The organism is Pseudoalteromonas haloplanktis ATCC 14393 (assembly GCF_000238355.1).
Lineage (GTDB): Bacteria > Pseudomonadota > Gammaproteobacteria > Enterobacterales > Alteromonadaceae > Pseudoalteromonas > Pseudoalteromonas haloplanktis.
Window position 1 is genome coordinate 576,714 of the sequence record NZ_AHCA01000001.1, and the last position, 57,671, is coordinate 634,384.

Annotated in this window: 50 protein-coding genes and 1 riboswitch (1 of these 51 only partly in view); of the genes, 19 read left to right on the forward strand and 31 right to left on the reverse strand. The window is 41.5% G+C overall.

Annotated features, from left to right (window positions below; all coding sequences use genetic code 11):
• Positions 1-175, reverse strand: the 5' end (the start) of a protein-coding gene (locus tag PHAL_RS0102370; RefSeq protein ID WP_016706806.1) for a nuclear transport factor 2 family protein. The gene continues 230 nt to the left of window position 1, outside the view; 175 of the gene's 405 nt are visible here — the first part of the coding sequence; it begins with the start codon at positions 173-175; the stop codon falls past the left edge of the window.
• Between the two features lie 8 nt (positions 176-183).
• Positions 184-1,494: a metal-dependent hydrolase family protein gene (locus tag PHAL_RS0102375; protein ID WP_016706807.1), complete on the reverse strand. Its 1,311-nt coding sequence runs from the start codon at positions 1,492-1,494 to the stop codon at positions 184-186.
• A 153-nt stretch (positions 1,495-1,647) separates the two neighbouring features.
• Between PHAL_RS0102375 and PHAL_RS0102380 the strand changes: the two genes are divergently transcribed.
• Both PHAL_RS0102380 and gloA2 read left to right on the forward strand, forming a co-directional pair.
• Positions 1,648-2,721: a ketoacyl-ACP synthase III gene (locus PHAL_RS0102380; RefSeq protein ID WP_016706808.1), complete on the forward strand. Its 1,074-nt coding sequence runs from the start codon at positions 1,648-1,650 to the stop codon at positions 2,719-2,721.
• Between the two features lie 53 nt (positions 2,722-2,774).
• Positions 2,775-3,161, forward strand: coding sequence for an SMU1112c/YaeR family gloxylase I-like metalloprotein (gene gloA2, locus PHAL_RS0102385; RefSeq protein WP_016706809.1), 387 nt, complete (start codon positions 2,775-2,777; stop codon positions 3,159-3,161).
• On the opposite strand, the gene PHAL_RS0102390 is transcribed toward gloA2, so the two are convergent.
• Positions 3,158-4,519 (reverse strand): leucyl aminopeptidase family protein, encoded by a 1,362-nt coding sequence (locus PHAL_RS0102390; RefSeq protein WP_016706810.1) that lies wholly within the window; start codon positions 4,517-4,519, stop codon positions 3,158-3,160. The genes gloA2 and PHAL_RS0102390 overlap by 4 nt on opposite strands.
• A 94-nt stretch (positions 4,520-4,613) precedes the next feature.
• Positions 4,614-5,066: a hypothetical protein gene (locus PHAL_RS0102395; RefSeq protein WP_016706811.1), complete on the reverse strand. Its 453-nt coding sequence runs from the start codon at positions 5,064-5,066 to the stop codon at positions 4,614-4,616.
• Positions 5,067-5,219: 153 nt separating this feature from the next.
• On the opposite strand from PHAL_RS0102395, the gene PHAL_RS0102400 reads away from it, so the two are divergent.
• The 3 genes from PHAL_RS0102400 to PHAL_RS0102410 all read left to right on the forward strand — a co-directional run bounded on the left by PHAL_RS0102400 (position 5,220) and on the right by PHAL_RS0102410 (position 9,850).
• On the forward strand, positions 5,220-5,399 hold the full coding sequence (locus tag PHAL_RS0102400) for an oxidoreductase-like domain-containing protein (RefSeq protein ID WP_016706812.1): 180 nt from the start codon (positions 5,220-5,222) through the stop codon (positions 5,397-5,399).
• Between the two features lie 316 nt (positions 5,400-5,715).
• Positions 5,716-8,304: a TonB-dependent receptor plug domain-containing protein gene (locus PHAL_RS0102405; RefSeq protein WP_016706813.1), complete on the forward strand. Its 2,589-nt coding sequence runs from the start codon at positions 5,716-5,718 to the stop codon at positions 8,302-8,304.
• Between the two features lie 91 nt (positions 8,305-8,395).
• Entirely contained in the window at positions 8,396-9,850 is a 1,455-nt protein-coding gene (locus PHAL_RS0102410) for a tetratricopeptide repeat-containing sulfotransferase family protein (protein ID WP_016706814.1), read from the forward strand.
• Here PHAL_RS0102410 and PHAL_RS0102415 read toward each other — a convergent pair.
• The gene (locus tag PHAL_RS0102415; protein ID WP_016706815.1) at positions 9,804-10,718 is read right to left on the reverse strand and encodes an alpha/beta fold hydrolase; all 915 of its coding nucleotides are present in this window, start codon (positions 10,716-10,718) and stop codon (positions 9,804-9,806) included. The two genes, PHAL_RS0102410 and PHAL_RS0102415, sit on opposite strands and share 47 nt — an antisense overlap.
• 123 nt (positions 10,719-10,841) lie before the next feature.
• Between PHAL_RS0102415 and rlmF the strand changes: the two genes are divergently transcribed.
• Both rlmF and ltaE read left to right on the forward strand, forming a co-directional pair.
• Positions 10,842-11,777, forward strand: a complete 936-nt coding sequence (gene rlmF, locus PHAL_RS0102420) for a 23S rRNA (adenine(1618)-N(6))-methyltransferase RlmF (RefSeq protein WP_016706816.1) — start codon at positions 10,842-10,844, stop codon at positions 11,775-11,777.
• 8 nt (positions 11,778-11,785) lie between these two features.
• Positions 11,786-12,799, forward strand: coding sequence for a low-specificity L-threonine aldolase (gene ltaE, locus PHAL_RS0102425; protein WP_016706817.1), 1,014 nt, complete (start codon positions 11,786-11,788; stop codon positions 12,797-12,799).
• Here the strand turns inward: ltaE and PHAL_RS0102430 are convergent.
• The 6 genes from PHAL_RS0102430 to PHAL_RS0102455 all read right to left on the reverse strand — a co-directional run bounded on the left by PHAL_RS0102430 (position 12,776) and on the right by PHAL_RS0102455 (position 17,856).
• Positions 12,776-13,366: a thymidine kinase gene (locus tag PHAL_RS0102430; RefSeq protein WP_016706818.1), complete on the reverse strand. Its 591-nt coding sequence runs from the start codon at positions 13,364-13,366 to the stop codon at positions 12,776-12,778. The genes ltaE and PHAL_RS0102430 overlap by 24 nt on opposite strands.
• Positions 13,367-13,451: 85 nt before the next feature.
• Positions 13,452-14,540, reverse strand: coding sequence for a porin (locus tag PHAL_RS0102435; RefSeq protein ID WP_016706819.1), 1,089 nt, complete (start codon positions 14,538-14,540; stop codon positions 13,452-13,454).
• A 90-nt stretch (positions 14,541-14,630) separates the two neighbouring features.
• The gene (locus PHAL_RS0102440) at positions 14,631-15,404 is read right to left on the reverse strand and encodes an SH3 domain-containing protein (RefSeq protein ID WP_016706820.1); all 774 of its coding nucleotides are present in this window, start codon (positions 15,402-15,404) and stop codon (positions 14,631-14,633) included.
• A 1-nt stretch (position 15,405) separates the two neighbouring features.
• Positions 15,406-16,782, reverse strand: coding sequence for a sensor histidine kinase (locus PHAL_RS0102445; protein ID WP_016706821.1), 1,377 nt, complete (start codon positions 16,780-16,782; stop codon positions 15,406-15,408).
• Positions 16,769-17,431 (reverse strand): response regulator transcription factor, encoded by a 663-nt coding sequence (locus PHAL_RS0102450; RefSeq protein WP_016706822.1) that lies wholly within the window; start codon positions 17,429-17,431, stop codon positions 16,769-16,771. Before PHAL_RS0102450 ends, PHAL_RS0102445 begins: the two co-directional genes overlap by 14 nt.
• Positions 17,428-17,856 carry a hypothetical protein gene (locus tag PHAL_RS0102455; RefSeq protein WP_016706823.1) on the reverse strand — a complete coding sequence of 143 codons (429 nt, stop codon included), beginning with the start codon at positions 17,854-17,856 and terminating at the stop codon, positions 17,428-17,430. Before PHAL_RS0102455 ends, PHAL_RS0102450 begins: the two co-directional genes overlap by 4 nt.
• 336 nt (positions 17,857-18,192) lie before the next feature.
• Between PHAL_RS0102455 and PHAL_RS0102460 the strand changes: the two genes are divergently transcribed.
• The gene (locus PHAL_RS0102460) at positions 18,193-19,245 is read left to right on the forward strand and encodes a hypothetical protein (protein ID WP_016706824.1); all 1,053 of its coding nucleotides are present in this window, start codon (positions 18,193-18,195) and stop codon (positions 19,243-19,245) included.
• A gap of 17 nt (positions 19,246-19,262) precedes the next feature.
• Positions 19,263-20,822, forward strand: a complete 1,560-nt coding sequence (locus PHAL_RS0102465; RefSeq protein WP_016706825.1) for an ATP-binding cassette domain-containing protein — start codon at positions 19,263-19,265, stop codon at positions 20,820-20,822.
• Here the strand turns inward: PHAL_RS0102465 and PHAL_RS0102470 are convergent.
• From PHAL_RS0102470 to PHAL_RS0102520, 11 genes are all read right to left on the reverse strand, one after another.
• The gene (locus PHAL_RS0102470; protein WP_138554116.1) at positions 20,791-21,639 is read right to left on the reverse strand and encodes an amino acid ABC transporter substrate-binding protein; all 849 of its coding nucleotides are present in this window, start codon (positions 21,637-21,639) and stop codon (positions 20,791-20,793) included. The two genes, PHAL_RS0102465 and PHAL_RS0102470, sit on opposite strands and share 32 nt — an antisense overlap.
• Positions 21,640-21,737: 98 nt before the next feature.
• The gene (locus PHAL_RS0102475; protein ID WP_016706827.1) at positions 21,738-22,211 is read right to left on the reverse strand and encodes a methylated-DNA--[protein]-cysteine S-methyltransferase; all 474 of its coding nucleotides are present in this window, start codon (positions 22,209-22,211) and stop codon (positions 21,738-21,740) included.
• Complete coding sequence (locus PHAL_RS0102480; protein WP_016706828.1) at positions 22,208-23,569, reverse strand: DNA-3-methyladenine glycosylase 2 family protein; 1,362 nt, start codon at positions 23,567-23,569, stop codon at positions 22,208-22,210. Before PHAL_RS0102480 ends, PHAL_RS0102475 begins: the two co-directional genes overlap by 4 nt.
• A 78-nt stretch (positions 23,570-23,647) precedes the next feature.
• Positions 23,648-24,262 (reverse strand): superoxide dismutase, encoded by a 615-nt coding sequence (locus PHAL_RS0102485; protein WP_016706829.1) that lies wholly within the window; start codon positions 24,260-24,262, stop codon positions 23,648-23,650.
• A 30-nt stretch (positions 24,263-24,292) separates the two neighbouring features.
• Positions 24,293-24,799 carry a hypothetical protein gene (locus PHAL_RS0102490; protein ID WP_016706830.1) on the reverse strand — a complete coding sequence of 169 codons (507 nt, stop codon included), beginning with the start codon at positions 24,797-24,799 and terminating at the stop codon, positions 24,293-24,295.
• A 91-nt stretch (positions 24,800-24,890) separates the two neighbouring features.
• Complete coding sequence (locus PHAL_RS0102495; RefSeq protein ID WP_016706831.1) at positions 24,891-25,373, reverse strand: GNAT family N-acetyltransferase; 483 nt, start codon at positions 25,371-25,373, stop codon at positions 24,891-24,893.
• Positions 25,374-25,385: 12 nt separating this feature from the next.
• Positions 25,386-30,137, reverse strand: coding sequence for a PAS domain-containing protein (locus PHAL_RS0102500; RefSeq protein ID WP_016706832.1), 4,752 nt, complete (start codon positions 30,135-30,137; stop codon positions 25,386-25,388).
• A 104-nt stretch (positions 30,138-30,241) separates the two neighbouring features.
• Positions 30,242-33,382, reverse strand: a complete 3,141-nt coding sequence (locus PHAL_RS0102505) for an efflux RND transporter permease subunit (protein ID WP_016706833.1) — start codon at positions 33,380-33,382, stop codon at positions 30,242-30,244.
• An 11-nt stretch (positions 33,383-33,393) separates the two neighbouring features.
• Complete coding sequence (locus PHAL_RS0102510) at positions 33,394-34,623, reverse strand: efflux RND transporter periplasmic adaptor subunit (RefSeq protein ID WP_016706834.1); 1,230 nt, start codon at positions 34,621-34,623, stop codon at positions 33,394-33,396.
• Positions 34,620-35,879 carry a TolC family protein gene (locus PHAL_RS0102515; protein ID WP_016706835.1) on the reverse strand — a complete coding sequence of 420 codons (1,260 nt, stop codon included), beginning with the start codon at positions 35,877-35,879 and terminating at the stop codon, positions 34,620-34,622. The genes PHAL_RS0102510 and PHAL_RS0102515 overlap by 4 nt, the downstream gene beginning before the upstream one ends.
• A 54-nt stretch (positions 35,880-35,933) precedes the next feature.
• The gene (locus tag PHAL_RS0102520; RefSeq protein WP_036980284.1) at positions 35,934-36,314 is read right to left on the reverse strand and encodes a hypothetical protein; all 381 of its coding nucleotides are present in this window, start codon (positions 36,312-36,314) and stop codon (positions 35,934-35,936) included.
• A gap of 162 nt (positions 36,315-36,476) precedes the next feature.
• On the opposite strand from PHAL_RS0102520, the gene PHAL_RS0102525 reads away from it, so the two are divergent.
• Together PHAL_RS0102525 and PHAL_RS0102530 are read left to right on the forward strand one after the other, a co-directional pair.
• Entirely contained in the window at positions 36,477-37,334 is an 858-nt protein-coding gene (locus PHAL_RS0102525) for a cation diffusion facilitator family transporter (RefSeq protein ID WP_016706837.1), read from the forward strand.
• 102 nt (positions 37,335-37,436) lie between these two features.
• On the forward strand, positions 37,437-38,516 hold the full coding sequence (locus tag PHAL_RS0102530) for a PepSY-associated TM helix domain-containing protein (RefSeq protein WP_016706838.1): 1,080 nt from the start codon (positions 37,437-37,439) through the stop codon (positions 38,514-38,516).
• Between the two features lie 30 nt (positions 38,517-38,546).
• Here the strand turns inward: PHAL_RS0102530 and PHAL_RS0102535 are convergent, their stop codons facing one another.
• Positions 38,547-39,074: a hypothetical protein gene (locus PHAL_RS0102535; protein WP_016706839.1), complete on the reverse strand. Its 528-nt coding sequence runs from the start codon at positions 39,072-39,074 to the stop codon at positions 38,547-38,549.
• Positions 39,075-39,521: 447 nt separating this feature from the next.
• Here PHAL_RS0102535 and PHAL_RS0102540 point away from each other — a divergent pair, with 447 nt between their 5' ends.
• The 3 genes from PHAL_RS0102540 to bfr (PHAL_RS0102550) all read left to right on the forward strand — a co-directional run bounded on the left by PHAL_RS0102540 (position 39,522) and on the right by bfr (PHAL_RS0102550) (position 42,962).
• A complete protein-coding gene (locus PHAL_RS0102540) occupies positions 39,522-41,660 on the forward strand; it encodes a TonB-dependent receptor (protein WP_016706840.1) in 2,139 nt (712 codons plus the stop codon).
• 353 nt (positions 41,661-42,013) lie between these two features.
• A complete protein-coding gene (bfr, locus tag PHAL_RS0102545; protein WP_016706841.1) occupies positions 42,014-42,487 on the forward strand; it encodes a bacterioferritin in 474 nt (157 codons plus the stop codon).
• Positions 42,488-42,497: 10 nt separating this feature from the next.
• Entirely contained in the window at positions 42,498-42,962 is a 465-nt protein-coding gene (gene bfr, locus PHAL_RS0102550) for a bacterioferritin (protein WP_016706842.1), read from the forward strand.
• A gap of 239 nt (positions 42,963-43,201) precedes the next feature.
• Here the strand turns inward: bfr (PHAL_RS0102550) and PHAL_RS22715 are convergent, their stop codons facing one another.
• Together PHAL_RS22715 and PHAL_RS0102560 are read right to left on the reverse strand one after the other, a co-directional pair.
• Positions 43,202-44,749 carry a phospholipase D family protein gene (locus tag PHAL_RS22715; RefSeq protein WP_016706843.1) on the reverse strand — a complete coding sequence of 516 codons (1,548 nt, stop codon included), beginning with the start codon at positions 44,747-44,749 and terminating at the stop codon, positions 43,202-43,204.
• Between the two features lie 91 nt (positions 44,750-44,840).
• Complete coding sequence (locus PHAL_RS0102560) at positions 44,841-45,035, reverse strand: (2Fe-2S)-binding protein (protein WP_016706844.1); 195 nt, start codon at positions 45,033-45,035, stop codon at positions 44,841-44,843.
• Between the two features lie 822 nt (positions 45,036-45,857).
• Here PHAL_RS0102560 and PHAL_RS0102575 point away from each other — a divergent pair.
• The 4 genes from PHAL_RS0102575 to PHAL_RS0102590 all read left to right on the forward strand — a co-directional run bounded on the left by PHAL_RS0102575 (position 45,858) and on the right by PHAL_RS0102590 (position 49,304).
• Complete coding sequence (locus PHAL_RS0102575; protein ID WP_016706847.1) at positions 45,858-46,676, forward strand: GNAT family N-acetyltransferase; 819 nt, start codon at positions 45,858-45,860, stop codon at positions 46,674-46,676.
• Positions 46,677-46,784: 108 nt separating this feature from the next.
• Positions 46,785-47,624, forward strand: coding sequence for a helix-turn-helix domain-containing protein (locus tag PHAL_RS0102580; RefSeq protein WP_016706848.1), 840 nt, complete (start codon positions 46,785-46,787; stop codon positions 47,622-47,624).
• A 73-nt stretch (positions 47,625-47,697) separates the two neighbouring features.
• Entirely contained in the window at positions 47,698-48,744 is a 1,047-nt protein-coding gene (gene rsgA, locus PHAL_RS0102585; RefSeq protein ID WP_016706849.1) for a ribosome small subunit-dependent GTPase A, read from the forward strand.
• 122 nt (positions 48,745-48,866) lie between these two features.
• Positions 48,867-49,304, forward strand: coding sequence for an N-acetyltransferase (locus tag PHAL_RS0102590; RefSeq protein WP_016706850.1), 438 nt, complete (start codon positions 48,867-48,869; stop codon positions 49,302-49,304).
• A 179-nt stretch (positions 49,305-49,483) separates the two neighbouring features.
• Here the strand turns inward: PHAL_RS0102590 and PHAL_RS0102595 are convergent, their stop codons facing one another.
• Together PHAL_RS0102595 and PHAL_RS0102600 are read right to left on the reverse strand one after the other, a co-directional pair.
• The gene (locus PHAL_RS0102595; protein WP_016706851.1) at positions 49,484-50,581 is read right to left on the reverse strand and encodes a serine hydrolase domain-containing protein; all 1,098 of its coding nucleotides are present in this window, start codon (positions 50,579-50,581) and stop codon (positions 49,484-49,486) included.
• 254 nt (positions 50,582-50,835) lie between these two features.
• Positions 50,836-51,318, reverse strand: coding sequence for a GNAT family N-acetyltransferase (locus PHAL_RS0102600; RefSeq protein WP_016706852.1), 483 nt, complete (start codon positions 51,316-51,318; stop codon positions 50,836-50,838).
• A gap of 330 nt (positions 51,319-51,648) precedes the next feature.
• A riboswitch (yybP-ykoY riboswitch) is annotated at positions 51,649-51,759 on the forward strand.
• An 83-nt stretch (positions 51,760-51,842) separates the two neighbouring features.
• On the opposite strand from PHAL_RS0102600, the gene PHAL_RS0102605 reads away from it, so the two are divergent.
• Positions 51,843-52,400: a TMEM165/GDT1 family protein gene (locus PHAL_RS0102605; protein ID WP_016706853.1), complete on the forward strand. Its 558-nt coding sequence runs from the start codon at positions 51,843-51,845 to the stop codon at positions 52,398-52,400.
• 374 nt (positions 52,401-52,774) lie between these two features.
• Here the strand turns inward: PHAL_RS0102605 and PHAL_RS0102610 are convergent, their stop codons facing one another.
• From PHAL_RS0102610 to PHAL_RS0102625, 4 genes are all read right to left on the reverse strand, one after another.
• Positions 52,775-54,931 carry a TonB-dependent siderophore receptor gene (locus PHAL_RS0102610; protein WP_016706854.1) on the reverse strand — a complete coding sequence of 719 codons (2,157 nt, stop codon included), beginning with the start codon at positions 54,929-54,931 and terminating at the stop codon, positions 52,775-52,777.
• A 67-nt stretch (positions 54,932-54,998) separates the two neighbouring features.
• Positions 54,999-55,520 carry a DUF6436 domain-containing protein gene (locus PHAL_RS0102615; protein WP_016706855.1) on the reverse strand — a complete coding sequence of 174 codons (522 nt, stop codon included), beginning with the start codon at positions 55,518-55,520 and terminating at the stop codon, positions 54,999-55,001.
• Positions 55,504-56,970 (reverse strand): methyl-accepting chemotaxis protein, encoded by a 1,467-nt coding sequence (locus tag PHAL_RS0102620; protein ID WP_016706856.1) that lies wholly within the window; start codon positions 56,968-56,970, stop codon positions 55,504-55,506. The genes PHAL_RS0102615 and PHAL_RS0102620 overlap by 17 nt, the downstream gene beginning before the upstream one ends.
• 119 nt (positions 56,971-57,089) lie before the next feature.
• Entirely contained in the window at positions 57,090-57,644 is a 555-nt protein-coding gene (locus PHAL_RS0102625; protein ID WP_016706857.1) for an isochorismatase family protein, read from the reverse strand.
• Positions 57,645-57,671: the final 27 nt, after the last annotated feature.

Sequence of the window (57,671 nt, forward strand, 5' to 3'; positions counted from 1 at the left end):
GTCGCGTTAATACTTGATATTTATTAAACACCGTGCCATTGGCTGCGATTTCAATAAAATCATCATCAAGCAATGCATCAAGAGCCTGTTCAGATTGACGAACCTCTGGATCTAATAATTGCCGCTCAGCATCAATCAAATGATTAAACAATGACGCCTTAATTTTGCTGCCCATGGGAGTTCCTACAATTGTTTATATACTTGCCCTGCTTTCATCACAAACTGTACATTTTTCAATGTACTTATGTCATCAAGCGGGGATCCATTGACACTGATAATATCTGCTTGTTTACCAACACTCAACTGCCCTAGCTTATCTTGTTGGCCAAGTAACTTGGCGGCATCAATCGTCGCCGACCTAATGGCTTGCTTTTCAGTCATGCCGTATTTTACTAACCATTGAAATTCATCGGCGTTATTACCGTGACGCGACACGCCGGAGTCTGTGCCAAAAGCGATGTTAATGTTGTTTTTTAACGCCAATTTAAACGACGCTTCGACTTGTGGCACCACAGCACGGACTTTATTGGCAATCGCCACTGGCAAATGAGGGTTACTGAGCACTTCTTGGCTCACCGTTTGCCCTGCTAGTAATGTAGGTACTAAGTAAGCATTATGTTTTTTAAACAGTTTAATGCTCTGTTGATCCAAGTAAGAGCCATGCTCAATTGAATCAACACCTGCTCGCAAGGCTGCTTTTATGCCGGATATGCCATGAGCGTGCGCAGTGACGCTACGCCCTAAATTATGTGCGGTATCAACAATTGCCACAAGCTCTTGATCTGTAAATTGCTGACTCACACCTGCAGCAGTATTACTTAATACGCCGCCCGTTGCGGTGATTTTAATAACATCAGCCCCTGACTTTATCACTTCACGTACAGCACGGCGACAATCATCGGCGCCATCACATACTCCAAGGCCGTCACTAATCACATCGCTAATATCTTTACGGTAGCCATGTAAATCAGCATGGCCCCCGGTTGGCGTAATGGTATCGCCTGCTGCAAATATTCGTGGCCCACTAATATCACCGCGTTCAACCGCTCTTTTCAGCGGGAAAATCACTTTATAACTGCTACCTAGATCACGTACTGAGGTAAAACCCGCATCAAGACTACGTTGCAAATACTTAATTGATCGCAGTGCATAGTCTGCTTCATATTCAGTAAGCCACCGATGAGGATTCACGTTTGCATCGCGTTCAAAAGTCACATGTACATGCATATCAATTAGGCCGGGCATAACAAACTGATCTTTTAAATCAATGATTGTCGCATCCGACAAACCAAGTTCACTGATACTAACATAACCTTCTTCAATGCGGCTGATCATGGCATTTTCTATTACTATGGTTTGTTGTTTTTCTAACGTTTGTTCAGCGCCAGATAACATTGAACCTGCGTAAATAACCTGTTTTTGTGCTGCAAAGCTTGACGCAGAGCAAAGCATTGCGCCAAGAGAAGCTAAAGTAGTGATTAATTTTTGTTTCATGTTTACCTCATTTTTCTACTACCATTAGCCTAAATTACGTTTGATTACCACTATTTACGACATAAACGCAGCGATAAACTAGTCTTAGATGTGGATTTTTGGTATAAATCAAACATAGATGACACATGTCTGACCACTTAAAGAGAGCACACTATGACTTACGCACACATTACCGGTTGGGGTAAATGTATTCCACCTGCGCGTATTAACAATGACGAAATCAGCCAATTAGTTGATACCAATGATGAATGGATCACCTCACGTACTGGCATTAAAGCCCGCAGAGTAAGCCATGTAAGTACTGCAGAGCTTGCCACTGTGGCAGCTCAACATGCTATTGCCTGTGCAGGCATTGAAGCTAAAGACATCGATCTTGTGTTATTAGCAACGTGTACACCGTCAACAATGGTGGCAAACACCGCTTCATTAGTACAAAAAAATATTGGTGCCGTCGGCGCAGCCGCTATGGACACCAATGCAGCTTGCTCTGGGTTTTTATATGCTCTGCAAGCAGCAACGGCACAAATTCAAGCCGGTATGATTAAAAAAGCAGTGGTGATCGCAGCTGAACGTATGACCTGGTACGTAAACTGGGATCGTCGCGACAGTGCCGTGCTATTTGGTGATGGCGCCGGTGCAGTGGTACTTGAAGCAGCAGACACGCCTGCGGGTTTACTCGCCACAAAAACAGGCTGCGACAGTGAAGATCGTGATATCTTACACATCACTAATTTTGGCAGTGACTTAGATAAATACCAACCCGTTGGACCGTCTGATTTATTGTTTGAAGGGCGCGAAATTTTTAAACGCGCAGTAAAAGGCATGAGTGAAGCTTGTGATGACGTACTCACACAAGCGAGCTTAAAGCTTGATGACATAGATGTATTGGTGCCACACCAAGCAAATTTACGAATTATTCAAGCCATTCAACATCGCTTAAACGTGCCTGATGAAAAAGTAATGGTTAATATTGGTGAATACGGTAATACCTCAGCGGCAACCATTGCAATCGCATTATGTGAAGCTGTTGAACAAGGATTAATAAAGCCCCATGCCAATATTATGTCTGCTGCATTTGGGGCTGGCTTAACTTGGGCTGCCAGTTACATTAAATGGGGTGAACGTGTCACGCCGATCAGCACCAGTGACGCCACACTACCGCCTTGTGATAAAACGGGTTTAGAATTAGTCGCACCAGCAGTAGCTGCGTGCAAGGGCACAGATTAATCACATACATTATCGATTAAAGCGCGACTTTCGCGCTTTTTTATTGGAATAATATGAAACTACTCGCTATTCATCACGTTGCTATCATTTGCAGTGACTATCAACGTGCTAAACATTTTTATACCCAAATCCTCAAACTCCCCATAATTCATGAACAATATCGCGCACAACGAGACTCTTATAAGTTAGATTTAGCACTTCCTGATGGGAGTCAAATAGAGTTGTTTTCCTTTGCAGGGGCGCCAAAGAGGCCCAGTTACCCTGAAGCACAAGGGTTAAGGCACCTTGCTTTTGCAGTGGCTGATATAAATCATGCAAAGACTTACTTAGAAAAACATGCAGTAGCAGTAGAAGAAATAAGAGTTGATGAAATCACCGGGAAGCGTTTTACATTTTTCGCTGACCCCGATGATTTACCGCTAGAACTTTATGAAGCTTAGTGAAAGCGACTTTCTAGATAATTAAATACGGCGCGAACACCTAAAGCTTCACCACCGACAGGGCGACCCGGTAATGGCCGTAAGTTCCATGCCATAACATCAAAATGCACCCATGGAGTCGTTGGCTCGACAAATTCTTTTAAGTATAAAGCCGCAGTGATCGCACCACCAAATGGGCTACTCGCGCAGTTAGCCATATCAGCCACATCACTTTTTAACAAACTTCTGTACTGTTCGAAAAGTGGTAGCTGCCAAACCGGATCGCTTACTGCAATACCTGCATCAATAATACCATTAGCAACATCACGATGAGTTGAGAAAAGCCCTGGTAATTCAGTTCCTAATGCAATACGGCATGCGCCCGTTAACGTTGCAAAATCAATCAACAATTGAGGTTTATCGTTTTGTGCTTCGCTTAAAGCATCACACAATACGAGTCGGCCTTCAGCGTCAGTATTATCAATTTCAACCATAATGCCTTTACGCGTTTTAATCACATCACCCGGGCGAAAAGCGTTGCGTGATACCGCATTTTCAACGGCAGGAACCAATACACGTAACTGAATAGGTAACTTTGCAGCCATAATTAACTGTGCTAAACCAATAACATGTGCTGCACCACCCATGTCTTTTTTCATGTTACGCATGCCCGAGCTTGGTTTTAAATCTAAACCACCAGAGTCAAAGCACACGCCTTTACCCACTAACGTGACAAGCGGAGCATCATCCGCGCCCCAACGTAAGTCTAATAAACGTGGTTTGTTCTCACTGGCACGACCCACCATGTGGATAGTGGGATAATTTTGCTCGAGTAGCTCATCACCAACCCACTCATTGAATCGGCCATTGTAAGTATGTGCAAGATCAGCCATCACTTGCGATAAATGCTGTGGCATCATGTCTGCTGCAGGTGTGTTCACTAAATCTCGGACCAAGTTGATAGCATCTGCTTGCTGCTCAAGACGTGTAAATAGTGCCGCATCAGCTATCGCCAATTGCGCTTTAGCAGCGCCCTTCGCTTTATATTCACTAAACTCATAACCGCCTAACATAAAGCCCAGTGCAATCTGTTCTAATTGTTGTTCGCACCCTTGCACTTGATAAAGACCCGCAGGCAACTTGCTCGCCAAATCACCAGCTAACCAAAAATCGTCAAGGCTATTGACTAAACAATACACCTGACTTAGCGCAGCAGTTTGTGGATCAACCACCAAGGCAATTCCTTGCTTAGCGAAATCGCAGCTATTTAACCAGTTTTGTAAAAAAGTAGATTGCTGCTGTTGCCATGCAGCTAAGTCATTTCTAACAACAAAAGACAGTGGAATACCCGATGTACTATGACGAATTAATGTACTCATTAAATGACTCGTTTAAAATAATAGGATGATCAAGCATATCAATAACACAGCGTAAAAGGTATAGCATAGTGGCTATCCTTTTTAGTGTATGACATTATTTTTTTACAGTTGGTTTTACAACGGGCTTTGCAGCTTTGCCATTCGCGATTTCTTGCTGTTGTTGCTCTTGGGCAATTAATCGATCAATGTCTTTGAGTGGCTTATTGATGTTAAATGAACTCGGTAATACATCCACCCCCACCCAGTGGCCGAGTTTCACGACTAACGGAATTGTAATCGGCGCAAACGGTAGAATCGCAAAAATCCCTAATCCTAACCCTTTAAGAATATCTACAAACTGCGCATTAGCTTTTTGTAAATCTTCTTTACTAACTTCGCCTTGGGTGTAGCGACGATAAATGGTGAGCATTTCTTTGGTTTCTTGCTTTTCTTGTGCCAGTGCTAGTTTAAGTGCCACCATAGCCCGCTTGAAACGCAGCTGTTGGCGCTTTTTACTAATTTTTGCCACTCTAATTGGGGCACGATGGATAACTTTATATAGTCGCATAGTCGCTATTCTCACATAGCCTTAATACTTCACAAAGCATAATTTGCTCGAATAAGTTTAATTAGTTCCACGCCGTACCTTGACTACCAAAGTAAGCATTATCAAGTATAATACGATTAGGCACACCCCACTATTTGATAACTGTAAATAATGATGAAAACGCAACAAAATGCACAAACTATTACCACCGTAGGTTGTTCAAAGAAGCCTATTAGACCTGCTTCGGATGAATGCTGTGGCGGCGGCAGTTGTTGTCCATGTGTTTGGGATGAATACAAAGAAAAATTAAAGGTATGGCGGTTACAAAACGCAGATAATAACGATAACGAATAGCAACCGTCTCAAAACCGCATTGAACAATTTTTAACCCCAACAGGTCACTTTTAAAAAATATTTATTTATTTTTTTATTAATTTCAGCGTAAAAACAACCATTTCTGCACTACTTACTATTTTCCCATAGAAAATATCGTTGCTTTTCATATGGGTAGGTCACTTTCAATTTTCCTCCATCAAAAATATAAAAAATATCAATATTTTTTAACATCTTGCACAACTATTTAACAATCTGTATAAGTTTAACGAGCCATTTGCCTTGATAAAAGTCAGCTGGTCACATAACTATTACAATTCTAACTGGGGAAATTAGAATGCAATTGAAAAATAAAGCGTTAACTCATGCAGTTAAACTAGCTCTAACCGCGACTACCGCGAGTCTCTTTATTTCAGGAACTGCACTTGCAGCAGATGAACAAACTGAAACCACTAAGGTCAATAAAAACGTCGAAAAAATTGCTGTAGTGGGCACCCGCTCTGCACCACGCTCGATTGGGGATTCACCCGTACCTATTGATATCATCGGTGGTGAAGAACTAGGTAAATCAGGTAATACTGATATGCTTGAGTTACTAAAAGGTGCCATTCCATCATTAAACGTACATTCAATGCCAATTAGTGATGCGGCATCTTTAGTACGTCCTGCCAACTTACGTGGTCTACCATCTGACAGCACATTAGTTCTACTCAATGGCAAGCGACGTCATCGTGCATCTGTTATTGCCTTTTTAGGCGGCGGTATTAACGATGGTGCTCAAGGCGCTGATATTTCAGTGATCCCAAGCATTGCTTTAAAACAAGTCGAAGTATTACGCGATGGCGCAGCTGCACAATATGGTTCTGATGCAATTGCTGGGGTAATGAACTTTGTACTTAAAGATGCCTCAGAAGGCGGGACATTTGAAGTTCGCCAAGGTGAATACTATGAAGGCGACGGCGATACAACACAAATCTCAGGTAATATAGGCCTACCATTCACTGACAATGGTTTTGCTAACTTAAGCTTTCAATACAAAACAGCGGATGCTACCAGCCGCTCAGTACAACGTTACGACGCGGCAAATTTAGCAGATGCAGGCGTTCCAGATATTGCACCACTTACTCAAGTATGGGGGGCACCAAAAGTGGATGACGATATATCAATTTTTGGTAACGTTGGCTTAGAGCTGACTAATAACTCTGAGTTTTATATGTTTGGTAACTACTCAGAGCGTGATGTACGTGGTGGTTTTTACTATCGTAACCCGCATACTCGCCCAGGAGCTTATTCAAACGACGAAGGTCAGACTCTTTTAGTTGGCGACTTAACGGGTGATATGAGTGGTAATTGCCCTACCAATATCATGATTGATGATAATGTCCTCGACAACCCAGATTATATAAATCAAGTTGCAAATAACCCTGATTGTTTTGCGTTTAATGAAATTCTCCCTGGCGGCTTTACCCCAAACTTTGGTGGCAATATTACTGACACTTCACTCACGATGGGGACTAAAGGTGAGTTTACTGGCGGGATGTTAGAAGGCGCCTATTATGATTTAAGTGGTACCGTTGGTTTTAATGAATCACGTTACTTTATTTATGACACAATTAATGCATCGTTAGGCCCAGATAGCCCGCGTGATTTTAGCCCTGGTAAATATTCACAGTTAGAGAAAAACTTTAACTTTGATTTAGCAAAAGGTTTTGATTGGGGTTTAGCATACGATGTTAACGTAGCAGGTGGCCTCGAATGGCACGAAGAAACCTTTACAGTAACCTCGGGTGATGAAGCATCTTTTACAGCAGGTCCACTGACTGATCAAGGGTTTGGTATTGGCTCAAATGGCTTCCCTGGTTTTAAACCATCGGATGCCGGTGAGTATACGCGTCGTAACTATGCCGCATACGTCGATGTAGAAGCACCATTTACTGAAGACTTCCTAATGGGCTTAGCGCTGCGTTATGAAGACTACGACACTTTTGGCTCTACCGTTAATTATAAATTAATGGGTCAATACCACTTAACTGAAGATTTAAATATTCGCGGTTCAATCAGCACTGGTTTTCGTGCTCCCACCGTTGGTCAAGCCAATGTGAGTAATGTGCAAACAAACCTAAGTAGTGGTGTATTAGTTGACTCCGCCTTATTACCACCGACCAACCCTATTGCCGTGCAGTTAGGTGGAACCGAGCTTACCCCTGAAGAGTCACAAAGCTATACTTTTGGTGCAGTTTATACATTAGGTGAAGTATTCTTAACCCTTGATTACTACAACATTCAAGTTGAAGATCGCATCAGCCAATCTGAAAAAATTGAACTAAGCCAAGCTGATAAAGATACGCTAGAAGAAGCTGGCGTGCCAAATGTACAAAGCTTAGCGCAAGTAAGCTTCTTTACTAATGACTTTGACACAACCACCCAAGGTGTTGATTTTGTTGCAAACTACGCCACAGATTTACTCGGTGGAAGCTCTACATTTAGTTTAGCGTACAACTGGAATGAAACAGAGGTGACTCGCTCGAGTGACATTACAGGCCCATTTAAAGTAAGCCGTCTTGAAAATGACTTACCTAATCATCGAGCAACTTTAAGTTGGTCACAACAATGGGAAAGTTTCTCAATGTTTACGCGTGCAAATTATTTTGGTGAATACCAAGGTGTGCACGTAGATTATGATCAGACAGCAAAAATGGCCGATGCAGCGGTTACACTTGATGCTGAAGTCACTTACTTTTTCAATGACTCAATTAGCTTCTCGGTAGGTGCACAAAACCTGCTTGATCAAGACGCTGAGAAACTTGACTTTAGTGGTGCTGATGAATTCATTCCAAATAATAACTGGGGCGGAAAATACTACGAAACTTCCCCATACGGTATTAATGGTGGTTTCTACTATGTGAAAGCAACGTATACTTTTTAAGCGTAGCTAAACAAAAAAAACCAAGGCGAAATGCTCAAGACATTTCGCCTTTTTCGTTTTATAGTTAGATAAAAACAAACAGCAGTGACGCATGCTACTAGAAAAAGCCAATCAATTACTTGCCGAAAATAAACTGCAAGAGGCAGAGTTTCACTTTAAAACCCTGCTAAGCACCGACCCGCAAAATGGTGAAGCTCTGTTTGGTTTAGGCCGTATTGCCCTAAGATTAGAGCGCTATGACGCCGCGGTGTATTTACTACAAAAAAGCTGTGAAAGGCTGCCTAATATGTTGGAGCCACTGCATGCTTTAGCAGATGCATTTAATGGCGTTAATTCGCCAAACGATGCATTAACGGTACTTGAGTATGCAAAAAATATTGCCAGCCATAACCCAGAGCCACATTATTACCTAGCACAGCATTATTTAACCCATGGTGAAATAGACAAAGCACACACCACTTTTGCTCAAGCCCTGAGTATCGGGCTGTACCCAGTGACTGCATATATCTTGTTTGAGTTAGTACAACTAGGGCGTTTTGACAAACAACATAACTACATCAGTAATTTACATCATTTACTAACACAAACCAATAATCTGCGTTTAAAAATGGTCTGTTATTACGCCTTAGCGAAAAGTTATGATCAACTCGATGATCTAGAACAAGCTGCAAATTATTATGAATTGGCAAATAAGCTACAGCTAAAATTAAGCGACTTCAATACTGAACAATTAACGCCGTTTTACCAAAATATTATGCGCCATCACCCCAAGCACTTGTTTTCAACAGTTAAGCCAGGGTTCAAAGGTACAGTGACCCCGGTATTTATAATTGGCATGCCGCGCAGCGGTTCAACATTATTAGAACAAATTTTGGCGTCGCATAGTGAATGTGCCAGTATTGGCGAAGACCGTTGTATTAGTTCACAGGTAGTGCCATTTATTGAACAACAAACCAAACTCCCCTATCCAGAATGCATCAGCGCATTAACCCCGCAGCTCATTGAGCAAGCACGTGCCATTTATATTACGCGGTTAAAACACGCTAAGCCTATTCGGGCATTTATGATCAACAAATTACCCTCGAATTATCAATCACTAGGGCTTATTTACTTATTATTCCCTAATGCTAAATTTATCAACTTACAGCGTGATTTCAATGCTACTGCCTGGTCTGTATACAGTAATTACTTTGCAGAAAACGAGCCGTATTTCTGCTCGCTATCAGAATTTAAACACTACTTTGAGTTATACCAAACCTTAATGACGCACTGGCAAAACGTGATACCCAATGCCATATTGGATGTTCAATATGAGCAGTTAGTTGAACAACCTATCGACAATTTAAAGCGCGTATTTTCATTTTTAGGTGCCGAGTTTGAATCGCAATGTTTGGAATTTTATAAATCCAAAAGTGCTGTTACTACACTGAGTAAAGCGTCAGTTCGTCAACCACTCAATGCAACCGCTATAGAACGCTGGAAACGCTTTGAAGCGCCCCTTAAGGCGCTATTGAATGCTGCTCAAACCACACAAGCAAATCCTTAAATTGGTCTAGTTTAGCACTCGGGTGAGTCAGCATATTAATATGATCATAATCAAACTGGTGGCCGTGTTGTTTGCCGTACATTTGCAACGTCTGAACACCAAGCCCTGACTCTTCAATAAATTTTTCAATATCAATTTGCTGCGCCAGCGCTTTATCTTTCACGCCACCAATATGTAAAGTAGGCGGTAATGTTAAGCCAGCGACTATCTGCGCATAATCGAAACCATCATCAGAATCAACCCACGGTTTACGCTTCGCCCATTGCATACTTTGATAATGAGATTTTTTGGTTTCGTCATCACTGCCCCATTTGAGCTTTCTAGCCGGTAAATAACCATGCTTTTTTGCCAGTATTGGCGCTAAAAAATACCAGATCAGATTGCCTTGCAAATACTTTTGCGGATGATGATTGTATAACGAACGTTTCGTGCCAAAATACGCACAGGCTTTTACATCATTAATGTATTGAGGGAAACGCGCAAACACACTGTTCATTAGTACGCCGCCCCAAGAATGAGCAACCCAATACGCCGGTGGTTTCCCCTCGCGCTCGGTAATACTCGCAATGAAAGCGGGGATATCTTCAACTATAGCCTCTGTCTGCCCATAATCAGCATATTTTGAAATAGCCGGTTTACTTTCACCTCGCCCTCTTAAATCAGCCACATAGCACACATAGCCTTGCTCAGCCAAAAAAGGCGCTAAACCCTTATTTGAGTGGGTGTAAAATATTTTGCCATTTTCCACTGCACCATGCATAAAAAATACAGCAGGGCCTGATTTTTTACTGTTATCTGCAATTCTGCGCAAATGTAATGTTTGTTGCTCGGTAAGTTTAATAAACACCGATTCTTGTACAATCGCCATTTCAGTTCCTTGTTGTCATTGTTTTGAACCGTAACTCATCCTACCAGTATTTTAAACAAGATCACACGCTAATGTATTTCTCTGGTAAAATAACATTTTTGTTTGCTAAGCTAATTACCTGTTATGAAATCAACGCCATTAAAATCAAAACTCCATCCTCGCAATCGCCATAACCAAGGTTATGACTTAGCGTATCTAACGTGCCAAGTGGCGGCGTTAAAGCCCTATATAGTGATCACCCCAAATGGCACTGAGAGTATTGATTTTAGTGATGAGCAAGCCGTCAAAACACTCAATCAAGCACTGTTAAAAGCTTATTACAATGTTGAGTTTTGGGATCTTCCAGCAGGTTATTTGTGCCCGCCAATTCCAGGACGTGTAGATTACATTCACTACCTTGCTGATTTATTAGCCGCTGACAATAACGGACAAATTCCCACCGGCAAACATGTAAAGGTATTGGATATTGGTACCGGTGCCAACCTTGTTTACCCGCTTATCGGCAGCCATGAATACAACTGGCATTTTACCGGCAGTGATATCGACCCTGTGGCAATTAAACTAGCTAAGCAACTGGTACAATTTAATCAACGTAAAATCACCATCAAACAGCAAAAAAACCCGCAGCAGATTTTTAATGGTGTGATTAATAGTAAAGATCTATTCCATCTGACCCTGTGTAACCCCCCATTTCACGCAAGTGCAGAAGAGGCCAATAAAGGCAGTGAGCGTAAATGGAAAAACTTAGGTAAAAGCCCAAGTAGCGCACTTAATTTTGGTGGCCAACAGAATGAATTATGGTGTGAAGGTGGCGAGCAGCAATTCATAGTTAATATGATTATTGAAAGTGAGCAATTCGCAGAGCAATGTATGTGGTTTACCTCACTGGTATCTAAAAAAGACACGTTACCGGCCTTACACGCACAGTTACAAAAGCTGCCTGTTGCAGAGGTAAAAATAATAGAGATGGCACAAGGGCAAAAAGTGAGTCGCTTTATTGCTTGGAGTTACTTTGATCAAGCCACCCGCGCAGAAATATGCCAACAATTTACAGCCTAGGAGACACTATGATTGATTTTCGTTCTGATACCGTAACCCTGCCATGTAAAGCCATGCGTGATGTTATGCACACAGCGCCGTTAGGTGACGATGTATATGGTGATGATCCCAGTGTTAATACACTTGAAGCATTTGCTGCACAGCGCCACGGTTTCGCCAGCGCGCTATTTTGCAGCTCAGGCACGCAAGCTAATTTACTGGCGCTAATGGCCCACTGTGAACGAGGTGATGAATATATTTGCGGGCAAAATGCACACAACTATAAATTTGAAGGTGGTGGAGCAGCAGTCCTTGGCTCTATTCAACCGCAGCCAGTTGAGAATGAAAGTGATGGCAGCCTATGCTTTGACAAACTTCGCGCTGCTATTAAACCCGATGACTTTCATTTTGCGAATACTCGGCTGCTCAGTTTAGAAAACACCATAGGTGGTAAAGTGTTAACAATTAGCTACTTAGCTAAAGCACGTGAATTTACCCAAGCGAATAAATTAGCGCTCCATTTAGACGGTGCGCGGGTTTATAACGCAGCAGTTGCACTGCAAGTAGATATTACTGAAATCACCCGTCATTTTGATTCAGTGTCTATTTGTTTGTCAAAAGGGTTAGGCGCGCCGGTTGGTTCATTATTACTTGGCTCTGTTGCGCTTATCAATAAAGCAAAACGCTGGCGTAAAGTACTAGGTGGCGGCATGCGCCAAGCGGGAATGCTCGCTGCTGCAGGGCACTTTGCGCTTGAACACAATGTTAGTCGCCTAGCAGATGATCACGTCAATGCTCGCTATTTAGCGCAGCGACTCAATGAAATTGAAGGGTTTCACGTCGATCTAGCAAAAGATACCACTAATATGGTGTATGCCCATGTTGCCGATAATCTCGATATTCACGCCCTAGCACAGCAGCTAAAAGCGCAAGGCATTTTATTCAGCCCAAATAAAACCTTACGGTTAGTGACTCATTTAGGTATTACTCGCGCTGATATTGAGCTATTTATAGCTAAATTAACTGCTGCGCTGCATGTTTAACGCCGCTTTATAATGTTTGCGGCATACTGATACATAGCGATCGTTGCCGCCAATTTCTACTTGATTACCGTCGGCAATCGCAGCACCGTTTTCATCAGTACGTAATACGTGATTCGCTTTACGGCCACAGTGACAAACGGTTTTTAACTCAATGAGCTTGTCTGCCCAAGCCAGTAAATATTGAGAGCCACTAAATAACTCGCCTCTAAAATCATTACGTAATCCATAACACAATACGGGAATACCTAACTCATCAACCACATCGGTTAATTGCATTACTTGCTCGCGAGATAGAAACTGGCATTCGTCCACCAGCACGCAGTGACGCTTTTGCTCACCGTTAAGTTGTTTGATCAGCTCAAAAACATCTTTTTCTGCATCAAAGATGTGCGCATCAGCTTGTAAGCCAATTCGCGATGACACTTTGCCAACGCCCGCTCGGTCATCTATCGCGGCAGTTAAAATAACCGGCTCCATGCCGCGCTCGCGATAATTAAATGCCGATTGTAATAACGTGGTAGATTTACCTGCATTCATTGCAGAATAATAAAAGTACAGCTGTGCCATCTATTTACCTTGAACTGATCACCATAAAAAAGAGCGAGTATGCTAGCGCATATTCGCTCTTTCGGCACCCGTTTTTAAGTTTTAATTAAAAGCGATAAGTGAAACCTAAAGCGGCCCTGAATTCACTGTCTTTATCAACATCAAAGGTTCGTTGCCGCATTTCAGCAAAAATACGTAAATCTTTATTAATTTTAAAGTCATTACCGATTACATAGGTCAACTCTTTACCTCCTTCTAGATCATCAGCACCTTGGGCATATTCAACACTGGCATATAAACGATGTTTAGAATGCCATTTATAACGCCCACCTAAAGCCATGTTATAACTTGTGCCGTGTTGCAGCTCATCACTCATTTGGTGTCTGGCAATATAACCACCTGCCGATAACTGCTTGGATAATTGCCATTGAACCGATGCTAAATTAATTTGGTATTCGCCTTCTAAGTCATACTCTGCCGTTTGTGTGGCTAACTGCAAAGAGATCCCTTTAATTGGTGCATAGTCAGCGCTCATTCCAAAACCAACATCCATGTCTTTACTGGCAAGTTTTAGTCGCTTTGAGCCAACCCGAAATGACGGCTGTTCGTCAAGCTCTCGCGGTAAATTAAGTTGTGAAGTGATCGCTAAATCCTGCCACTGGTATTGATACTCAATTGTATGCTCTGGGCGTTTAGTATTTAACTCATTACGTGTGTAATGCACTGTTGAACCAATGCGGTGACTACGATCAAAATCATCTGCATCTTTGATCAGCGCATTTTGTTTGCCGTACTGTAATTTACCAAAGCGTCCTTTTACACCAATGTACGCTTTGCGGGCAAAAATAAGAGGTTCATTATCTTTATCTATGTTAGTACCAAGTTCTATACGTCCGTATACCTGCGTTTTATCAAGTTTGTAATGCCCCTTTACACCCACACGACTCCCATTATCGCGTAACTGCCAAGGCGACGGTGTATTTGCTGTGCTTGACTTAGCCTCTTTCTTATCATATTGCAGCAACACTCGCAGTCGAGCATACAATGATACGGTTGTATCTTCATTTTTTAATAGCGTAGTCGCTGAAGCTTCGCCTGTATATGTAGTCGAAAATAGTAAACTGCTGAAAAGGGCGAATGATGGTAGTTTAGATTGTGAAAGGTCAATTGGTTTTAATACATTATTAGTGTGCATAAGTTGCTCCTTGTTTAATTGAAGCAACTTTACACGCAGCCTACTTACCGATTTATTAGCACCTTGGTAAGCTTAACGTAAGCTTGTGCACTAACTATCCGCTAAAGGGTCTAAAAACCAGATCTGCGGCGATTTTTGACATAAAGTAAAGATTCTCTCTAGCTGTTTTTCAGCCTTTGCTAAATTTAAGGTTAAATTTTTACACCCATAAAAACCTAAAATACTGTGCATAGGTAATACTGTATCATTACGTGATAAATCATTGGCGGTATCCGCTTTTAACGGCAACGGTCGTGCCGCTAAGATCGTTTTATCACTAACACTGGCTTTTGCCGCTGAGGCTCGCATATAGCCGAGTACTTGATTGTCTTGTTGTACTAATAACCATTGCTGTGTACTGTCTTTACCCAATGCTATAAATGTTGATTTAGCTTTGAGTGTCGTAACAACGGTTGCATCATTTGCAGCCGCACTGTGTAAGGTTACATCCTCTACTGTATAGTAAGCTAAACCAATAAATTGTAACGGCTCAGCAAAATCTAACCGCGGATCCCCAGGGCGTTTTATTTGTAACGCTTGCCATTGCAATTCATCACTGTGTAACTGCCAACGGCTCGCAGTATATTTATCAACCCCTTGGTATACAGTACCCGATCCATCATTCAGTGAGCGTTTCGCGTCAGTTAATAGTTGCTGCTGCGAGGAACTAGTAAACCAGTTATCAAGTTTATTACTAAGCTGATCTATTGCATCGCGATGATTATTTTGTACTTGGCGAGTCATGCTACCGGGGTCGTCTATTAACTGTGTAAGTTGGCAACCCGATAAAACAATACTGAATACGGCCAATGAGATGAGTTTCATGTTATTCCCCTGTGTCCATGGTTGTCACTGTTGAGCCTGGTAGTGTCAAAACAACGCCAAGACCACCTAGTGATGAGCGGTATAAATTAATCGAGCCGTTATATAAGGTAACAATATCTTGCACAATATTTAAACCTAGGCCAGTACCTTGCGTTGTTTCATCTAAGCGTTGACCTGCTTTAAAGGCTTTTTGTCGGCTCTGTTGCGCGATCCCTGGCCCGTCGTCCTCAATGTTAATTGTTAAAGTATGTTCATTTAAAACAACGTTGATCAAAACTTGGTTACGGGCCCATTTACATGCGTTATCAATAATATTACCGAGTAATTCATCAAGATCATGTTGATCCCCCCGAAAGCCATTCTGCGGTGCTGATGAAAAACGGAGCGTTAGATTCCTTGATTTATATAATAATTCCATTGAAAACAATAACTCACTAAGCGTATCGCTAACATTGCACAGCGCGGCTAATTGATTGACAGAGCCCGCCAATCGCGCTCTTGCAAGGTGAGTGTGGGTGCACTGCTTAAGCTTTTGTAGCTGTTCATCTAGTAACTGCGCTTGGTCTGCGGGTAATGTGGGCAATTGGTTCTGCAGCACTGAAATAGGGTTTTTCAATGCGTGCGCTAGGTTTGCCGCTTGCAACCTCGAACGCTCTAAAATAGCACTATTGTGCAGCAGTAAATTATTTATTTCACCGCGAATATCATACAATTCACTAGGCACGTCGATGTTTATATTATTCGCTTGGCCATCTCTGATCGCTTTAATTGCAGTACTAAATCGACTTAAAGGTTGCATTGCTACTTTTAACTGCACAAATATCGCTATTAAAAAACCAAACGCTACAAGCGTTAAAGCGCAGGCCAATTGCCAAGTAAATTGCCAAACGTCATTAGTGATATTGGCAACTGGACCACTTACCAGCACATGAAAGTGACTATCAAGCGCTGGGAATGAGATTTTTTGTACAATCGCACGCAAAGCTTGGCCAGCAGGTCCCGTAAACTCAATGTATTTAAGGGTTTCATCATCTTGGATTTGAGTTAATCGAATAGGATCGCCCGAATACAAAGAATCCGATTGATACATTACTTCTTGTTCATCATAAATTTGCCAATACCACCCCGAAAACGGCTCATTAAATTTAGGGGTTGATGAGCGCCACGCTAATAGTAATTGTTGCTTGTCATCAAATTCTGCTGCTGCAACCAAATCATGCATTTGATCAATTAGTACTTCATCAAAACGCTTCACTATATGCGCATTAAACAAGCCAATAAGTATCAGTGCTACCACCACTAACGTCACACTGCTGCAGGCAAATGTCGTAAGTAGCAACTGCTTTTTTAACGAGCCGACCGGTTTACTCTGCGTCATTAATTACATACCCTTGGCCACGGCGTGTTTGGATATGCTCTGTACCCAGTTTTTTTCTAACGCGATTAACAAGCACTTCTATCACATTGGAGTTATGTTCAAAATCCATTTGATATAAATGCTCTGTTAACGTTGCTTTTGACACCACCTGCCCAACTCGATTAATCATATACGCCAACAAACGGTATTCAAGCGCACTTAAGTCTAAATGGCGACCATATAACGTAGCTCGTTGACTTGCCGTATCAAGCTCTAAACTACCACACGCGATAACACTGCTGGCATGCCCGTGAGCGCGTCTGACCAGAGCTTCAACCCTTGCAAGTAACTCTTCCATTTCGAATGGCTTGATCAAGTAATCATCTGCGCCTGCCCGCAGCCCATTGACTTTTTCACGCCATGTATCACGGGCAGTTAAAACCAAAACAGGCATTTTATTACCGCCTCTTCGCCAATCCGTTAAGACACTTAAGCCATCACGGCCAGGCAAGCCCAAGTCCAAAATAGCAATATCATACTCTTCAGTATCACCAATAAACCATGCATCATTACCATCATGAGATACATCTACGGCAAATCCATGCTTATTTAATGCATCGCTGATCTGCTGTGCTGCTTGTTGATCATCCTCAACGACTAATGCTCTCATGGTTGCTCTCCTTGGTTATCTTTGTTCAGCACAGGTTGTTCTCCTTGTGTCGGTGTTGTAAGTGGGTTTAGCGAATTAAGCACGTCAATTGCGTTATCTAGCCCCCACTGCTGATTTTTCTCAATCGGGGTAATTTCTGCAAAACTGACCGGATCATAAAAACGCACTAATACCTGGCCACGTCTATCCAGCACTTTTAACTTAAATACAGGTTTGCATTGCAGGTTATCTGCTTGGGCACGTAGTAGGGTTTCATCTTCGCCAAGGCGTTTTGTTTTAACTTCTTTCATAAATGCAAAGAATGCATTTGCTGAAGGTTTTTCATCGCATTGAGCCACCACGCTACTGCTATGGCATAAAAATACCAATGCTGCGGTGCAGGTAAGATTTACGATTTGTCGCTGCTTAGATAAAAGTATAAACACAGTAAGCCTTATATTCGCTTATGAGAAAAATCACTCGCCATCTGTAATTGCTTGAAAACAAGCTCTATTTCCAAATTGCAAAGTATAACTAGCAGTACCTTACAACAAGCTTACAAGCTACAAAGTGGTCTAAAAAGCCACTTTTTGTGCTAAAAAATATTTTAAATTTATTTAAATTATTTTTTATCTTTAAATACATCGACTTGAATTTATTTTACCCCATTTTGATACAACCTTACAACAAGCTTACATAATCCATCAGCTTTGTGTCATGGCACCCGCTCTACTATGCACCTCAACGAAAACACACACCCATTTAATAAAAGGAAACTTACTATGAATACTACAAACCAACACACACGCATCATTAACGCTAAACAATCTTTTGTAACACGTAGAGTGGCAACTGCTGATATGCAAACGCTTGTCTGTGGTGATGTAAAACCGCAACTAGGTGATTTAGTATTAGTTAAGGTCACTGAGCTGGGTCATCATAAACGCTCAGAACGTGTCGATGGACGTCGCGCAACTATCTATGAAGGCGATGAAATCATCCTGGCGTACGGTGACCGTTATGCACCAGACCAATTTGAGTCGCGCATTCCAGAAGATTTATCACCCTGTCATATGGTTGCAGCCGGTGGTATTGCTAGTCAGGCATTATGCTGGCATAAACGTATTTCAGGCCCTACCTGTATAGAGCCTATTGGTTTGATAGCCAATAAGGATGGCAAAGTACTTAACCTTGCACAGTATCGTGTTGAGCCAACACCCAGTAATATCGCCCATATCCCCAGCACTATTGTGGTCGGTACCTCGATGAATGCAGGTAAAACAACCACGGCAGCTAATTTAATTCATGGCCTTAACAACGCAGGCTACAAAGTCGGAGGCATGAAAATTACCGGTACTGGTGCTGGCGGCGATTTATGGTTGATGCAAGACTCAGGGGCTCATCAAGTAGTTGATTTCACCGATGCTGGGTTCCCCACCAGTTTTAATATTGGCTTTGATAATATCTTGGATGTATATCATCGTTTAGGGCAATACTTAGTGTCGCAAGGTTGTACGGCACTCGTCGTCGAAATTGCCGATGGTTTATATCAACAAGAAACGCGTTTTATTTTGGAAAATAGCGAATTTAAACGTCAATTTAATCATGTCTTATTTGCAGCCCGTGAAGCGATGGGAGCGCAAAGTGGCGCAACCTGGTTACAAGAACAAGGCTATAACGTGCAAGGGATCAGTGGACAAATTTGCGCCTCACCACTGGCCCTACGTGAAGCGGCCAATATATTACAGCTTCCAGTGTTTGATTTAGTTGCACTGCGAAACCCTCATATCGCGCGTACTTTATTAAACCCGAGCCCCCGTAAACAGCTTGCTTAATACAATAAAGGTTAATCATGACGCTGCATTCACAACGTTTACCAGCCATTTTCGTCGCATCGCGACGAGTATGGCTGGTAGTTTTAGTCACACTAGGGTTATGCCAAGCAGGCCTTGCCATTGCCAGTATCTGGCTATTGCAAAGCTTATGGGATAATCCTTTGCTTACACAGCCATTACTGTTGCTATTAACATTAACTGTGGCGCTGTTTTTTTTACAGCTAGGTCAGCACCGTATTGCCGAGCAAGTTGCTCAGCATTATTTAGTTGATGCAAGAGAGGTGTTATATAGCCATTTAATGTCAGCATCAAATGATCGTCTCCCCGCCCGCCTTGGAGTGGCCATGAATCGTCTGATCACCGACAGTAATAGTTTAAAAAATTGGGTAGGCAGAGGTATAGCAAGTGCAATTTTTCAAACCTGCGCATTGCTTGCGTACTTAGTAGTGTGCGCAATTTACTGGCCCAAAATGCTATTTATTTTATGTTTAATGACGGCACTTAGTATCATCATCACATTAATGTGTCGTATAAAAATAACCACCTTAACTTTGGCTATTCGTCAACTACGTGGGCGTTTAAGTGGTCATTTATGCGAACGTAGCTTTGCTCCACATACGGTACTTAATATCGCTCAATTAGGGAAAGAAACACGCCATGTAAGCAAAAATTCGCAACGCCTCGGTGATGCTATGGTTGCCCTCACGGTGCCCGGTAGCTGCCTAAAGTACCACAGCTTAGTGTTGAGCCAATTAGCATTCATTTTGGCAATTTTTAACTCAGATGGGCAACTAGATAAAAACCAATTACTGCCTGTTTTACTATTATTCGGGCTGTTTTTTGCGACCTTAAGTAGTTTAAATCGCGCCAGCTTTGATTACTTTGTTTTTGCTGTAGCAAAGCAACGGCTAAATATTGCACTAGCGAAGGCAGATAAAATGCCCATACAGAAAACCAATAAGTTAACCCGCTATGTGCCCTTGGCGGTAAAATTAAAACAGCTTAGCTACACTGGGGTATTTGAGAACCTCAATTATAGCGCTACTGCGGGTCAGCGAATCAATATCTATGGCGCCTCGGGCAGTGGTAAATCATTATTGTGTGCTTTATTTAATAAGCAACTCAGTCCAAGTAGTGGACAAATTGTCCTTGCCGGCAGACGTATTGATTGGTTACAACCACGGCGCTTACAACTATGTGTTCAGTTAATCAGCCAACACTCCCAACTCTTTAAAGGCACATTATTAAGTAATATTCGTTATGCAAATCAACGTATACCACTGACAACAATAACGGCACTGGCTGCACAATTGGGTATTAACAACAGCGAACTGATGCAACCTGTAAACGAGCTGGGCCGGCATTTACCATCGGGTTTGAGGATACGTACTTTACTTATTCGTGCGTTGATCAAGCAACCTGGGCTGTTGATATTAGATGATCCAAGTCTGCTGCAAGAGACGGCACTATTGCAACAATTATTAAGCGACCATGAGCTGGTGAGTGCCACCATTATACTGTGTCAGCAACAGCAATCGACACTTTCTAATATCGATCAGTACTGGCCAATTGATTAGTGTTACCCGCTTTACTGAGCTGCTCAACATACAACTTGGCATTATCTTGAGCGGCTAAGGTGTGCCAAATACGCTGACTAAGAGATTGATTTTCATCGTAGAATGTTTTTGAAAACACTAAGTAACCGTGCTCTTTTGTAATTGGTGGATAAACCATTTTCAGTGCTGTATTTTGGTTCTTGCTAACAATTTTACGACTCCCTATTTGGCAAAGCTTGATACTGGCATCAGCCACTCCTCGCTCAATTAACTCAAGCGCCTTTTCAACAGAAGCGGTGTGTTGTATAAAAAAAGGTTCTTGAGTCATGGCTTTATTCAATTTATAGCCACGAGGGAGCGCTAGCGTGAATGCTTTAGTTTGAAATACTTCGCGGCTTTGCCATTGTTGATGAAACCTGTTACTACCAATTAAGCAACTGCTAAATTCACTGACGGCACGTTTTGAGTCGGGTTGCTGCGTTTTGCTCAGTGGATATTGACCAAACGAAGTACGATCTTTGCGATATGCTGCTATAACCGCATTGACTTTATTGCTACGTAAGTCAGTTAAACATGCTTGCCAAGGCTGTCGTACATAACGGATGGATACTTGATCAAGCTTATTATCAAGGCGCTGAAATACGGCTAATAAAGCATCTGGATCATCTATTGGCACATCGCTGCCTTCATTTAAAAAGTGTGATGCGGATCTTGTATCTTCATAACAGTAAATTAGCTCAGTTGCTTTTGCTTGCACGGCAGTTAAGTACAACACACAAAAACTACAGAGTAAAACAACACACCAACGGTTCTCCCTAACACATTTGTTTTCTTTCATTTTATCTGTAACCCTTAGACATCAATAGCTAAAGTGTAGACCGAAAAAACAAATTGGTTAGCCGCTTTATAAAAAAGTTTAAATAACCTGCAAGCAGGTCAAATAATTCCCTCATGTTCAAGTAACCATTGTTTGCGATCTAACCCCCCGGCATAGCCTGTAAGTTTACCATTTGCGCCAATAATACGATGACATGGCACAATAATACTGATCGGGTTTTTACCATTGGCGGCCCCCACTGCGCGTACTGCTTTTGGGTTATCTAAGGCATTAGCAATATCAGAGTAACTGTGCGTCTTACCAAATGGCACGGCGCAAAGCGCTTGCCAAACAGCTTGTTGAAAAGCCGTCCCTTGCGTCGCTAAAGTAACATCAAAGGTTGTCCGCTTGCCTGCAAAATACTCATCAAGTTGTGCTGCACAATGTAAAATATGTGGTTGCTCAACCTTAGCAAACGAGGTTTCTGGGTGATCCATGATAGGATAAAAGCCCACATAACTTATTCCTAACTCACTGCCTTGAATAATAAGCTCATCAATCGGAGTAGGAATGCGTGTTTGAATAAGTGTCATGTTAGTTGCTGCCATAAATGGAAGGTTAAATAAGAACGAAATGGTGCGCACAATTCATCATTAAAAGGGGCTGCCGCAGCTTGGGCTTTTTTAACACCTAAGTCTCCCGCGAGTAGAATATCCGGCTGACTTTGCCCACGTAGTTTTGCATAATTGACAGTCCAAGGGCCTATTCCTTTGAGTGCCAACCATTGATCCAGCTGCTGACAGTCAGGGTTATCGGCACAAAACTGCGCTAAATTACGTAGCGCATTTTTACGTGCTTGCGGCATTTTAAAAAAGCCCAATTCACTGTTGGTCACCGCCTCAGGAGTGGGAAAATACACTCGCTCGGTATCTCGCTCCCCTAATTCATTGACCAACTGAGTGACTAGATTGTGAGCAGCAGTCACACTCACCTGTTGACCGAGTACTGCGCGAATACCCGCTTCGAATACAGACCAAATGCCGGGTAAGCGTAACCCTCGTGCTAAGGCGATTGCACCGTGCAGCTGTGCGGCTAAGTGCTGCTCAATCTGCGCTGTGTCGGCATCTAAATCAAGCACTCTGCGGATCTCACTTAAAATAGGCTGTAAAAACCGAGGCTGGTCAATATCAATGCGAACTAAAAAATGGTGTTTATGCTCAACATATTCAGCCGTAAATTGGCCTTGGCAATAATCGTTTTTAAAACTGCGGCCATAACTTGTATCAGTTATCCACTCCATAGGGGAAATAAGCCGTCTATGCAAAAATTGCTGTAGCGCAGCCCAATTATACGGCGGCCGAAATGGTAATTTAAGGGTCAGCACTGCACTTTTAGTACTTTGCTTGCCACGTATTTTTGAAGGGCAAATGTGCAATTGCTGTAAAAACGCATCATTAAACCGACGAATACTGTTAAACCCTGCCGCAAACGCCACTTGGGATACGGGTAAGTTAGTTTCTTGTAATAACTTTTTAGCGAAATGGCACTGATTAAATAACCGATATTGAGTAACTGAAATACCAAAATGCTGTTGGAATAACTGCCGTAGATAGCGGCTGCTGACGCCTAGTCGTTCAGCTAATTGTTCACAGCTTTGCTGCTTTGTTAAATCATTATCAATTAACTGCTTAGCACGAAGCGCCGTGGTTTTTGTGCCTTGCCATGCGCTACTGCCAGGGGCACTATCTGGACGACAACGAATACACGGACGAAACCCAGCCTGCGCCGCATTGTGTGCATATTGAAAGTATTCTACATTTTGCTCTTTTGCGGTAGGGGCAGGACAAATTGGCCGACAATAAATACCGGTGCTTTTTACAGCGATAAAAAAAAGTCCATCAAAACGATGGTCGCGGCTTTGTCTGGCAAGTTGCCAATGGCTAGTATCCATAAGGTGCTCTTAACTGTACATCTGCTAATAGAGTACGTGAAAAAACACAGTTTACTAGCCATTTTCGGCACTCAACCTTTATTTGCTAATAGCAGCCAAATAACGACGTTCAACTTCAGCCCAATTTATTACATTATAAAAAGCGGCAATATATTCAGGGCGACGATTTTGGTACTTCAAGTAATAGGCGTGCTCCCACACATCTAAACCTAAAATCGGCGTATGACCATGCATCAAAGGACTATCTTGATTTAAGCTACTTTCCACTACAAGTTGGTTATCTTTATTTACACTGAGCCACGCCCAGCCGCTGCCAAAGCGGCTCACCGCTGCGGCGGTAAATGCATCTTTAAAACTGTCAAAGCCACCAAGCTGTTCATTAATTACATCTAACAAGGTGCTAGTTGGTTGACCACCACCATGTGGACTCATTACAGTCCAAAATAGCGAGTGATTCGCATGCCCACCACCGTGCTCCTGCACTACTTTTTGTAATTCAGTTGGTAGCGTCGTTATTGTGGTTAATAGTTCATGCACATCAGTATTTGCAAACTGGGTATTTTCAAGTGCGGCATTCGCTTTATTTATATACGTTTGATGATGCAAGGTGTGATGGATCTCCATCGTTTTTGCATCAAGGTGTGGTTCTAATGCATCATATTCATACGGTAATGGGGGTAATGTAAACGCCATAATTGCTCCTTTTGGACTTAAGATAAATGATCAATGCACTGTGGCAGTTTGATCCGGGGTGTAGCTTAACGTATTGTTTATTTGTGCTATTAATTGCGGATAGTGACTGTGAGACTTTGCAAACTGCACCAACTCGATGTAGGTCTTATGGTGATGATGCACAACCACAGTGCGGACAGTTTGACATGGATGCTGGCATAAATGGCTCAAGGTGATATGAACATCACACAACCACTGACACGCTTGCTCCGTTTGATTCATCGCTTTATAGGTATCAGCCAAATTATGAGCCGCAACCACTAATGCAGGGCAACAATGCTCTATTGCCGTGAGCACTAGCTGGCATATTTTGGCTTGACTAAATTGACTTAATAACCGAGAGGCTAAGGTATGTGCTGTGGTGTATTTATCGCGAGCTTCAAGTAACGCCCCCCGTTCAAAGGCATAGTTACCCGCCATAATATTCGATTGCCAAGGACTCAGAGCCTGATCAACGCAAGGGAGCTCTGTAAATGGTGTACGCTGAAGCTGTGTCATAAAAAATCACCCGCACAGATTAATGATGTGTTTAATTTACACACCGAAACAACCTAATGCAAATGATTTTTATTTATATTTCTTTTATTTTTTATTTGTTCGCAAAGTCAATTAATGCTTGTCCGGTTAAGCGATATATAATCCACTCGTTTTGCGGCAGTGCCCCCATGCTGTTGTAAAAATCTATCGCAGGCTGATTCCAATCAAGTACCACCCATTCAAAACGCCCACAATCTTTCACCAATGCTTGACGCGCTAAATGTTGCATTATCAATTTTCCCGCGCCTTTTCCACGACTATCAGGACTAACATAAAGATCTTCTAAATACAGACCATTTTTACCAAGCCAGGTAGAATAATTATAAAAATAAACAGCAAACCCGATTGGCGTATCGCCATCCAGACAGATTACGCTATGTGCGGTGGCGCCTTCGCTAAATAAGGTATTTAAAATGGCCTGTTCACTCGTTTTGACTGCATCAGGCTCTTTTTCATACACTGCAAGCTCGGTAATGAAATGTAAAATAGTTGCCGCATCGCTAGGCGCCGCCTCTCTTATAATAATGTCTGTCATAAATTCTCTTTATTAATACTGCTCGAGTTTATCTTTGAGCGTTTGTAATTGAATTGGTTTAGCAAGGTAATCATCCATACCGCTGGCTAAACATTGCTCCTTGTCTTCATCCATTGCATTCGCTGTCAACGCTATAATAGTAATATGCTGATGCTTGCTGCCTGCCTGCCCTGCTCGAATAGCCCGAGTGGCATCAAAGCCATCCATGACTGGCATTTGGCAATCCATCAAAATCAAGTTAAAACGCCCTGCGGGTGATGCCTGTAAAATATCGAGCGCATGTTGGCCATTTTCCGCCAACGTTACCTCATAATTTAATTTTCCTAACATTAACTTGGATACTTGTTGATTAATTGGGTTATCTTCAACCAACAAAACATGCAGATTTTGCTCATGACTACTTCGCAAAGATGAAATATAACTGGATGTAACTAAGGGTAAGTCGGTTGAACCACCACCATGAGTGATCACAGCCATGGCACTCATTAAATCGGCCGTTGTAATAGGTTTTGGAAAGTACGCTTGAAACCCTGCATCACTAAATCGTTGAGCTCCTTCCATACCGGCAATACTGGTCATCATCACCAATGGCATTGCTTTAAAATCATCATCCGCTTTTAATTTTCGGCATAAGGTTAAACCATCCATTTCAGGCATTTGCATATCCAATACCGCTATGTCATACAAACTGCGTTTTTCAGCGAGGCGTGTTGCGCACAACTGCAAAGCCTGCGCAGCATTGCAGGCAAGCTCTACTTTTGCCCCCCAGTGTGCAAGTTGCTGGCTTATTACAATCCGATTGGTTTCGTTATCGTCAACCACCAAAATAGTAAGCTGCGTCATATCTATGGTCGGTATACTGCGCTCTGTTTCTCTTCCTTCTTCTAGCATCACTGTCGCTGTAAACTCACAGCCTTGACCCTCTTCACTGACTAAAGTGACTGCTCCCCCCATTAACTCACACAATTGTTTACTAATTGCTAATCCAAGCCCAGTGCCACCATATTCACGGGTGGTTGACGCATCTACTTGTGAAAATGGGCTGAATAAATCTTTTTGCTTTGCTTTATCAATACCAATTCCCGAATCTTTAACGCTAATACTAAGCTGATAATGGTCGGTCATTTTAGTGATAGCGGCGGTGATCACAATCTCGCCTTGAGGAGTAAATTTAACAGCATTACTGAGTAAGTTTGTTAGCACTTGACGAATTCGTCCCGGATCGCCTCTAAAATGGGTTGGTACTACAGCGACTAAATCAAGAATGATTTCGATATCTTTATCCTGCGCCGCAAGAGCTTGAGATTCCGCTACCTCGCCGAGTAAATTACAAACATTGAAGTTGATACTTTCAAGCTCGATTTTCCCCGCTTCAACTTTCGAAAAATCTAAAATATCATTGATCACCGATAGCAACGAATGCGCGCTATTTTTAGCGATTGCCACTTTAGTTTGCACCGGTTTTGTTAACTTCTCTAACTCGATCAGCTCTAACATCCCTAGAACGCCATTCATTGGAGTACGTATTTCATGGCTCATGGTGGCTAAAAATTGACTTTTTGCAGTTGCAGCCGCATTGGCTTTACTCAACGCAATTTTTAACTCCTCGGCTGTTTTCTTACGGCTCTGGGACATCAAAACGCTGCCAACCAGAGTTGCCAGCGAGCGTAAATAGGTTTCTTCGTTTTGACTCCACGTTCGATACTGGCCAACACTTTCAGCGCATAACACCCCTAAAATACCTTCGCCGGTGGAGATCACGGCATCAAGCATCGAGTTAATATTTAAATCTGCAATATAGTTATCAACCAGCTCTACGGTGGCAGGATGCGTATTCACATCATTAATTGCTACTAAACCGTGCTCGAAAATTGCTTGATAATAAAGTGGGAAATCGCAGGCCTTAAGTACTAAAGAATGTTCTACAAACCCCTGCTTATCAATAAATAAACTCATGCAGTACATCTCTTCGCCTAATTCATCGAATAACCACACCGATGCTCGCTGTACGCCCAATACTTCACACATTGACTGCGCGACTAAGTTTTTCACCTCATCAAAATTACCAGCCAATACCGCTGCGGAGACAGTTAAACTCGCTAAATTTTTATTATACTGGTTGGCCTTTTTACTCTCTAATTCAAGGCGTTTATAGGTATCAATATTTTGGAATGAACCATACACACGAATACAACGACCGTCTTTAAATTCAACTTGACCAATTGATTTAACCCAGCGTTCATTACCAAGCGCCGTCACTATAATTAGCTCAACTTCCCAACTGCTCTGAGTTGCTATTGCGCTTTCAAATAATTGGCTGATCTTTTCTCTGTGTTCACCTTGCTTATAAAAACCCAGTGCTTGGGACACCACAGGTTGATAATCAGTAGCAACTTCATGAATTGCTTTTACCTCGTCAGACCAATACATAGTGTTGTTTTCTAAATCAACTTCCCATGCACCTATTTGGCCTTGTTTACTCATAGCTTCAAGCAAACTCTGTTGACGGTACAGCTGTAGTTGAGTGTGGTATCGTTCGGTAATATCATGAATAAATCCATCTAAATACAAAACGTTGCCATTGTGATCATACACAGCTTGACCTTTTTCATGTACCCAATGGATACTGCCATCAGAAGCGACCAAACGGTACTCTAATGACCATGGCAGATGGGCATCTATATCGACTTTCACTTTCTCAGCAACACTTGCAACATCATCCGGATGAATTAATTCAACAAAGCTCAATTTATAATTATCAACTAAATCTGTTGGTTCATAACCGGTGATGACCTTTATTTGCTCACTCAAATAGAGCATGCTCCATCGCTCATCATATTTGCAACGATATACAATGCCAGGGATATTCCCGACCAAAGATACAAATCGATCGCGACTTGATTGCAATTGTGCTTCGGTCTCTTTTCGCTCGGTAATATCAAGGTGTGTACCTATCATTCTTTTTGCCGAGCCATCACTGTTGTATTCAACTATACGCCCAGTGGTCAGCACCCATACCCAATGCCCGAGACGGTGCAACATGCGAACTTCACAAACGTAATAATCACTTTCTCCAGCAAAATGTTGTGCTAACAGCTGCTGTGAAATAACTAAATCGTCTGGGTGGGTATATTTAACCCATGTATTAAAATCAGTGGGCTGCAGCTGTTCGAGTTGATAACCAATAATACTCGCCCAACGGTTATTAAAGTACGCTTTACCGGTATCAACATACCAATCCCAAATCCCTACAGCGGTGCTATCGAGCACTAACTGTAATTGTGTTTTGTGCTGTTCAAGCTCTAATTCTTGTAATTTTAGTGCAGTGATATCGGTACGAATAGCGATATAGCTTTGCGGCAGCCCTTGTTCATCTAAAAAGGGGGCGACAGTAGTATCGACCCAATAAAAAGCGCCATTTTTCGCCCGATTACAGATTTGCGCATGCCAAATTTTGCCCTGTTTAAGGGTTTTGTACATACTTTTAAAAAAGCCTTTTGGATGAACGCCTGAATTTAACAAACGGTGATTTTGACCAAGTAACTCACTTTGGCTATAACCACTAATTTCACAAAACTTTTTATTTGCGAACGTGATCTGTCCCTTTATATCCGTTACAGCGACAATGGCATGCTCGTCTAGTGCACTTTTTTGCTCCGCTAATTGTTTCAAAGCCCGCTTGAGTGCAGTGCTTTGCTCTTCTAATCGTTGTTGCTGTTGAACTTTACTACTGACTAAGTGTTCAAGATCAATCGATAACTGATGTAATTCACTGCTGTCATCAAGAATAGGAATATTGGTACGCTCACCACGGGTAATTTCAGCACTGGCATTAGCAAGGCTAATAAATGGCCGCGATAATCGTCGCCCAAACCACCACGATAAACTCAAAATCACTAAAAATGCCAAGCCATTGGCAAGCACAGCAACAAACTTATAATCACTGGCGCTTTGCAACATCACAGCAGCTGGCTTTTCGACCAATAACTGCCAACCTTTTGCATTTGAAAAGTTCAAGTCAGTTAAAATAGCATAGTGCAATGTGTTATCTGTTTTATGATAGGTAAAAACGTGCTCAGTATTTGCAGAATTAGTGAAAAAATCTGCCGCTGGTAATGAGTTAGGGTGTAATTGAGCCCCCGTTATTTCACCACCGTTGACAATAAAAAAAGTCAGTTCTTCATTATCGTTATGAATATGTTCTAGATTATTAAGTAGGCCTTGGAAATTTACATCCACGAGTATAATTGTATGTAAGCCGCGTTGGTTATCTTCCATCGGTAATGCTACAAAATGACGTGGTTTGGCGCCCGCGGAAGATATAAAGACACTTTTTTGACCTTGTTCAATGGCCGCTAACATAGCAATTAATTGATCGCGATGTAAGGCAGAAAACGCACCGTTATTCACTGGATTTGGGGTATTTAAAGGGTCAAAAATAATGTGAATTTCATTTACAAAATCATACCGAGCAACAAATTCATCTATCAGTAGCTGTTTGTTAAGCTGGCTATGACTGAGTTGATCATTTAATAAATAGAGATCTTTAATATGATCAGCAAACCAAATATTTGCAAATTGCTTACCAATACTACTTAATTCGCCAAGCTCTATTTCAGCACTTTGTTTAAGGGAGTTACTCACATGTTTAAGGCTAAACCAGGACATTAAAAATAATGGCGCAAGCGCAATGACAATAAAAGTGACAATCAGCTTCGTCCGGATGGATTGCCCTTTATTCTTTATCTGACTATTTAGTCCCATCACATTTCCATTTTCAATATATTTAAACACTTACGTAAGTAGTAACTCATATTAATGCACTAAATAACACAAGACGCAAGTTTATGCGCCTTGTGTTTAGGTCATTACTTACTAATGTTATTTTTCCGGTAAAACTGCTGACTAAATTTTGTGTAAAGCACCGGCAATACAAATAAAGTCAAGAACGTGGCAGTAAATAACCCGCCTACGATCACCGTTGCTAATGGCTTTTGGATTTCAGCACCAATACCGGTTGAGATTAACATAGGGATCAACCCCAGAGCCGAAGTTAGCGCCGTCATTAACACAGGTCGTAACCGTGACAATGCGCCATTAAAGGCAGCGGTATCTAAACTATCACCACTTTTAACGCGGTTATTAATACTCTCGACCATTACCACACCATTGAGTACAGCCACGCCAAACAAAGTAATAAACCCTACAGAACTGGGCACCGATAAGTACTGGCCTGAGACATACAACGCAACCACACCACCTATCACCGCTAATGGGACATTCACTAAAATAAGCAATGCTTGACCAACGGAGCCAAATGCAAAGTATAACAGCAGTGCTATTAACGCCAGCGAGATCGGAACAACGATTGATAAACGCTGCTGTGCCCGTTGTTGATTTTCAAACTGGCCACCAATACTGATACCATAGCCTGGCGGTAAATCTACTTGCTCACTAATGGCGGTACGAATATCGGCTACCACAGATCCCATATCACGTCCTTGTACATTAGCTTGGATCACCACCCGGCGCTGAACATCATCACGGCGTACTTGCGGCGGACCAGATTCAATATTCACTGTTGCTACATCTGCAACCCGTACTAAGGCACCTGTCGGGGATGATAAACGCAAATCTGCAATTGCCTCGGGGCTGTTTCGAAACTCAGCACCAATACGCACATAAATATCATAGCGCTCATTGGCATTAATAATTTGCCCTGCCGCAACGCCGCCAATACCATGCTGAACTATAGTCATTAAATCGCCAACAGATAGACCATAGCGAGAAAGCGCTAAACGGTTTGGCGTGATCACTAATTGTGCTTCACCAGCTATTTGCTCCATTGCTACATCTTTTGCGCCAGCAACACCTTTTACTGCTTGCTCGATGGCTTGGCCTTTACTGACTAATACATCGAGATCAGCGCCAAACAGCTTAATTGCCAATTGCGCCTTAACCCCAGACAGGAGTTCATCGACACGGGTCGCAATAGGCTGAGAAAAGTTAAATAATAACCCCGGGAATTGCTCTAGCTTCTTTTCCATTAACACCTGCAACTGGGCTCGGTTATCAGCCGATTGCCATTCGCTGACCGGTTTTAGTCCTAAGTAAATTTCAATATTATTTACCGGCTCTGGATCCCCCCCAACCTCAGGGCGGCCAACCCGGCTTAGTGCATACTCAACCTCAGGAAATTCAAGCAATATTGCTTCAAGTTTTGGTGCAACCGCCAATGCCGTATCTAAACTTGCCGAAGGGGCTAATGTCACTCGTAAGTTGATGGTGCCCTCTTCAAGTTCAGGCACAAACTCGGTGCCAAGTTGCGGCAATAACACGCCCGCAATTACCACCAATGCCCCCGCTACGGCAATAACTGTTTTACGCGCATTCATTGCCCAGCCCAAACACAACTTGTAGGCTTTATCTAATGGTTCCAATACCACACTGCGCCTTAAGGTCACGCCATTAGCAAATAGATACACGGCAAGTGCAGGCACAATCACCAGTGCCACAATGACCGCTGCGATAATTGCCAGCATAATACTGATCGCCATCGGCTGGAATAACTTCGCTTCAACCCCTTCAAAGCTAAACAACGGCATAAATACAACCAAGATGATCAACGCCGCAAAAAACACCGGACGTGCAACTTCTTGTGCAGCTGAGTTAATACGTTGAATAGAGTTAAGTGATTTAGTTGTTGGCTGTGTTAAATGTCGGAAAATATTCTCTACCATAACCACTGAGCCATCGACTAGCATACCTATCGCAACGGCAATCCCACCCAACGACATTAAATTAGCAGAGAGTCCAAACCACGCCATTACACAAAGCGCTAGACCAATTGAAATTGGGATCGATAATAAAACCAATAGTGTGGCCCGTAAATTCATTAAAAATAACGCCAGCACGACCACTATAAACACAAATGCTAATAGCAGCGCATCAACCACAGTATCAACCGCTTTGGTGATCAAATCGGCTTGGTCATACAGCGGCTCAAACGTAACACCGTCAGGCAACGCTTGATTGATTAGTTCAATACGAGAGGTTATGCCGTCAATGGTTTGTTTAGTATTGGCGCCAATGCGCTTTAGCACCACACCTGTTACCACTTCGCCCAGAGAGGTAATGTTACCTTGTGCATCTTTGGTACTCATCGTTGCCGCGCCTTGACGAATTTCGCTGCCTAATGACACCTCAGCCACATCAGCAATGGTTACAACCGTGCCATTAATGGTTTTTAGCGGCGTTTGCGCTATTTCTTGTAAGCCCTGTTTACCTGCATTAAACCAGCCAGTTCCACGGATCACTAATTGCTCTTGACCACGGTTCATATACCAGCCACCGACATTGGTGTTGTTTTCTTCAAGTGCGCTCACAACTTGTTGCTGATCTAATTGATAGGCAATTAACTTGTTTGGATTCAGATTAACTTGATATTGACGCACATCGCCACCAAAGGACAGTACTTCTGTTACCCCATCAACAGGTAAAATAAGCAGTTTTACAATCCAATCGTTTAAGCTGCGCAGCGCCATAGAATCTAAACCAGACTCAGGTGAAGCTGCCAGTAAGTATTGATACACTTGGCCAAGCCCTGAGGTATTCGGCCCCATTTCTGGCAAACCAATGCCTTCTGGGATCAACTCTTTTGCTGCTTGCAGGCGCTCAAATACCAATTGCCGCGCAAAATAAATATCTACCCCTTCTTTAAACACCACAGTTACGCCAGATAAACCGGTTTTTGAAATCGACCTAACTTGATCGACATCAGGCAGGGCATACATCACCGCTTCTATAGGATAGGTGATCAACTGTTCAACTTCGACAGCAGCTAAACCCGGTGCTTCGGTATTAATCGCTACTTGTACATTGGTTACATCGGGAAACGCATCTAAATTTAATTTAGGGATCACCACCGCACTCATCGCAACTACTACACACAACGCTAAAAATACCAGTAGTCGATTTCTAATAGCAGCATTCACTATTGTATTAAACATATTCGTCGCTCCTAATGGTTATGCGGGTCAAAGCCGCCTTTCGCTTGCTCTGATGCAACAAAAAAAGCGCCTTCAGTCACCACTTTAGTGCCCTCTAGCACGCCTTTTATTTCACGAAAACCAGCAAAGCGTTGGCCTAGTTCAACTTCTGTCGAAATAAGCTCACCATCTTCATCTTGGACAAACACCGCCCAATCACCGTCAGGGTTTCTCAGTAATGCTTGCTCAGGCACTGCAAGTACTTTTTGCGCAGTGGCAAATTCAAAATACACATCACTGAACATACCCGGGTGCAAAGTATGTTGACTGTTTTTAACACTTAAACGCACCACCCTTGAACGGGTGGCTTGATCTATCGTATGCGCTTCTTGGATCACCGTAGCTGGGTACAATACTTGGTTTACTTTCACTTGCGCCGTAGCCCCTTTGGCAATTTCGATTGTTTGATTTGCGGATAATTTTGCCTCAACCCACAGTAAACTTTCATCGGCAATTAACATCAGCTCAATGCCTGCATTGACTCGCTGGCCTTGGGCAAAGTTATCACTGAGTACAGCACCTGATGTGCCCGCGTAAAGCGTGTATTCACCTAGTTTTTCAGCGGCAATATCTGCACTTTGTGCAATCGCTTTAACTGATAAACCAAAGGCTACCAGCTGACTCTGCGCCACCTCATATTCAGCTTTTGCCGTCAGTAAACGCTTTTCACTCACGGCCCCTTTACCCATCTTTTGCACTCGTTGCCACTCTGCTTTTGCTAATCGATAAGTGGTTTGTGCACTGGCAACCTCAGCACTAAATAAGCTGACCAATGGCGCGCCTGCTTTAATGTGCTGGCCCAGCGTTGCATGACGTTTCACCACGATTGAATCAACCCGTGGCGACAACACATAACTGCTATAGCCATTCGCTTTAATTTCGCCAGGTGCGTACAACTGTGACTTGTAGTTACGTTTTTCTAATGTGCTGATCTGCACATTTGCTAAACGCATCTGAGTCGCAGTTAAACGTACCCCACCTGTTTGCTCGTGCTCTGGCTGCTGCGGCGAAACCGCTTGTTCAGGAGTGCTGTCGTGCGGTGCTTCATCGGCTTCGTGCACGTGCATAGCTTGTACTTGTGCTTCGCTGTGTTCATGCCCGGCTTTAGCATGATCAACATCTTGCGGCACAGATGCGGCTGCCTGTAACACGTTGGCAAACATAAATACGAGGGTAGAAAAAGTAATATTTAAGCGCTTCATAAGGCTGCTCCATCAATCAGGGGACGTGTAAAGGTGGTAATATAATTGCTAAGTTGGCCACTTTGGGTTAACCAATCAACGCTCGCCAATTGGCTTTGCTGAACAATATCAACCCCGGCAAGTAATCCTGAAATACGTTGTTGACGCATGGTTAGGTATTCAGCAGTACTGATATCACCGCTTTGCCATTGTTGCTCAATCAATTCAAGGCTGCTGTCTGCATTTGCTTGATTTATTGACTGCCAACGTTTTACACGCAGCGCATACGCTTGCATTACCTCTTTGCTCGCTTGTGCTTGAAATGTCATGGTGCGCTGTAATGCGCGATATTCAGCTTCTTTAGACATCGCCAGTAATTCAGACGCTTGGTATTCATCACTAAAGTTATTGAAGATATTCAGCGGCATAGAGAAGTTTAAAGAGACAATATTATCGTCGCCATTTTTACCCGCAGCAATCCCTACCGTGGGTTTCACAGCGCGCTCAGCTTTAATCACTTGCACCTGCTGACGCTGGTATTGCCATTGTGACTTCACCAATAATAGCTGCGGATGTTGCAACACATTATCAGTGTCTATATTGGTTTTAATACCAGTAAGTAACTGCTCAGGAGTGAGCGTGGTGTCTTCTTGCCATGTTGGTAACAACACTTGTACTGCTAATTTAGCATCGGCATAGGCACTGGCTTGTTGTGCTGTTTGATTCAAAATTTCAGACAATGAGTACAAGGCCAGTTGCTCATCAAGCAGCCCTACTTCCCCAGCTGCTCTACGGCGTTTAATTACACTAACTAAACGCTCTAGCTGCTGCTCTTGATCTTGTGCGAGTTGAAAAGCCGCTTTGTTGCTACGCCAATTGATAAGCGCAATCATGGTTTGTTCAACAAGTTGTAAATAGCTAAGCTGCAACTGCTGTTGCTGCGCCATTAGCATTAGCTGCGCCGCAGTTAATTGCGCACCTTGTTGATCATTAATATCAAATGTTTGACTCACCCCGAGGCTAAAGTTATTTGCATCGCCCTCTCTTTCCAAGCTCGACTCAAGGTTTGGGTTATACAACGATTGCCCTGCAGCACGAACAGCCGCCGCGGCACTTTGTAACTGCTGATAATCAGCTTGTAAATTTGGATGTTGTTTTAATTGCGTCAACAACCAGTTTAAATCGCTAGCATTAGACGTTGGCGCAGCCAATGTTTTCGAAGCTGCTAATACAGCCACACAAAGGCAAGCAAACCGAAACGGTTTGTTTAAATTCATAACGTATACTCTTACTAAATAAATCGGTGACCAAAATAATGGCCAGCTAAAAAGTTAACTTAGTAAGGTAGCAATAGGAGGGCGTAAATCAGGAATGAGTAAACGAGAGTTGAACGCAGGATCGTTCAAACTAATAATATCGTAACTAGGTAAATTTGCAGGGTGTTGCCATGGTTCAGTAAATAAAACAGAAATATGGCAGACATGGCAATGGGCATCATCAGCGTTATCAGCCAGTGCTTGGCTTAATTGCTGGTGTTGCAGCTGATGAGTATCATGATCATTATTAATCATGCAGTGTTGATCGAGTTCGCTTTGCTGATGTAATAATTGCGAAGTGGTATTAATAGCAGTGTTATGATCAGCCACGTCAAAACTGTCCAGCACAGGCTGAAGAAGTAAAAAGGCTAAAATAAACAACACTGATTGCTTCAAGCAATAAACCCATAGAAATGATCTGCCAATAACTCTAACAGATTTTATTCACCCAGCAAAGAATTTAACCACTTTGCCAGTTTTTCCTAACACTGGCTAATTTAGCAACCGTCATTTAATATTGTGAAATCAGCATAATAAAAATACAGAGAAGCACTAAATATGGGCCACCAGCATTCCCACAGTCATGACACTGACAACCAAAGTGACCGCCAGTTAGGCTTAGCTGTATTTATCAACGTGTTACTAACGGTAGCCCAAGTTGTCGGCGGTGTGGTATCGGGTAGCTTGTCTTTAATTGCCGACGCTCTGCATAACTTAAGTGATGCAGCAGCTATATTTATTGCCCTCATAGCCCGTAAAATTGGCGGTAAACCAGCGGATGAGCGTTATCACTTTGGTTATAAGCGCGCAGAAATTTTAGCCACATTATTGAATAGCACTACGCTTATAATCATAGGTGGTTTTTTAATTATCGAGGCGATCGAAAGTTACTTTAACCCAACCCCAATTGATGGTTGGATTGTTGTTTGGGTGGCCGCATTGGCACTTGTGATTGATATTGGTACGGCGATACTCACCTTCCACGCTGGCGCTAAAAACAGCATGAATATTCGCGCCGCATTCATTCATAATATATCAGATGCGATGGCGTCTATTGTGGTGATTGTAGCGGGATCATTGATCATTCTTTATCAGTGGTACATTGTTGATTTAATAGCGACAATTTTAATTTCCGCTTATGTAATTTATCACGGTGTGTTGTTACTCATTGAAAGCTGTAAAATTTTAATGCAAGCCGCCCCTGACGACTTTGACCGCAACGAGGTAAGCGCTGCGCTGTGTAAACAGTTTGCGATTAAGCAAGTACACAGCCTTAAAGCTTGGCAATTAGATGATAACCAAACTTGCTGCGAACTAGTGCTAACCCCATTTGCTGAACTGGTACTTGCTGACGTTAAAAACTATTTGCATGATGAGTTTGCTATTGAGCATTGCATTATCGAGCGTCGCGAATAACGACAGTGTTGTGGATAATCGTTGCATTTAATCGAATTTTATTGAAAACAGCTCGCGTTCTCATTTATCATCGTATTTTATAATACGTTCAAGGTGTGTGAGTTGTTAAAATTATGGCTACGTCGTACTCATTTAATACTAACATTGGTGAGTGGCTTATTTTTAATTTGTTTAAGTATTACTGGTGCACTACTTGTGTACGCCAAAGACATTCAACGCCTTGTACAGCCAAAGCTGTGGACAGTAGATAACCCCACCAATAATAGTGTGATTGCCTACCCTGTTTTAATCAACACCCTCGCGTTACACACACAACAACCCATCACTTTACTAATGCCAGAGCAAAATCCTGCTTATGCATGGCAAGCGCAGCTTGCCAACAAACAATACGTCAGTGTGGATCCGTATACTGGTGCAGTTATTCATCAGTATGATTATTACAGTACGATTTATGGTTTTACAATGGCACTGCATCGCTGGTTACTTTACGAAGACGGCAACGGTGATCGGCCATTGCGAAACTGGGTATCGGTTTGTGCGCTGATTTTTATTATTAATATGCTTGTTGGCGTCTATATTTGGCTAAAACCCAAAAACCGCTTAAAACGTTTGGTGATCAAACCAAAAGCAAAACTCCGTATTTTGTTATATCAATTGCACACTGTCATTGGTATGTATCTATTTATCCCATTGATATTAATTGCTTTCACTGGTATGGCCTTTAATTGGAAGACACAAACCCAAGCAGTACTAGAGTTTGTAACTCAAAATCAAGTTGAGCCTCGCCCTCCTGCCCCACGCATTGATGTGCCAGACAACATCGATCGAGATAACTTAGCTGTCGCATTACATAATGCTTTACGCGCCTTTCCTGATGCGGAACTGTTTCGTATTTACATGCCAAAAACAGCTAATGAACCACTTGCTTTAAGAGTCAAAAACCCAGGTGAGAGTCACGCTTATAGCTGGGTATGGGCAAATCAATATACTGGCACTGTAGTGCAATCTTATGATGCCTCACGCGCTAATTTCACAACCCAAGCATGGAATTTTCGATATAAGTTTCATATTGGCGACTTTGCAGGGGCATTAGTGCAAATACTGTGGTTATTCATCGCCCTCACCCCTGTACTATTTACTGTTAGTGGCGGTTACTTTTGGTATAAGCGACATTATCGTTAAGGTTGTCTCTAAAACAGTTAACGCTAGTGGTTAAAGCGTAGCTGTGGTAGATGTAGCAAATGGCTCCATCAACTGCTGCGCTTGGTCGGCTTTATTGCTTGTATCTGTATGAACGATTAACACCCACTTTCCTGTACTTGTTGCCCTCCGTACATCACTTATCAGTGGATCATGATCGGGGCGGATTGAAATAAAGCCTGCGACCAGCAAGGCAATAAACACACTGATAGTACAAATTCCAGCGTACGTTTCAAATACAAAATTTTGCATAAATTCTACGTCAACAAAAAGAAAAACACTGCTTATAAGTATGCCTACAACAAGCCCTATCACTGCATAGAATAGGTGCGTTTTTAGTAACGTTTTTCCTATGTTCTTATCTTCAGGCTCTACTTTTTCATCAAAAGCTTGGTCGTAAGGAGAAATGAGATTTATGTTACTTTGCTCAAACTGAGTGTGTTGGCTCAAAGTTTCAAATGCTTTATTTACTTGCTCTTCACTATCAAAAATAGCCGCTACTTTAGTTGCATGTTCTTCGTTATTTATCGTGGTTGTCATCTTTCACCTCCGGGCGAATTTAATAGAGAATTACACCAATAAAATCAACATAGCGTATGCTGCAAAATAAGTACCGTTTGCTTTACACATTATGCGAGTAGCATGTTTCCTAATACGATTTATATAAAAAGCAATTAAGCTATTGATTGACAATATTTAAAATAAATATTGTCATAGTTCAAGAGTAAAACACAAAGCAGGCTTTCAAGATTTGTAGTTTATAAGTGGCATCACCACCACGTAAAACTTACATAATACGGTAAATATTTCAGTTCAACGAATACTCCATGCATGGTAAATTGACTGGGTCTCTCTGGTGTACCGATCTCAATAGCAAAAAGACAATTGATAATAACTATCAATTACCTTGCCTTTACACTTCTTTACACTTATTATTGCGCCAATAAAAATAGCAATATTTTCTCGTTAATTACCTTAGGGATCTTCATGTTAAAAACCTCTTTAAGCTTATTAGCCCTCGCTATAAGCACTACCACTTTCGCTGATGACACAATTAATAAAAACCAACTAACCGACGAGCAAATGGAACGAATTATTGTTTCTGGTAGCCGTGTTTTTGAAAGCATTGATGAAGTCCCTGCATCAATTACCGTAATCAATCAAAAACAAATTGAAGAACACTTGAAAGTAAACCCTGAGCTACAGAGTTTACTTGCGCAGATGGTGCCTGGCCTTGCTCCTGATACAGGCAGTTCAAGTAATACCGGGCAAACACTACGTGGGCGTGCGCCATTAGTGATGATAGACGGTGTGCCGCAATCAACACCACTGCGCAATGGCTCTTTAGGTATTAAAACCTTAGACCCAAGTGCCATAGCCCGTATCGAAGTGATCAAAGGAGCAACCTCTATTTATGGTAATGGTGCATCAGGCGGTATTATCAATTACATCACGAAACAGGCTAAAAGTGATGATAAAACAGCAGGTGAAATAAGCTTATCGAGTCGCTTTAGTGCGGTAAAACTTGAAGAGAGTGCGGGTGCTAGAGTTTCTGCTGCAATTAATGGCCGTGCAAATAAGTTTAGCTATTTAGTCACCGCAAGCTATGAAGAAAATGGCGTACAACGCGATGCAGAGGGTGATATTCTCGGTTTGCAATACGGTTTATCAGACGCTGTCACGCAAAACTATTTTACTAAGTTAGGTTACGATTTTAATGATGATAAGCAATTACAATTTAGTTATAACTACTTCAGCTCGCAACAAAAAACTGATCTAGGTGATATCACCGGCGACATGAGTGTTGGGGAAAAAACCTACGCAATTCATGTACCAGTAGAATTACAAAAACAAGGTAAACCACAAGGTCCTGAAGGCAACGAAAATATCACCTTAAAATACACCGACTACGCGCTGTTTGAAAATACCCAAATGACCTTAGATCTCTACATGCAAGATATTGAGAATGTATTCTTTTATTCACCAAGCCTTGCCAATCCTGACGAGAACTATGACGGTGGTCAGTCTGTTATCAGCTCCGATAAAAAAGGCGCGCGAGCAACATTTAACACACAAATTGATTTTGAGTCTGTAGCAGCTACCTTCATTTATGGTATTGATGCACTAAACGATGTGACTTCACAGCCATTGGTCGATGGACGAGTCTGGGTACCTGAAATGGATATGCAAAGTGTCGCTGGCTTTTTACAAACTAAATGGGTAATTGCGGATGATCTCATAGTCAAAGCTGGTGTGCGTCAAGAAAGCATCGACTTAAGCGTAGATGATTACCGCACACTTAAACTATGTAAAACACCAACCCAGTGCTCTGTGCCAATTAACGTCAAAGGGGATACCATTGATTACGACGCCACTACCTATAATTTTGGCATTAAATACAATCTGAATGAAAAATTCAGCCCATTTATAAGTTACTCACAAGGCTCTGATATATCAGATGTTGGCCTACTACTTCGCGCAGCCACAGTGAGCGATATTGGCCTTATTCAAACGCAAGCCTCAATTATAGACAACTACGAAATTGGTTTTAACTCACAATTTGACACTCTTCGTATTGAGGTCGCAGCCTACCGCAGCACTTCAGAGCTTGGTACTAGCAATCAATTTAATGAAGTAACCGGCGTTTACGAACCTGTACGTGCCCCACAAGAAATTTGGGGTTACGAAGCACTGGTAGATTATACTATTGCCGCGAACCTTAAATTACTAGCCACGTATAGTTATGTTGAAGGCAAAAACACCGAAGCAGATATTTACTTAGGCTCAAAACAGATCAGCCCGCCAAAGGCAACTGCAAACCTAAACTGGCAACCGAGCGATGAAATGTCATTCACTTTAAGTTACCTGTATGTTGGCGATAGAAAGCGCTTTGGTGCAAACGATGATGGCAAGTATGTGGGTGACCAAGGTCCTGTCGATAGCTACAATATCTTTAACTTAAGCGGCCAATACCAATTTGCTAATAATTGGCAAAGCTTTGTAGGTATTGAAAACCTATTTAACGCAGACTACTTCCCAGCACGTGCACAGTCTTATACATACGGCGGTTACAATATTAAAGGACTTGGTACCACAGCTACAGTCGGCGTTAAATATCAATTCTAACCCCTGATCACCTCACTCGTTCATTACCGTGAGTAATGAACGAGACTCTATTAATTTCACTTCTAACTTTCATAGCACCTGACACCTAAAGAAGTGTCTACTTTTATGGAGTCAGAGCATTCATCTTTCATCTTTCATCTTTCATCTTTCATCTTTCATCTTTCATCTTTCATCTTTCATCTTTCATCTTTCATCATAAATATAAATAGCAATCTGTTCATAAAGCAACCAACAATGCAAACTTAAACGAGAATCAAAATCAATAGTAACCGACTGATTTTCAAGGAAAATACTTGCAATAACTGATTTTTATACTACACTAGCAGCATTAAGCATTCTAAGAGGCCACCATTATGAAAGGTAATCAAAAAGTTATCGACAGCTTTAACAAGCTATTAGCCAATGAACTTGCTGCTATTGATCAGTACTTTATCCATTCTCGCATGTACGACGATTGGGGGTTAGATAAACTTTACGTTCGCCTTAACCATGAAATGGAAGAAGAAAAAGACCACGCCGACTGGCTAATCAAGCGTATTCTATTTCTCGAAGGTGTACCAAATATGACCAAGCGCCGTGATTTAATTATTGGTCATGATGTGAAAAGCATGATGCAAAACGATCTAACTTTAGAGCTTGAAGTTGTTGAATGCGTTAAAGAAGTCATTGCTGTATGCGAGCAAGAAAAAGATTACCAATCACGTGAAGTCTTAGAGAAGCTGTTATTCGACACTGAAGAAGATCATGTTTATTGGTTAGAACAACAACTTGGTTTAATTGATAAAATTGGTAGTCAAAACTACCATCAATCACAAATGGGCGAATAGGAGCTAGATTATGAAAGGCGATAAAGACGTTCTTGTTGCATTAAATAAAGTATTGGCAAATGAGTTAGTCGCAATTAACCAATACTTTTTACATGCCCGTATGTTTAAAGATTTTGGCTTTACTGCGTTAGATAAAGCCGATTATAAAACCTCAATTCAAAAAATGAAAAACGCTGACCGTTTAATTGAGCGTATTCTATTTTTAGAAGGCTTACCTAACCTTCAAGATCTTGGCCGTTTACGCATTGGTGAAAACAGCGAAGAAATGATTGCTTGCAATATGGCCTTTGAACTTGATTCACTTGTTGATCTTAAAGACGCAATCAAACTTGCTGAAAGCAAAAAAGATTATATCAGCCGTGAAGCGCTGGATAACATTTTGAACGAGCAAGAAGAGCAAATCGATTGGCTTGAAACACAACAACAGTTGATCAAAAGCACCGGTATTGAAAACTACCTACAATCGCAAATGTAATTTATTAACTATTGCAAAAAGCAGCCTAGGCTGCTTTTTTTATGCCTAACTTTTAAGCATTTCGCAACATGAAAAATTATACCAATCGTGTTAAGTTACTGACCATTTATAGCGACAGATAAATGGAGTGATAACAAGGCATAAATTTTGACATGTAGTTGTTCTACATGAAAAATTTATAACGCAGTTAGCGCTTTATTTAGCCCGCTAGAATGGTTAAATATTTAAGTCGATTGGTATTACAACGCATCCTCTATTGGAAATAGTGACATAAACCACACCTGAAAACGACGCCATCTAGATGTTTGTGGTTCATTATCAAATGTTTCACCTGTCACTGTATCATGCCATAGCAACTTATCTTCCGTTGCACTTTTGAGTGTTAATTGCCACGCAAAAAGATCCATTTTAGAATCAACCCAATCACTTAGCATCATACTCAGTTTTTCACTGTGTACCAGCACCCCCATTTCAGTGTTTAAATCAAATGAGCGAGGGTCTAAATTAAGTGAACCAACAAAAATCAGGCTATCATCAATCGTCATAGTTTTAGCATGTAAACTCGCTTGCGATGAACCTGTTTTACGCATTTTATTATTTGGGATCTCAAGTGCCGCTAAATCGCTGGGCTTTAACTCCCACAATTTCACACCACCGCGTAATAAAGCTGCACGGTAATGACCGTAACCGGCATGTACAGCAGCAACATCTGTCGCCGCCAACGAATTAGTTAGTACAATGACTTCAACCCCTTGTTCTACCCACTCAGTTAATCGTTTAACACCTTGCTCTTGCGGAATAAAGTAAGGAGAAACAATAATGACTTTGCGTTCAGGTTTACCCATCGCTTTAAAAAGGTGCGGTGACATATTGGCTGAGCGCTGCTCTACTTCATTGAGTAACTTATCAGGGTGATCATAAAAAATCTCCGCCTTTTGCCAATCCAAGTTTAAATGGCCAGTACCAAGCATTGTAACCAAATTACTAGCTCTTAAACGCTGTACATAGTTACTTTCATGATTTTGCTTAACGTAGTTATCTAAATAGTCTCCCACCTTCTGCAATGCCATATCATCACTTTCACCTCTGAGAGACTGGATCGGGTAAGCCAGTTCATGATTCCAATAAAGATCAAAGGCAGTTGAAGCCTCAGGTACAATTTTACCAACCGCTAACACATCCAAGTCAATAAACTCCGCATGGTCCTCAGCAGCGTAATAAGCATTACCCATATTCCTACCACCGGTGATAAATACTTGATTATCAACTATAAAACTTTTGTTATGCATGCGCCGTGACAACAGCTTAAAATTAGTAATAAAACCAAGAGCTGGTAGGCTACGATTAGGAAAAGGATTAAATAACCGAACGGAAAAATTTGGATGATGAGCTAATGCACCTAGATCAAAGGCACTATCTGCTTGAGACATATCATCGAGTAACAATCGAACTCTTACGCCTCGTTTAGCTGCCGCCAATAAATAAGCAGTAAATAGCTTAGTCGTTTGCTGACGATGGTACAAATAATATTGTACATCAATAGTATGTTGCGCCGACTCAATTAACGCTAAGCGCGCTACAAAGGCATCAACCCCATCAGCAAGCGGATAAAAACCCGATAAATCAGTGTGGTTATAACCCACTAAATCTCCTAAATTACTTTGCTTATCAGCATCAATAGCATAACTGGGAATAATCATATCTCTAGATGGTAAACTTGCGCAACCAAGCATGCAAATTAAGATACTAAGCACACATAGCCATTTAGGCAAATCTTTAAAACGCATTGTAAATCCAGCAATCCCTACAGTGTATTAACTATAACGTGGAATTGCAGATACTGAAAATAATGGCGAAAAATAGTAGGAATAAGAAGGATTAAGCAACTTGATCGGTAATATCAGCAATTTCAATAAGCTTACGATTGAGGATCTTTTTAGTACAGCCGCAGCATTTACCGCACTGACTGCCGACTTTAAGCTCTTTGGAAAGCTCGCGCATAGTTGTCGCGCCGTCGTCGATTGTTTGTTCAATTTTTTTATCTGTCACACCGTGACATAAACAGATATACATGAATGAAAAACACTCTCACTTAGATTTGAAACTGCATATTAATCTAAACGTAAACAGTTCGCAATTAGTATTTTGTAAAATTGAGAATTATTTTCATTTTTTGGTCAGCGCCACTTAAATTGAGAATTCGCGGCAGCTTGAGAATTGTTTTAATTTTATGCAATTTATGCCACTCAAAATGAGATTTATAGATCTTATTAAAGCCTTCTGTTGTGCCATATAAATCGAGATTCATTTATTTTAACAAGCTTCTAAACTGTGCCCTTCAAGTCGAGATTGATTGTTCTCATGAAGCTCTTAAATTTAAGTAAGATTAGCTTTGGTAAATAAGTAGGTGAGTTTATAAATTGATCTTATAAAGGCTTTAGAAGCCATTATGAATAAATATGGGATTTATAGAAGTGTTTCTATTTCCGGTTTGTGCCACGAGCTGTCATTCATGATTAACTCGTTTTTGTCCATAGACGGGTTATAAATATAACTCTCCTGCGCCCTATTGTGAGCTTGCACAAATACTTAGTGACAAGTAGTGCCGCCGAAATCATCTTACTTTTGTTCATGTTTGACAGTAAGTGGCAGTGACAGCCCCCCCTATTTTTAGTTTCACAACAAACACTCCAGTCTCCTTTTTTCGTAACTATGTAGCTATAGTATTTAACGGCAACCAATATTTGGAGTTCTGATTACCTACTAAAGGTGTCGTTTTTGTTCAATCTATTAAGCTTCCCATCACCTATTATTTGCAGCATATAAGGCAGCACATCTTCTTTGGTGCGTTTCTTTTTCGCAATAATGCTACAGCTATAAGCAGGATCAACACTCATGTTAGAAATTAGGCCAATTGAAAACTTAAAAGTAATTAACGAACTAAAAATACAGTATTTTGAAAAATCGACAGCGCCACTTGATGGTATGTGGCACTTTGGTTTTATTCCCATGTCTTCTCATTTTGGTTTTTATGAGGACGATACTTTAGTTGGGTACTGCTGCATTAACGGAGATGGCTATATGTTGCAGTTTTATCTGTCGCAGGCAGCCAAAACTAAGGCGAAAGAACTGTTTACTTTGATTGCAGAGCAAAATAGCTCAGTGATTGGTTCCATTAAAGGTGCATTTGTGAGTACAGCTGAACCTCACTATCTATCACTTTGTTTAGATAATTCATCTTCATTTAAAGTAAATGCTTTAATGTATCAACAAGTTACACCATTTATTTCTGAAAACGTAACAAACTTGAATTTAACTCTTGCAAGTCAGGAACAATTGGCTGAGTTCGTTGAATTTGCAGTAAGTAATATTGGTGCTCCAGCACAATGGTTGTTTGAGTACTTCAGTAATCTAATAAAACGAGAAGAGCTTCGGGGATATTGGAGGGATGGGAAGTTAGTAGCAACGGGTGAGTGTCGTCTGTTTGATGAACACCAGACTCAATATGCAGACTTAGGAATGATTGTAGCAGAGTCAGAACGAGGTCAGGGGATTGCCACTCGTGTACTAAACAGTTTGGTAAATGTAGCCAATGAACGCGGCTTAATTCCTATCTGTTCGACTGAAAGTGGCAACTTTAGCGCTCAAAAAGCGATACAGCGAGCGGGGCTTGAACCATTAAACCGAATTATCCAGATTGAATTTGACAATTAATAGTCAGTTAATGGGTAAGCCCTTGAGCCAATCTGCTCAGGGCTTATTTATGAAAATGCTAACCTAGCGTATAGTGAGAGTAGATACCGCGAACTGATTGAGAATATTATGATCCATTGGTTAAAGCCTTCAAAAATACCAGAAGTTGCCAAATACATTGAGTGTTATTGGCTTATTGAAAAACTTCCCGATGCCAAGAGTTTCGATTATCCGAAATTAAACCCAGATCCATCCGCTCATCTGATCATTTCTCCCGCTAAACAGCATTACTATTACAATATGAACCCGGGATCGGCTGGTGGCAAAGGAAGCCACTGGTTGTTTCCCCATCATCAAACGCTTCAACTTGATCACTCAAAACCTTTTATCCATCTTGGAATCAAGTTTCGTATTGGCGCTTTTTATTCACTGAAACTATTCTCAGGTCAACAGCCACTGCTTGATTGCGTTGAAGAAGTTCAGCTAAGTAAACTGTTTTCTGAGCTGTCTGAGGGAGAGATGAAACTAATTGAGCTGGCACGAAGTGATCCAGATCTGTGTTGTAACAAATTGGATAGTTTGTTTTTGCCGTTGGCTTTAAACAGTCATGAGGATCAGCACAGCGAAATTACACGCAAAGCTCTTCAGACGTTAGACTCAGGATCAATTTCTGAACTGGGTAACCATCTATATTGCTCACAACGTACAGTAGAAAGAAGCTTTAACAGGGTGACAGGTTTAACGTTAAAACAGTGTCAGTCTATGAATAAACTTGAGGTTATGCTGGAGTACCTTTACCAACGTGATTCTGATGATATTGATTGGGTCGAGATTGCATTTCGGTTTGGCTTTAGCGATCAACCTCACCTCATTCGCTACTTAAAAAAACAAATTGGCGTAACACCTAAAACATACGAAAAAGAGCGTGGTTTAACGATTGATGTGTATGGTGGTGTTAGCTCTACGTAATCTGTCGGAAATGTTCAATCAAATCGGTTGTCGTTCAACTATTATGCCCCGAACGATTTGATGAGACAGTAATATGAACAACTTAGCTCCTACCCTTGAGCAGCTTGGGTGGAAACCTTTTTTTCAGCAACAAGTAAATCTAAAAGAGTTAAGCAACCTAACCATTGGGCGGGTTGCTGAACAGCACAGAGACCGCATTATAGTGGTGTCCCCGAAAGGACAATCAAGTTTAAGACCTATGCCTTTTGATAAAAGTGTTTGCGTAGGCGACTGGGTACTATTTGATGACACATTAAGAATATGTAAGCGCTTGGAACGCCAGTCTTTATTTGAACGAAAAGCACCAGGATCAAAAGTGTCAGCACAGCTCATCGCTGCCAATATTGATACCGCCATGATTGTCTGCTCTGTCAATTATGATTTTAGTCTTAACCGAATAGAGCGGTACTTAGCCAGCGCTCGAGAAGCTAAGGTTGAGCCAGTAGTCATCCTTACTAAAGCGGATTTATGTGAAGACTCTGATATCAAACGACTACAAGTTCAAAAACTCGACCCAATGCTTGTCGTTTACACCATAAATGCGTTGGATAAGCAAGATATCAAGCAGCTTGAAAGCTACTGCAATAACGGTAGTACTCTGGCCTTTTTAGGTTCATCTGGAGTCGGAAAATCGACTCTGGTTAACGCGTTAGTTGGTTATGAGTCTCAGCAGACAGGCGAAATTAGGGAAGAAGATAGCAAAGGCAGGCATACCACGACACATAGAGCATTAAAAGTTCTTCCTCAAGGTGGGATTCTTATGGACACACCTGGAATGCGTGAACTACAGCTCAGTAGTTGCGAACAGGGAGTGAGCGAAACTTTCAGCGAAATAGGTGAATTTGCAGATAAGTGCCGTTTCTCTGATTGTGCGCATATGGCTGAACCCGGGTGTGCGATTCAACAAGCAATTAAAGATGGACTCCTGTCAGAACGACGTCTGCATAGTTACCAAAAACTGATGCGAGAACAGGCTCTGAACGGAGCATCGTTGGCAGAAAAAAGATCGAAAGATAAGGCATTTGGGAAGTTAATAAATAGCACTCAGAATGCATCTCGGCAATATAAAAAAGGTTATTAACAGTAATTCGCTCCATTACAGAGTATTGAAGCGTCAAACAATGGAGTTGGGTTCGTTGACTTTTTAGATATATCAATTAAGAACAACCTCGTCTCCCTAAGATATTAATTATTGAGGAAAATATGATTAGACCATTACGTAAAGATGATCTAGATAATGCTGTATCTATCTGGTTTGCAGCATCTATTAAAGCGCACGACTTCATTTCAGAAGAGTATTGGTTTTCACAGAAGCAGAACATGCGAGATTTGTATCTACCCAATTGTGAATCATGGGTTTATGAGTCGGAAGGAAATATTCTTGGCTTTGTTTCTCATTACGAAGGGAGCATACCTGCTATTTTCGTGGATCCAGATTCACAATCTTGTGGTATTGGGACACAGTTACTTAATCATCTAAAGGGTAAGTATAGTGAACTAACGTTAACCGTTTACTCAGAGAATGAAAAAACACATGAGTTTTATCTTCATCATGGTTTTATTGATGTCGATAAATGCATCTGTGAACATACAGGAAAAGAGCAATTTGAAATGCGTTGGTCAAAAGTAGGTAATGTATAATTAATTCAGGTAAGTGGTCTGTGCGACCACTTATTGAATGAGCGAAAATGTCCACTTCCGTCTATCTTACCTACAACGATAAGCGCTGCTTGAATGCCGTTTGGGATGCTAAAAGTTTAACCAAAACTATGACAACGTAACATTATCGTAGTTTAGGTGCTTGATATAAAACCTGCGCTTTAGTTACCACTAATGAAAGAGAGCAGAAGTTGATCAATTTCATTATTAACGCCGCCAACACTACTATTATTTAAAATTACGTAGCCAATATTTTTGTCAATTACTGCACGTGTTAATGATGTCCAACCCCGATTAAACCCCGCAAAACCTAAACTACTATTTTCAGTGTCTACGACATAGCTCATGCTCCAACGTCCACCTGTATGAGGCTGGACTTGGATCATATCTGCAATAATCTTATTTGATAAAATATTTGATCCTATGTAATTACCTTTATCATTTTTTAACACTGCTTGATTAAATTTTACCAAATCATCCGCAGTGGTAAGGAAGCCAGCAGCTGCAGTTTCCGTGAAATAAACCATCGGGGTTTGGTTGCCATTTTCATCATAAGGACGAGCAAGTTTTGCTTGAGGAATATTAGTAATATCAAACGAGGATTCGGTCATTCCAAGTGGTATCAGAACGTTATTGGCCATAAAGTCACTGAAAGATTGATTAGACACATCTTCAATTAACAACTGAACTACCGTATAACCACCACCAGAGTATGACCACTTAGTGTTTGGTTCATGAATAATTTTAACAGGTCCATCACCACTGTTATTGCCCTCTAAAGACTCAACGAGTGTAGGCAAAGGATCTTCAGCACTTAATCCATTATATCCACTTAATGATAATCCTGAAGTATGAGAGAGAATATTGCGCAGAGTAACCTTGCTAGAGTCAAATTGTGAATTTGGAATTTTCCACCTTTTTAGGTAGTCATTAACTGGCTTATCTAAATTAATCTTACCCTGTTCAACTAACTTCATTACCCCCCAAGCAGTAATGACTTTAGAGACGGAACCAATATTAAATACAGTCTCGCGAGTGATTGGGGTACTTTTATCAATATCTGCATAACCATAATAATATGAACCTATCACGTCTTTACCGTGAACAATTGATATAGCAATACCACGAGCTTTGCTGTTTTCAAGAATTAATGGGATCTCCTTGTTTAACATGTCAGCAAACTCTAAGTTTTTGGTTTGTTCAGCAGATAGTGAAAAAGATGATATAAAAAATATGATTAAAAATGTCAGTTTACTCATGGGCATCCTTATCCTTATAACGAGCCTGTAAATTAACTCGTTTTTTGATTTATTTTTATTAATGGATCAACCATAGCTAAGTTGCTATTTTGATTCAATCAGTTACTTTGATGTTTTGTACAACATAAAATGGATTTGCTTATACTTTCGTATTGTCGATTTTTTACCAAATATTACTGATCCCCTCTTTACTTAAAACATCCATGAACTCACCAATGCTTAGTAACTATACGAGCCCACGGTTAGCTATTTATTTAACTCTTTGTCATCAAAACACGTTCAGATAAGCTTATAGTCATAAAACGACTGTGCGGATCTTCAAGGTAGTCTGAAAAAGGACCGCAATAACTAAAGCCAAACTTTTCATAGAGGTTTCGCGCAGGTTCAAAATACGCTTGTGAGCCGGTTTCTAAGCTGACCTTTTGATAACCTTGCTCAGCAGCAAAGTTCAGCGCATGCTGAAGCAGCTTAGTTGCAACGCCTGATTTTCTAGCTGAGGTGCTAGTTCGCATTGATTTCAATTCAAGGTGCGAAGAGTCGAGCTTTTTAACAGCTAAACAGCCTTGTAAATTACCATCAAACCAGCCACTAAAAAAAGTAATATCTGGCGACTTTAGTTTATCAACATTCAGCGCATGTACACTTTCGGGTGGAGACGTCGCATACATATCGGCTAAATGTTCTTCTAATAACTTAATAACGTCACCTGACGATAAATCATCTATGGTGATTTTCATAAATTCATTGTTCCCATACTTTTTATTAAACAATACGCTTAGAATTAGTCAGAGTAAACATGTAGTTAAACGAACCATTAGAATAAACAGTCGTGTTACCTATACTTGATATCGTTTAAACCAGTTTTAGCAAACAGCATTTGACAATGCCTGACTTTTCACACAGAGAAATGTCAGCGATGAAAACCAAAAATACTCGCTACGTACTCATGGTTGCGACTGCCTATCCTTCTCTGAATATTATTTTTACACAAGTCAAAGCATCTCTTTAAGAGACTATCCCGTGTCTGTACCTTTACTCTAAAGCTATATTATGGCAAAGTGCGCACTTCTCGGGGGAGTAGCCTGCTTGACCGCTTTGTTATTAAAGTGCGGCAAGTAAACTTATCAACATAATTGCACCGCAGTGCATGGTAAGTTTGTAATGTAGCAAGCATTATCGGCAAGACCTGGGTAAACACTATCCTCATGGCGGGAGATAGGCGTTTACCTTTGGTTTAATGATCCCGCCTTATAGAAGTAAAATGGATACCTTTATCACATCAACCGTCACCGTTGCCCTAGCTGAAATAGGCGATAAAACCCAGCTTTTATCCTTATTACTAGCTGCCCGCTTTGCCAATAAAACCGCCCTTATTTTAGGTGTTTTGGTCGCTACACTGATTAATCATGGCTTATCTGCATGGTTTGGAAACTATTTAGCAGGAAGCTTTACATCTGAATACTTACCTTGGATTGTTAACGGCTGTTTTATGATTGTTGGCTTATGGCTTTTGATCCCCGATAAGGATGAAGAAGTCAGCAATAAATACGATCAGTATGGGGCTTTTTTAGTTGCTTTAGGGCTCTTTTTTATTGCTGAAATTGGCGACAAAACCCAAATAGCGACGGTGTTACTTGGGGCGCAATATCAATCTGTATTATGGATCACAATCGGCACAACTCTAGGGATGTTGCTTGCCAATGTTCCCGTTATTTATGCGGGTAATGCGCTGCTCAAACGTATTCCACTGGCAAAAGTAAGAGTGATGGCTGCTTTGGTTTTTGTTGCACTGGGTTGCTATGGCTTAATCACCAGTTAATTATTTATCTGTATACCCAAACCACCTCAAAATGCGAGCGTCGTTGGAATTAAAAGCGATTTAGGCAAGGCATTGATTGCGAGTAATAGTGGTTCTATTGTTAAAATCAATAACGCAGTATAAATCGCATTTAAACCAACCCATTGGGCATCTTGAGGTGGTTTGGGTATCTTAGCACTGGCGAGTACACCGTTGCCAGTGCTTGGCCAATACTAAAAGTCTGTGTAGTAAGCAGCAGTATACTAACCGCTCCCATAATACCAAACCACTATAATAATGACGGTTGCTTACGTTTTACTCTTAGCCAATTCATATAGAACCCAGCCCAAGCATGCAAGTTAAACCCTTGCTTTGCTTTCATAAAACCAAGTTATTTAAAATGTGTATTTAGCTGACAAATACACTCGGCGCGGCTCGCCGGGGAAGTGCCCTGCTCGGGTGATGAAACCACTTGATGCATACTCTTTATTAAATACATTTTTCACTGATAGCTGCCAAACCCACTGCTGATACTCAGTTTTCCATGCCATGTTATAAACGGTATACGGCTGAACCTTATAACCATCAAGACTCACCTGTTCGTCAACATAATCAAGCCCCGCCGCAATTGACGAGTATAATTGCGGCAACTCATAGCGTGTCCATAACCCTGCGGTATTTTGCGGCGCATTGGCAAATTTATCGCTACCATTTGCTTGCGCTGAGAACTTTTCGCTTTGCTCTACAATACGGGTATCATTATAAGCATAGCTTGCTGTGATCACTAAACGGTCGGTAACATCACCAACAATTTCCAGTTCAAAACCACGGCTATCAACTTCACCCAGCGCTTCCATTTGATCAATCCCCGTATCAGATAGCTCTGTACTGGCTTGTAAAATGTTATTACGAATGATCCTATAGGTTGCCATATTCACCGCTAACGAATCATCAAACAGCTTAGTACGTAAACCAAGCTCGGCGATATTACTGTGTTCAGGTTTAAACGGCCCACCCACATCAGAGTTCTGATCACTAGCTGATTGTGGCATAAAACCGGTGCCATACAGTGCATACGGGAAGAAGGTATCGTTTAAGTTATAACTAGTGCCAATACGGTACGTGACATCGCTGTCTGAAAATTCAATGTTATTAAGCAGATCGGCGTCTTCAAAACGGTCGTACCGTAAGCCAAAAGTGACATTCCACAGCTCGGTTACATCCACTTGATCCTGCGCATAGACACCTACACGAGTTGATTCGGTTGTTGATAAACGCGGTGCCACGCTCTCTAAATCATAGTCCTCTTTTGAGGTCAGCCCGTATTCAGGAGTTAAAATTGAGATCCCTGGCACTGGACCACCTTTACTGGCTTGTACAGCTGTTTTATAAACGGCATCAAACTCATGCTTGTACCAATCTACGCCCACCAGCATGACATGCTGCATGGCAGCAAGCTGCGTTTGTGCAATTAAATTGGCAGTAAAGCTAAGTCCGGTATTTTCGCGTTGTTGATCACGAAATTCACGCTCACTCCAATCCAACACGCCATCAGCATCGCTATCACTTAGTCCACGAGGTTCATGATAATTTTGATTTGCTTCATTTTTAAAGTAACGCGCAGTTACATCTGTGCTAACTACATCATTAAACTGATGTTTAAAGCTGGCTTGAAACACATCTGCAAGCACGGTTTGGTAATCCGTTGCTTCATTATGATTCCAACTAATATCAGCAATAAAATTACCATTTTCATCCACTGGCACCCCGCGTAACCGTGCCCCACCTAATTCTTGATCAATATGAGTGTACTGCAGTACTAGGTTTGTGGCGTCGGTAAAATCAAAACGATAGCCTAAGTCAACTATGGTATTGTCTTCGCTGGTGTTCTCACGAAATGGTTTATCTGAATCTTTATAAAGACCCACTCGGTAGGCTTGTGTTTGCGCGTCATTAACACTGCCAGTGGATTCAACAGCCGCGCTAAAAAACTCATCATTGCCTACTTCAAGTGCTAAAGTTGTGCTGCTGGTATAACTTGGCTTTTTGGTCATGTAGTTAATGATGCCACCGGGATTACCGCTGCCGTAGACCGCACCACTTGGGCCTTTTAGAACCGCCACTTGTTCAATATTAAATAACTGCGGTACTGCAAAGCCACTAAATGGATCGCCTTTTACACCATCGTATAAAATTTCATCTTGGCGAAAACCACGAAACGTCACCCCTGAATAACTAAAGCCATTTACTCCTGCAATATTGCTATACAGATCGGTTACCTGACGTGCGGCCTGATCGCTAATTAAGGCTTGCGGAATCACCTGAATAGACTGTGGAATTTTTTCAAGGGGCGTATCAGTGCGAGTACCAAATGTCGACTCAGTAGGCCGGTACATTGAAAAAGCACGTCCCACAACTGAAATAGTTTCTATGTCTTTTTCTACAACACTAGCTGACTGGTGATCGGGTATTGGATATGGCTTTTCTGCCGCCATTAAAGCACTTGATTGAAAAATAGCTCCTGTCGCAAGCATCATTAAAGAAGAGTTCATTGATATTTCCACAGCAAATAATTGCTGTGCATGATAATGCAAATTAATATCATTTACAACATCAGTGCTATTTACTTACACAATAACAGCCTCGGGTATCTGATATTGACAGCTTACTATTAAACCCGGCACTAAGATTATTGATTGCCAGTTCAACAAAACCGTCGCTAGCTGAACAAGCAAGTCCTGCTGATAAAGGGCCAGCATAAACAAGCTCGCCTTGTTTATCTAACAATACCGCAGCAGGTGTATTAGGCACTAACTTGGCGCTAGCCAAATCTCGCTCAATGATAGCAACGCTAATATTTTGCTTTAGCGCATAAGCGTTTAATTGTTGAATATGATTTTCAGAGCGCCGTGTACATGCGCATTCTTTATCAATAATAATCATCAACCTAGCTTGATCACTTGGCCGCCAATCAGACTCCATTTTAAAACGCTTTAACCAGTGTGGTTGATGTAATTGCCACTGCGGATCAAACTCCCTAAGCCCTGACAGCTGAAAGTAGATTAATGCAGCAATCACAAATGCTAACCAAAGCCCAATCACAGCCAATAATTTATACTGTGATTTACTTAAACTTAGCAATACTTTGCTCTAATAGATCAATACTCACATCGATCATTTGTACTTTTGCAGTTAATAACTCAACAATTTTTGTGTCTTGATCTTGGCTAGAGCGCAAGCTATCTGTACCCGAGGCGATCCGCGCTGTATTGCCAGCTTGTTCAGCAACCACCCGCGCAACTGATTCAGCACTACTGGCGACAGTATTTATCTGCCCAGACACACTTAAAATATTATCTTTCATCGTACTGCTAATTTGCGTGAGTTGTTGTACTACATCAATACAATTTTCCATCGATTGCGTTGCGTTACGGCTATTGCTGACCAGATCTTTAAGCGTGTTGGCAATTTTATCAGTGGTCGCTTTACTGTTATTCGCTAATGAGCGTACTTCGTCAGCTACTACAGCAAAACCACGTCCTTGCTCGCCTGCTCGGGCTGCTTCAATCGCAGCATTTAAAGCAAGCAAATTAGTTTGTTCTGCAATACCTGATATCTCACTTAATAAACTCGATATCACCTCACACGCAAGCGCAAGGTGGTTGATTTGTTCTTCGGTATGATTTAAATGATGGCGTAGCTCTTGGCTTTTGTTATCTGTTTCTTGCACTTTAATTAAGGCATCACTGGCCGCCAAGGTAATAGTGTCAACTTGTTGCTTTAATATTTCACTTTCTTTTTCTACTAATGTAAAGCCTTGGGCAACCTGCTCACCTGAAACAGCTATATTATTAGTTTGCACCGTACGACTCGTGGCGGCATCAGCCAGCTCATCATGCACCGCCACCAGCTCTTGCGAATTACTTTGCAATGATACTGATTCTGTTTTCACTTGCTCAATTACTTTATTAAGCGTATCCAACAGTGTGTTAAAACCTTTTACAGCATCACTTTTCGTATCATCAGCACGCACAGATAATTTTATATGAGCTGGATCTTGCATAATTTCTTCAGTGGCTGAACTAAGTGACATGCCACCGCGGCGCTCTCTTTGCAATGTTTTTGCTATATAGCCGGCAACAAACGCTTCAACAATTGCATACCCTGCATGAATGAGAACAGTAGTAAAAGCTAAACGGTCCGGATCAAAAACATAAAAACCCGCCCCTTGAGTTTGTAAGAAATAAAAAGATAAGTGGTGAATTGCAACAAACACTATGGCAGTAATAAAGACTCGCCACTGCACAAACATGATCAATACTGCCATTAAAATGAATATTTCAAAATGCACTTCAATTAAACCAAAGGTTTGTTGAATATGTAAAAATGAAAACATCATCATCGCCGCAGCAACTACATGAGGTGTTAGCGGATTAGTGGGCTGAGTACGTAATAGCCAAATTGGAAAAATCAACAATGGTAAACCAACAACAAATGCTGGCACTAAAGTTGAAAAATACCAGCCGACAGCCAAAGACTCAATAAACAACAAAGTAAAAATAGCTGTAAACAATCGACTCACACTAGACATAGTCACTCCAAGCAAATTCTATAAAGCATCCGTGCGGTTAAAGCTCACAATATTCGGTTACAAAAGTCGCCACACACGCTGACTTTTGTTGAGGTACATTATAATTATAGAGCATTAAATTACTTTACAATTTTTAAAATTTCTTTAAATACTGGGGTGGCTGCAATATCAGTCCATTGAAAAATTACACTTTCTGCACAACTTATCACCGCTCCTGCTTGTCTAAGTTGCTCAATGGCCAACTCTCGATGTAAATCATTACGTGAACTGACGCCATCGGCGATCAAAAATACTTGATACCCATTTGCCAATAAGTCAAAACATGTTTGTAATACGCAAACATGAGCTTCCATTCCCACCACAATAATTTGCTGGCGCTGATAAGTTGCCAGCTGTTCTAAAAAGCCTGGCTCTTTACAAGCACTAAAATGTGTTTTATCAAAATAGTTAACCTGCTTAAATTGCTGTTGTATTTGCAGATCAGTCTCACCGAGGCCTTGTTTATATTGCTCAGTGAGCAAAGCTGGAACCTGCAGTAACTCAGCCGCTTTCGCTAATTGCATTGTGATCTGTTTTACCTGCTCGAAACGTTTCATAGCCGGTTGTAATTTTTCTTGGATATCAATGACTAATAGTAGGCTTTGCGCTGCCTGTGCGTTAAATGAATTTAGCAACTTTAGCTTCCTGTAAAATAACCATAG

Bases quoted from the DNA above. Each gene is read 5' to 3' on its own strand.
- PHAL_RS0102375 (WP_016706807.1), bottom strand. From the start codon at position 1,494: ATGAAACAAAAATTAATCACTACTTTAGCTTCTCTTGGCGCAATGCTT.
- PHAL_RS0102380 (WP_016706808.1), top strand. From the start codon at position 1,648: ATGACTTACGCACACATTACCGGTTGGGGTAAATGTATTCCACCTGCG.
- gloA2 (WP_016706809.1), top strand. From the start codon at position 2,775: ATGAAACTACTCGCTATTCATCACGTTGCTATCATTTGCAGTGACTAT.
- PHAL_RS0102390 (WP_016706810.1), bottom strand. From the start codon at position 4,519: ATGAGTACATTAATTCGTCATAGTACATCGGGTATTCCACTGTCTTTT.
- PHAL_RS0102395 (WP_016706811.1), bottom strand. From the start codon at position 5,066: ATGCGACTATATAAAGTTATCCATCGTGCCCCAATTAGAGTGGCAAAA.
- PHAL_RS0102400 (WP_016706812.1), top strand. From the start codon at position 5,220: ATGAAAACGCAACAAAATGCACAAACTATTACCACCGTAGGTTGTTCA.
- PHAL_RS0102405 (WP_016706813.1), top strand. From the start codon at position 5,716: ATGCAATTGAAAAATAAAGCGTTAACTCATGCAGTTAAACTAGCTCTA.
- PHAL_RS0102410 (WP_016706814.1), top strand. From the start codon at position 8,396: ATGCTACTAGAAAAAGCCAATCAATTACTTGCCGAAAATAAACTGCAA.
- PHAL_RS0102415 (WP_016706815.1), bottom strand. From the start codon at position 10,718: ATGGCGATTGTACAAGAATCGGTGTTTATTAAACTTACCGAGCAACAA.
- rlmF (WP_016706816.1), top strand. From the start codon at position 10,842: ATGAAATCAACGCCATTAAAATCAAAACTCCATCCTCGCAATCGCCAT.
- ltaE (WP_016706817.1), top strand. From the start codon at position 11,786: ATGATTGATTTTCGTTCTGATACCGTAACCCTGCCATGTAAAGCCATG.
- PHAL_RS0102430 (WP_016706818.1), bottom strand. From the start codon at position 13,366: ATGGCACAGCTGTACTTTTATTATTCTGCAATGAATGCAGGTAAATCT.
- PHAL_RS0102435 (WP_016706819.1), bottom strand. From the start codon at position 14,540: ATGCACACTAATAATGTATTAAAACCAATTGACCTTTCACAATCTAAA.
- PHAL_RS0102440 (WP_016706820.1), bottom strand. From the start codon at position 15,404: ATGAAACTCATCTCATTGGCCGTATTCAGTATTGTTTTATCGGGTTGC.
- PHAL_RS0102445 (WP_016706821.1), bottom strand. From the start codon at position 16,782: ATGACGCAGAGTAAACCGGTCGGCTCGTTAAAAAAGCAGTTGCTACTT.
- PHAL_RS0102450 (WP_016706822.1), bottom strand. From the start codon at position 17,431: ATGAGAGCATTAGTCGTTGAGGATGATCAACAAGCAGCACAGCAGATC.
- PHAL_RS0102460 (WP_016706824.1), top strand. From the start codon at position 18,193: ATGAATACTACAAACCAACACACACGCATCATTAACGCTAAACAATCT.
- PHAL_RS0102465 (WP_016706825.1), top strand. From the start codon at position 19,263: ATGACGCTGCATTCACAACGTTTACCAGCCATTTTCGTCGCATCGCGA.
- PHAL_RS0102470 (WP_138554116.1), bottom strand. From the start codon at position 21,639: ATGAAAGAAAACAAATGTGTTAGGGAGAACCGTTGGTGTGTTGTTTTA.
- PHAL_RS0102475 (WP_016706827.1), bottom strand. From the start codon at position 22,211: ATGACACTTATTCAAACACGCATTCCTACTCCGATTGATGAGCTTATT.
- PHAL_RS0102480 (WP_016706828.1), bottom strand. From the start codon at position 23,569: ATGGATACTAGCCATTGGCAACTTGCCAGACAAAGCCGCGACCATCGT.
- PHAL_RS0102485 (WP_016706829.1), bottom strand. From the start codon at position 24,262: ATGGCGTTTACATTACCCCCATTACCGTATGAATATGATGCATTAGAA.
- PHAL_RS0102490 (WP_016706830.1), bottom strand. From the start codon at position 24,799: ATGACACAGCTTCAGCGTACACCATTTACAGAGCTCCCTTGCGTTGAT.
- PHAL_RS0102495 (WP_016706831.1), bottom strand. From the start codon at position 25,373: ATGACAGACATTATTATAAGAGAGGCGGCGCCTAGCGATGCGGCAACT.
- PHAL_RS0102500 (WP_016706832.1), bottom strand. From the start codon at position 30,137: ATGGGACTAAATAGTCAGATAAAGAATAAAGGGCAATCCATCCGGACG.
- PHAL_RS0102505 (WP_016706833.1), bottom strand. From the start codon at position 33,382: ATGTTTAATACAATAGTGAATGCTGCTATTAGAAATCGACTACTGGTA.
- PHAL_RS0102510 (WP_016706834.1), bottom strand. From the start codon at position 34,623: ATGAAGCGCTTAAATATTACTTTTTCTACCCTCGTATTTATGTTTGCC.
- PHAL_RS0102515 (WP_016706835.1), bottom strand. From the start codon at position 35,879: ATGAATTTAAACAAACCGTTTCGGTTTGCTTGCCTTTGTGTGGCTGTA.
- PHAL_RS0102525 (WP_016706837.1), top strand. From the start codon at position 36,477: ATGGGCCACCAGCATTCCCACAGTCATGACACTGACAACCAAAGTGAC.
- PHAL_RS0102535 (WP_016706839.1), bottom strand. From the start codon at position 39,074: ATGACAACCACGATAAATAACGAAGAACATGCAACTAAAGTAGCGGCT.
- PHAL_RS0102540 (WP_016706840.1), top strand. From the start codon at position 39,522: ATGTTAAAAACCTCTTTAAGCTTATTAGCCCTCGCTATAAGCACTACC.
- bfr (WP_016706841.1), top strand. From the start codon at position 42,014: ATGAAAGGTAATCAAAAAGTTATCGACAGCTTTAACAAGCTATTAGCC.
- bfr (WP_016706842.1), top strand. From the start codon at position 42,498: ATGAAAGGCGATAAAGACGTTCTTGTTGCATTAAATAAAGTATTGGCA.
- PHAL_RS22715 (WP_016706843.1), bottom strand. From the start codon at position 44,749: ATGCGTTTTAAAGATTTGCCTAAATGGCTATGTGTGCTTAGTATCTTA.
- PHAL_RS0102560 (WP_016706844.1), bottom strand. From the start codon at position 45,035: ATGTATATCTGTTTATGTCACGGTGTGACAGATAAAAAAATTGAACAA.
- PHAL_RS0102575 (WP_016706847.1), top strand. From the start codon at position 45,858: ATGTTAGAAATTAGGCCAATTGAAAACTTAAAAGTAATTAACGAACTA.
- PHAL_RS0102580 (WP_016706848.1), top strand. From the start codon at position 46,785: ATGATCCATTGGTTAAAGCCTTCAAAAATACCAGAAGTTGCCAAATAC.
- rsgA (WP_016706849.1), top strand. From the start codon at position 47,698: ATGAACAACTTAGCTCCTACCCTTGAGCAGCTTGGGTGGAAACCTTTT.
- PHAL_RS0102590 (WP_016706850.1), top strand. From the start codon at position 48,867: ATGATTAGACCATTACGTAAAGATGATCTAGATAATGCTGTATCTATC.
- PHAL_RS0102595 (WP_016706851.1), bottom strand. From the start codon at position 50,581: ATGAGTAAACTGACATTTTTAATCATATTTTTTATATCATCTTTTTCA.
- PHAL_RS0102600 (WP_016706852.1), bottom strand. From the start codon at position 51,318: ATGAAAATCACCATAGATGATTTATCGTCAGGTGACGTTATTAAGTTA.
- PHAL_RS0102605 (WP_016706853.1), top strand. From the start codon at position 51,843: ATGGATACCTTTATCACATCAACCGTCACCGTTGCCCTAGCTGAAATA.
- PHAL_RS0102610 (WP_016706854.1), bottom strand. From the start codon at position 54,931: ATGAACTCTTCTTTAATGATGCTTGCGACAGGAGCTATTTTTCAATCA.
- PHAL_RS0102620 (WP_016706856.1), bottom strand. From the start codon at position 56,970: ATGTCTAGTGTGAGTCGATTGTTTACAGCTATTTTTACTTTGTTGTTT.